The organism is Bacillus sp. AP50, assembly GCF_040492675.1.
Lineage (GTDB): Bacteria > Bacillota > Bacilli > Bacillales > Bacillaceae_G > Bacillus_A > Bacillus_A cereus.
In genome coordinates this window covers 1-46,122 of record NZ_JBEUTW010000094.1, presented here as the reverse complement: position 1 = coordinate 46,122, position 46,122 = coordinate 1, and the positions used below count along the sequence as shown (strand labels likewise).

The following is a 46,122-nucleotide window of genomic DNA, read 5'->3' as shown; positions in this document are numbered from 1 at the left end:
CTATATATTATATGAAAAATCTATGGGAAGTGAGTAGTAAAAGGGTTGAAAGTTATTGTTAAAGTACAGCTGAAATGAGCGTAATCATGTTACATAGCAGTGAAATACACGGGAGAGTTTTCTCAACTAGCAGGAAATTTACTGTATATTTCTTGCAAAATCTATTGTATAATGATTATAGAAGTTACTTATTAAAAGTAATTGTTGTTTATTATAAGTTGTTGCTTACATGAAATGTGATTTTTGTACTTTTCAATAAGACAAGTTATCACGAAAAATTGCTGAAGTTAGAAATTAAAACTGTATTTAGTACAGAATTTGTACTCTTTAAGGAGAGTGAGCTTTGTATGGTAACATTATATAGTTCTCCAAGCTGTACGTCTTGTAGAAAGGCGAAATTATGGCTAGAGGAAAATCATATTCCCTATACAGAACGTAATATTTTCTCAGATCCATTAACGATTGAGGAAATTAAAGAGATTTTACGTATGACAGAAAGCGGAACGGATGAGATTATTTCTACTCGTTCGAAAGTTTTCCAAGAATTGAATGTAAACTTAGAGTCTTTACCACTTCAAGATTTATATAAGATGATTCGTGACTATCCAGGGATTTTACGTCGTCCAATTATGATTGACGAGAAACGCCTTCAAGTTGGTTACAACGAAGACGAAATTCGTCGTTTCTTACCACGTACAGTAAGAACGTTCCAATTACGTGAAGCACAACGTCTTGTAAATTAATTATAATAATATGAAAACCTTCTACCTATTATATAGTAGAAGGTTTTTTTTAATGTTTCACATTGCGTAATCGAACTTGTTGTACAATAAAGCCGATGCATAAAATAGTGAAAATGAACAAATAAGGAATGCTTGCAGTGAAACTTGGATTGTTATGAAAAAAGGTTGCAAGTCTGTCTTCATGTGTAACCATTTTTCCTGCAGTATAGGCAAGAATCGCTGCACCGCAATAAATGAGGAATGGAAATCGTTCCATAAGTATTAAAATAAGTTTGCTGCCCCAAATAATAATCGGGATAGAAATGAGTAAGCCGATTATGACGAGTAAAAATCTCCCGTGAGCTGCACCTGCAATGGCAATAACATTATCAAACCCCATAACGAGATCCGCGAAAACAATTGTCCGCACAGCTTGAAATAAAGTTGTTTTTCCTTGAATAGAAGAAAGATCGTTGCTATTATCGGTTAATAAATTGACTGCAATTAATGTAAGTAAAACCCCGCCAATCAATTGTAGAAATGGAATGTCGAGTAAATAGACAGCTAGTATAGTAAGGACAATTCTTAGTACAATCGCTAAAAGAGTACCGATCAAAATAGCCTTATTTCGTTTCGATTCAGGTAAATTTCGGCTAGCTAGTGCGATGACGATTGCATTGTCACCACCTAATACAACATCGATACCGACAATCATTAGTACGGATGTTAAAAACTCTAAGTCCATTCGTCTGCCTCCATTTATGATGTTTTAATAAGCGAACTATATGTATGTGATGAAGAAAGTTGTTGTTAAATAATCTCTTCTAATAGAAGTTTCACTTTATTACAGTGTACGGGGGAATGTGGAAATGTATGTCCAAATTTTTTGTAAGTAAGAAATCGCTATAATAATATATTTATGTAGTTTATCGAGTAAAGATAGGCATATAACTATTTTTGTAAAATAAATCGATTTTATTTCCATTCTGGAGAATCTTATCATAAAATGAGAGTACAAGAATCTATTGATTTGTCATATGAGTGGGGAATCCCTTCATAACAATTCTAAGCAGGAAGGGAGAGTTGTATTTTGGATATTGAAAGAATTAATGATCATACGATGAAATTTTTTATTACGTACATTGATATAGAGGATAGAGGATTTAATCGTGAAGAGATTTGGTATGATCGCGAACGAAGTGAAGAGCTCTTTTGGGAGATGATGGACGAAGCTCGTGATCATGACGATTTCTTTATTGATGGGCCGTTATGGATTCAAGTGCAAGCAGTCGATAAAGGGATTGAAGTACTTGTCACGAAAGCAGAGCTTTCAAAGGACGGGCAAAAGCTGGAACTACCGATAGGGGTAGACAAAATTATAGATATTCCTCTAGATGAAGGCATCGAATCATTATTCCAGCAAGAATTAGTCGAAGAGGTAGAAGAACAAACAGGAACAAACTTTAATGAAGATGGTACGTTTGGCTTTTTAATTAAGTTTAATGATTTTGAAGATGTCATTTCATTAAGTCATCGTCTTATCTTTGAAGATATAAAAGATGAGCTGTATTCATTTGAGAACCGCTATTATGTATATGTGGAATTCGATGAAGTGCTACATGATGAAGAAGAAATCGATCGTATTTTAAGTATTATTTTAGAATATGGAGAAGAATCAACTTTAACAATTCATCGTGTAAGTGAGTATGGAAAACAAATTGTGAAAGAGCATGCGCTTGAAACGATTCGCAATAATTTTCCTGCTAAAACGTAGGCCGATTTCTGTAGTATGAAATCGGCTTTTTATATGAAGAATAGGAAAGCTTTCTTAGTTAGGAGGTAAGAGATGAAAAATACGTTAAAGCTGATTTTCTTTATACTGCTATTGTTCGCATTATTTGTTTCGTTACGTATGTTTATTGATGTAGCATTTTATTCAGATGTGATTGGGATAAAAGATGTTTCGATTTTAGGTATTATTAGTATTTTATTTACAGTATCTGCGTTTTTAATTGGTTGCGTTATTTTCTTAGAGAACCGTCATCCGTCAAAAACACTTACATGGCTCATTGTGTTAGGTATTTTTCCGGTATTTGGATTCTTCGCTTATTTATTATTCGGACAGAACTTTCGGAGGAAGAGAATGTTCCAAAAGAAGGCGTTGCTCGATGAACAAGCGTTTTTACAATATAAGGGGCATGAAGATTACGAAGAACGGATTTTACGCAATCATAAGCATCAAGAGCTGTTATTTCGTTTAGCGGATCGCTTAGGCGCTTTAAATATTTCATTTCAAACTGAAACGAGAACATTAACAAATGGAGATGAAACGTTTCAGGCCATTTTAGATGGATTAAAACGAGCGAAACATCACATTCATATGGAATATTACATTGTGCGTGATGATAAGCTTGGAACGGAAATTAAAGATATTTTAATACAAAAATCAAAAGAGGGCGTAGTCGTTCGTTTTTTGTATGATGCGGTTGGAAGTTTTAAATTATCAAAATCGTATATTGAAGAATTAAACGATGCAGGAGTCGAAATGATTCCGTTCTTCCCTGTACGCTTTCCGATTTTAAACGATAAAATTAATTATCGAAATCATCGAAAAATCGTTATTATTGATGGAAATGAAGGCTTTGTAGGTGGATTAAATATTGGTGATGAATATTTAGGGAAGGATAAGTACTTCGGCTTTTGGCGAGACACACATTTATATTTGCGTGGTGAAGCTGTACAAAGTTTGCAGCTTATTTTCCTTCAAGATTGGTTTTATATGACTGGTGAGGCTGTGCTAGCCCCTGAATATTTACAAGCGAAAGCAGTTGAGGGGGAGCATTGGGGAGGCGTGCAGCTTGTTGCAGGTGGGCCTGATAATAAATGGGAAACGATTAAGCATTTATATTTTGCCATGATTGCTTCTGCTCGGAAATCCATTTGGATTGCAACGCCGTATTTTATTCCGGATGATGATATTTTATCCGCATTAAAGGTTGCTGCACTTGCTGGTATTGATGTTCGTTTATTAATGCCGAGTAAACCGGATAAGCGTACTGTCTTTTACGCATCGAGATCTTACTTCCCAGAGCTTTTAGATGCAGGTGTAAAGATATATGAATATGAAAAAGGTTTTCTTCATAGTAAAGTTGTCATCGTCGATTCTGATTTAGCTTCAATTGGGACAGCTAATATGGATATGAGAAGTTTTCATTTGAATTTTGAAGTAAATGCCTTTTTATATGATACAGATAGCATTCGAAAACTTGTTCAAGACTTTAAAGATGATTTAGAAGAATCAAGTGAAATTCATGTTGATCATTTTCATAAAAGACGTCTTCATAGACGAATTGTTGAATCAACATACCGCTTATTATCACCTTTATTATAAAAAGAGATGTCCGAAATTGGGACATCTCTTTTTTAAAAGGAATTTGTAACAAATTGTAGAATATAAGGAGCTGAAAGGGTGTGATTACGATATTTATCGCTAAAAGAGAAAACGGAGAGAAAATTCATTTACTCTATAATTGTAATGAAAAGCTTTTGCGCCGTATGCGTCAACAAGAACGATTCTTTTGTGTAGCTTGTGGAAAGGAAGTGCAAATGAAATTAGGGAAACAAAAAAGTTGGCATTTTGCTCATAAAAAAGTGGATTCATGTCTTGCCTTTTATGAAGCGGAATCAACGTATCATATGCACGGTAAAGAATTGTTATATAGATGGTTCAAGCGTCAAAACTTTCAGGTGGATATAGAGTACTACCTTCCAGAAATTAAGCAACGACCAGATGTTTTTGTAGAGAGGGCGGGCAGAAAAATTGCAATTGAATACCAATGTGCAAACCTCGCTATAGAGCAGCTGTACAAAAGAACATATTCGTATTGGCAAGCTGGTATACAGGTCATTTGGATCGTTGGTGGAAATCAATTGAAAAAGCAATCTGCATATTGGATGAAATTTTCCTCACTTATGGCTTTCTCCTTACAATCTTATCCTCAGCCACTTCTTATTTTCTTCTGTCCGAAACAAAAATCATTTATGAAATGTGCATTTGTCACTCCCTTTTCTACAAATGTCTTTTTCTCACATACTATATATTTACCAACTGATACGACTACTTTTGAAATGCTTTTTTCTCTCGTTCCTTTCGGGAAAGAAAGATTGGGTGAAGAGTGGAAGAAGAGAAAGAACTACTTCCGCAAAAATGCCCTGCCGATTTGGAATTATAATTATAAGTCATTATTACGCCTCTTATATCAATTTAAATGTACCCCAGCGAGCTTTCCTTCTGAAATTGGTGTTCCACTCCCTTCTGGATTTGCTTTTCAAACAAACCCATTTATATGGCAAGCTTTTCTCTATATGAAGTGTATAGGGGAGCTTGCAGTGGGAGAGTGTATTTCTCTTCAATACGTGTGTAGTTATGTAAAAAGGTATACGAAAAGGCGGATACTTCCGTACTTTTCAAAGCATATATGGAAAGTGGCAGTTACTGAATATATGACATTTTTATGCTATATAGGTGTTTTGCGTAAAGTGGGAACTTATACGTACCGGAAAATAAGGGATGTCATGATGTTAAAAACAGAGGAGGAGATTATGAAACATGATGAGATTTGCTTAATACATGCGCTATCTTTATTTGAGGCAAATTTTAACATGAGAGGAGGAAAAGGGGATATAATAAAGAATGATTGTGAAGGAATTACATAAGAAAAAAACGAATTGTACTTAAGTAGAGATATTTAAAGGAGGGCTTAAAGAATGTCTGAACAAAACAAAGCGAAAGCATTACCAGATCGCAACGAGATTGAAGAAGCAAGTACGTGGCGATTAGAAGATATTTTCCAAACGGATGCAGAATGGGAAAAAGAATTTCAAGCTATTAAAGAGCTATTGCCGAAGTTAACTGAATTTAAAGGGAAACTTGGTGACTCTGCGGACAATTTACTTGAGGCATTGCAATATGAAGATGAAATATCAATGCGATTAGGTAAGTTATATACATATGCTCATATGCGTTACGATCAAGATACAACAAACTCTGTATATCAAGCATTAAATGATCGCGCAACAAATTTATATTCACAAGTATCTAGTAGCACAGCGTATATTGTTCCTGAAATTTTATCGATTTCAGAAGATACACTGCAAACATTCTTGAAGGAAAATAGAGATTTAAGTGTATATGAACATGCATTAGAAGAAATTACACGTCAACGCCCGCACGTATTATCAGAAGCTGAGGAAGCTTTATTAGCGGAAGCGTCTGAAGTAATGAGTTCATCAAGCAATACATTCGGTATGTTGAATAACGCGGATTTAAAATTCCCATCTATTAAAGGGGAAGACGGAGAAGAAATAGAAATTACACATGGCCGTTACATTCAGTTTTTAGAAAGTGATGATCCTCGTGTTCGCAAAGATGCATTTAAAGCTGTATATGAAACGTACGGAAAATTTAAAAACACATTCGCAAGTACGTTAAGTGGAGCAGTAAAACGTAATAATTTCAATGCGCGTGTTCGTAAATATGATTCTGCTCGCCAAGCTGCATTGAGCAATAATAATATTCCGGAAGCAGTATACGATCAACTCGTTGAAACAGTAAATGACAACTTACATTTATTACACCGTTACATCGATATTCGTAAGCGTGCACTAGGACTTGATGAGCTTCATATGTATGATTTATATACACCACTTGTACCAGAAGTGAAAATGAATGTGAAATACGAAGAAGCGCAAGACCTTTTATTAAAATCTTTAAACGTACTTGGTGATGAATATGTTGATATTTTGAAAGAGGCATATGAAAATCGCTGGGTAGATGTGTATGAGAATAAAGGAAAACGAAGCGGGGCATATTCATCTGGTGCATATGGAACAAATCCGTATATTTTAATGAACTGGCATGATAATGTAAATAATTTATTTACACTTGCTCATGAGTTTGGTCATTCGGTGCATAGTTACTATACAAGAAAAACACAACCGCACGTATATGGTGATTATTCCATCTTCGTAGCAGAAGTGGCATCTACTTGTAATGAAGCGCTTCTAAATGATTATTTATTAAAAACGACAGAAGATAAGAAAGAGCGTCTATATTTATTAAATCATTATTTAGAAGGGTTCCGTGGTACTGTATTCCGTCAAACGATGTTTGCAGAGTTTGAACATATTATTCATAAGAAAGTACAAGAAGGACATGCTGTCACGCCAGACATGCTAACGGAAATTTACTACGATTTAAATAAGAAATATTTCGGTGACGCTTTAGTAATCGACGAAGAGATTGGTTTAGAATGGTCTCGTATTCCACACTTCTACTACAACTATTACGTATATCAATACGCAACAGGATTTAGTGCAGCGACAGCTCTGTCTAAACAGATTTTAGAAGAAGGACAACCAGCAGTAGAACGTTATATTAACGAGTTCTTAAAAGCAGGAAGCTCTGATTATCCAATTGAAGTGCTGAAAAAAGCAGGAGTAGATATGGCATCTCCTGAACCAGTAAAAGAGGCGCTACAAGTATTTGAAGAGAAATTAAATGAATTAGAAGCATTATTATTTGAAGAAAAGTAATGAAAAAAGACGAGGGATTGTATCCTCGTCTTTTTTGTTGAATAGATTTAATGTCGATATTTGTTGAAGAGAAAGGTGGATTTTTTTGTTTTTTCTAACTGAAAGGATAGCTTTACGGCTGATTTTTGAAATTAAAACCCTTTGAATCGTTTTTTATAATTGAAATAAGAGAGTGTGATAACGATGATTCCGAATAAAAGAGGTAAGGCAATAATTTTAGGAAAAGCTTGTAGTAGAGAGAGGATGTACAAGAAAAAAGAAACGATGACAGCTAGAAAGAGAAGAGCAATATAAGATTTTTTCATAAATAAACCCCCTAAATGACCTTTTTTATAGCTTATTCAAAAATGAAAACGTTTAGAATGTGACAAAAGTGTGAAATTCGACAAAAGGGGTTGTCATCTGACGTCGAATCTTGTAATATAATAAGCGTGAACGAATTCACATACAAACATATACCCCTTTGTTTGAACGTGAAAATTTCTCCCATCCCCTTTAATATTTTTATAAGCCGTAAAGAAAAAGACCTGGTGTTTACACCAGGTCTTTTTCTTTTGCTATCCATTTCCAATAACGTTCGCATTTTACTTCTATCATTTGTACTTTTCGTTTCAGTTGTAATTTTTTTAGTTCGCGTTCAATTTCTTGTTGCGGACAGTCATAAATAAATGCTACTTCTTTTGAAGATATAAATTGTGTTGCTTCTAGTAGCACTTCTAAAGGTGGTAATGGTTCTGGCTCAATTTCACATTTTACAAGTTCTTTCAATAATTGTACGTATACATCGTAGGAATAATTTCCAGCGATTTTAATACCTTCTTCATCTGAGTTCGCATGAAAAAAGACGAGGGAAGGTATTTCTGTAATATGCATTTCATTCGTGAATTTCAAGTCACATTGGAAAGCTTTTTTTGCACTAGCAGAATGTAAATCTTTTTTAAATTCTTCTACATCAATATTGCTATCTCTCGCACATGCAAGTAATAGTTCGCAATCAGGGTTTGATACATTTTCAAGGAAAATGTATTCTTGGAGTTTTCGCAAAAACTTCGAACCTGCTTTTCGGCCTTGCAACTCCGCTGCCTTAATTGCCATCGAAACTAAATATGGTGTTGACGATGCTTCTTGCATATGTACCTTTCCATCACATGAAAAACCTTGTAAACTGGTTGTCTTTTCCCACACAAATCGAATATTAGCAGGTTTATTCCATTTGTGTGAGGAAGCGTTCGTTCCATCCACTTTCCCTGTTACGATATGACGAATAGAGAAGTATTTCCCGTATTCAAGCCATAGTTTAATAATAAAAGGCTCAATTTCCCAGCAATCTTTACAAAGTGGATCAATAAATAAATATGCTTCTACAGACTTATGCTCGCATGCGGAAGGAGATGGCATATTTATATGCTTTGCTTCCTGCTTATCCATTACACTTCACCTGTTTCGTTTGGAGTATTAACCATATGCTGAGCGGTTAATGCTAAACGTTCAAAAACAAACTCTCTTATATGATCATGCACTCCAGTATCATCCATTGCTTGCTCCATACATGATAGCCAAGCCTCTGCTCGTTTTGGGGTAATCTCAAACGGGAGATGGCGTGCTCTTAACATAGGATGACCATGTTCTTCAGTGTACAAATTAGGACCACCTAAATATTGGGTTAAAAATTGCTTCTGCTTCCTAGCGGTTTCTGTTAAATCTTCCGGGAAGATGGGAGATAAGTCAGGGTGTTTACTGACATAGGAATAAAATGTATCTACTAATATTGCAATGCATTGTTCACCGCCAATTGCTTCAAATGGTGTCATCGGTTGCTTGCTCATCCTTTATAAACTCCTTTTTCCATGAAATGTATATCTATTGTAGCAATGGAATGTTCGAGAGGGCAAATAAACAGCCTTCTCAAAGATTCTTTGCTTATTCTACGGGTGTAACCTTTTTTAGTGAGATGTATCCACTAGTGAAACATATTCACTAGTGGAATTTTCACTTTAGCGTGCTTTGTTTTGTTTGGCAAGGAAAAAGCGTTTTACTTTGTTATTTGTATGGCGAACAGGTATGTTATGTTGCGTTAATAAATCAATAAATGCAGCTTTTCCTGTTTCTTCATCTTGCACTTCAAATTCAATTTCATAATCATCGTGATTGTAATAGAAACTATGATCAAAGACAAGCGTTCCGCCTTTAAATAATGTTTCTGCTCTTTCTGTTGTTAAACTACCCATATATGTTAAAGCAGAAACAGGAATTTGTAATTTGTGTAATTGATCTACTACTGCTCCTTGAATGATTGTGTTTGTTTCCATCATCATTTTTGCTTCGTCTTCTGTTACGACTTGATGCGTTTCTAATAAACCGATTTCTGCAGGTTGTTTCAACGTTAACGTATAAGTTTCTCCTTTATGACGAATACGAAGTGCAGAGCCAGCTTCTTTTAACGAGAAGTCAGGTGTTTCAAAGTAGTGATTCACTTGTTTTGTAAATGCTTCAATAGAAAACGATTTACATAATGTATCGAATTCTTCTTTTGTAACGATATTTTTGAATTCAATTTCAATTTCTTGTGTCATTGTATAATCTCCTTTTGAAAAATAATTCTTTACACATTATCGCTTTTTCATAAATTTGGTTCAATGTTTTATTTGTTTGCGTCCATGTTATGATACAATAATACTGTTAAGTAAGACAGGAAGTTGAGATGGAGGAGTTAGAGCATGCAAAATAAAATCCAAGTTAAGAGCGTAGAAAAGAGAGAGAATGCTCTTATTTTTTGTGCGGAAAATAGTGAAATAGAGGTAAAGGAGTTAAGTGCGCGTAATCACGTACTTGTAGACTCAGACAATTTATCATTTTTATATATCTTAGAAAATGAATCATCTTTCATTTATGTAAGTATTCCGCACACATGCTGGGAAGCAATGCATGAAGCGATGAATAACGATGTGGTTATGTTCGTTCGCGTGAATGACATTGAAATGGAATTAGAAGGATTAAAAGAAGAAGTAGAATATTTAGTTGAAAATATTGAAGGTAATGCAAATTACGGAGAAGAATTAGTAACTGCTGTAGAAAAAGTATTTCTATAAGCAAATGGATTGATTTTGGTGGTGGTTGAAATGAATCGAAATTGGGAAGAATTTTTAGCACCTTACCACCAAGCGGTGGCAGAGCTGAAAGTGAAACTAAAAGGAATGCGTACTCAATTTGCAATGTTAACAGAGCATTCTCCAATTGAGTTTGTAACAGGAAGGGTAAAGTCGGTTGCAAGTATTATTGATAAAGCGGAGAAGAGAAATGTACCGCTAGACCGATTGAGAGAAGATATGCAGGATATTGCTGGGCTTAGAATGATGTGTCAATTTGTTGATGAGATTAAGCCTGTTGTAGAATATCTTCGAAAACGAAATGACTTTGAAATCGTGGAAGAACGTGATTATGTTACGCAAAAGAAAGATAGCGGTTATCGTTCTTATCATGTTGTCATTAGTTATCCTGTTCAAACGATTCAGGGTGAACAAAAAGTATTGGTAGAAATCCAAATACGCACGCTAGCAATGAACTTTTGGGCAACAATTGAGCATTCTTTAAATTATAAATATAGTGGACGTTTTCCTGAAGATATTAAAATAAGGTTGCAACGTGCAGCTGAAGCGGCGTTTTTATTAGATGAAGAAATGTCTTCTATTCGTCTTGAAATTCAAGAAGCGCAAAAGGCTTTTTCAAGAAAGCAAGAAACGAAAGATTCTGAATCATAAACTAAAGGGTGTTGGGCGATGAAATTTACAATTATGTCAAAGGGAGATCAATCATCAGATACACTGGCAAGCACGATGAAAGAGTACTTGCTAGATTTTGGATTTATAATGGATGAAAAGGAACCCGATATTGTAATTTCTGTTGGGGGAGATGGAACGCTTTTATATGCGTTTCATCGTTATTATAATCGATTGGATGAAACAGCATTTGTTGGTGTACATACAGGACATCTAGGTTTCTATGCAGATTGGTTACCGACAGAAGTAGAGAAATTAGTAATTGCAATTGCGAAAACACCATTCCAAGTGGTGGAATATCCGCTTTTAGAAGTTATTATTCGCTATGTGAATGGAAGTAAAGAGTCACAGTATTTAGCGATGAATGAGGCGACTGTAAAACGTGCAGAAGGTACATTAGTAACAGAAGTAGAAATACGCGGAGAATATTTTGAAACATTCCGCGGAGACGGCCTTTGTATCTCTACTCCTTCAGGAAGTACCGCGTATAATAAAGCGCTTGGCGGAGCGATTATTCACCCATCTATTGAAGCGATACAAATTGCAGAAATGGCGTCCATTAACAATCGTGTATTTCGTACTGTAGGATCGCCACTTGTATTGCCGAAGCATCATACATGTGTGTTAAAGCCAGCTGCAGGAATGAACTTACAAATTACAGTGGATCATTTAACGATGGTTCATCAAGATGTGAAATCAATCCAGTATCGCGTCGCAAACGAGAAAGTACGATTTGTTCGTTTCCGTCCATTCCCGTTCTGGAAACGAGTTCGTGACTCGTTTGTTGCAGATAAATAGAAAGGGTTATATATTTGAACAGATTTACATTGAAATGGGATATAGGTCCGGCTGAAGAGGGAACTTTAGTTAGGGAATTTTTGAAAACGAAATGTATTTCTAAAGCCGCTTTAACGGATATAAAGTTTCACGGCGGGGCAATTGAAGTAAATGGTCAACATGCGAGTGTTCGTCATCAGTTGCGTGCTGGTGAAGAATTACGTGTCTTTTTTCCAGTTGAGGAAAGAAGTGAAGGGATGATGGCAGAAGATATCCCTTTAAGCATTGTATATGAAGATGACGCGGTTCTTATCATTAATAAAGAGGCGAACATGTCAACGATTCCGTCTAGAGAACATCCGACAAGGAGTGTTGCCAATGCGCTTTTATCTCATTATGATAAGCAGCACCTTGCAAGTACAGTGCACATCGTAACACGTTTAGATCGTGATACTTCGGGGCTTATGCTTATTGCAAAAAATCGTTTCGTGCATCATCTTTTATCGAAGCAGCATCAACAAAAAGCTGTGAAACGAACGTATGAAGCGATTGTTCACGGAAAGATTGTAGAACGAGAAGGAATGATTGATGCACCAATTGGTCGGAAATCTGATAGCATTATTGAGCGAACGGTTTGTGAGGATGGACAAAGGGCAGTTACTCATTTTAAGGTAATTGATAGTACATATCATAAGACACATGTAGCGCTTGAGCTTGAGACAGGAAGAACGCATCAAATTCGTGTGCATATGGCTCATATAGGACATCCGTTACTTGGTGATAGCTTATATGGAGGGAGAAGGGATGAAATGAAACGGCAAGCACTTCATAGTAAATCTTTGACGTTTTATCATCCTATTTTAGAGAAAGAGATGTCTTTCACTATAAAGCTTCCAAGCGATATGCAAGAAGTGTTGCGGCATACTTAAAAAGGGAACAAAATTCTTATATTATAAAGAATTTTGTTCCCTTTTTTCTTAGCGGAATAATATTAAAATTTGGTTTTCACCCGTACGCTTTATAACGAAAAATCCACTTTCGGCTTTTGTAGCAATGCCATTGTCATTTGGACGACAATATCCATGTGCTTCGCAAGTGCCGTCATCACGTACTAACATTTGTCCAATTAATCCGACAGGAAGCCACTCGGCGCGATCTTTTCTTGCTACATATTTGCGAGTTGGATCCCATTCTGTATTTAAAAGAGGTTGTATTTCTTCGGTTTCCGTCCATACATATTGGCGTTTTCCAAAGTTATCTGTTTTATAACGTTTTTCCCAACTTAAAGCCCCGCTATTTCCTATAAGGGCAGGGGTTGCACTAGATATTCCTAAAATGAACGAATCGCGTGAAGTAGCTATCCGAATTTTTTCTTCGTTACTAAATGTAACGAAATAACCGACATCAATAGGTTTATAACCTTCGGTTTCAAACATTTGTGCAAAATCCGTTCCGCTTGCATTGTAAGACGCGCCCTCAATGTACATTTCTCCATTATGGGCAAGCCATTTAGCCCCGATATTATGGTCGGTGTCGCTTACACCATTTGCAATAAACCAAGAATAAGCTTCTTCTGCAGTGCCGAAGCGCCCCATAATATGGCTACCTGCAAAATGAGCTGTTGATGTATGATGACCTTCCGCATGAGAAGAGGATCCGTTAGCGATAGTTGCGGTTCCTTCTGCGTGTGCTGCTTCGCCTAAAGCAATCGTCTGTTTACCCTCCGCATGAGAATAAGCCCCGCCTGCTGTCGTTTCACTTCCCTCACTATGCGAACTATGTCCAGTTGCTTTTGAGTTTGATCCTTCTGCATGAGAGAAAGAACCTTTTGCGTGTGTTAATAAGCCTTCCGCATGTGCTGCCATGCCCTCCGCATGAGAGTGAAGCCCCTCCGCATATGCATATCGGCCGCCCCTTTTAACTTTTGTATTTTCAGGTGTAGGTGTCTCAATTATGAGTGGTTTTTCAGTTTGTATATCATTCGATGAAGCCAATGCCTCTTTTATTTTTTTTACTTTGTTTATAATAGCAGCTGGAATTTCTGGTTCCACTTTTTTATTTATTGCTACAGAAATATTTTCTGCCGTCTTTTCTTCTGTTTGGTTAGAATGTAGTATCTGTTCATCTTGATTTGAAAGCTGTTTATTTTTTTGTTGCATCTTTATTTTTCTGCGATTGATTATGCGGCTCATCACAGCATTTTCTAAAGAGACATATGTTGGTTTTACTTTGCTTTTTTTTGATGACTCTTGTTCTTCCAGTTCTTCTATCGCTGCAGCCCGAATACTACACCAGTTGTTAATTCCGTACATGGGCAGATATAAAGGGGGAAATTTTCTTTTTTGTTTAGAAGATTTTTTCTTCATTCTGTCACCTCCTGCGACATTATATGTAGTGTAATTAAAAAAAGATGCACTTTATTGCATCTTTTTTTAATTACTTTACCTAGTTTTATATGAGATCTGCCTAAATAATGCTAAGTAAGGTAGTTATGAAATTGGACGGAATTTCTCAGCGACAAAAGGTAAAGAAGAAGGGACAGAGATAGTCTCCATTTCAGGATAACGTAATCCGGTTAATTTGCCACCAAATACAGCACCAGTATCAATATTGACTGTCTGATTGACGAATCGAGGTTCTGCTACTGGTGTATGTCCATATACAATCCAAGCTTGCCCCTTGTATTCTTGCGCCCAATCGCGACGGACCGGTGAGCCATCGGCATGCTTTTCTCCTGTAATATCGCCATATAATACAAAGGTTTGTACTTTTTTATCTCGTCTTCCTATGTAATCTTGCCGAATCCCAGCGTGACATACGATTACTCTTTTTTCATCTAGTATGTGGTAGAGCGGTGATTGTTCATAAAGAGTGATAAACTTTTCTTTTATAATGTTTTGCTTATTAGGAGGAAGTGCCTCATATTCAGCAACAGTTGTTTCAAGTCCGTGAGCGACTGTTACATTACGCCCAAGGAAAAATCGATATAGTTTATTACAGTGATTTCCAGGAGCGTAATAAGCTTCTTTTTTATGTATGACAAGTTCCCATACAATTTCAATCATACGTAATGAATGAGGACCACGGTCTGTAATATCGCCAACGAATGCAAGTTTACGTTGGTCAGGGTGAACCGGTAGACCGCTACTCCAGTTATATCCTAGCTTCTCTGTTAAATTTTGAAACTCTTGGAAGCATCCATGAATATCTCCTATAATGTCATATTTCATATTTAAACCTCCATCGTATTTTTCATTAGTATATCTAAAAAAGGATAGAGATAAAAATATAGCGTTTTTGTGTTGTTCATTTAAACATAAAGATTTTCGTTCTTGAGCGAACATTTAAAATGAATCCAATCGCAATCATGTATGTAAGCAGTGAACTTCCTCCGTAGCTCATAAGAGGTAATGTTATCCCTGTAATGGGAAGTAATCCGATTGTCATCCCGATATTTTGGAATACTTGGAAAGTAAACATTCCGATTGTACCAGCGCAAATGTAACTACCGAAAGGGTCATTACTTTCTAAAGCAATATGAATCATTCGAAAAATGAGTAAGAAAAAAAGAGAAATAATGACACTTGCGCCTAGAAATCCAAATTGTTCAGCGACATTAGTGAAAATAAAATCTGTATGTGGTTCTGGAAAATATACTTGTCCATTTTCCCACCCTTTTCCTTGCATTTCTCCGGATCCAGTCGCTAAGAATGCTTGTCTTAATTGATAGCCTTGTGCATCATATTTGTAAGGTGCTAACCATCCGTAGAAGCGATTTAATTGATATTCTTTTAAAATGTGTGCTTTAAAGAAATCTGTGTGAGTAAAAAAAATATATATTAATGTAGTTCCAGCAACGAAAGTAGCTGAAACTAATCCGAAAATAAAACGCCATCGTATGCCAGAAACTAGTATCATTGCTGCAAGCATCGCTGAAATGACCATTGTATTTCCTAAATCTGGTTCCTTTGCGATGAGTAGTAGTGGTGGCAAACTTGTTGCAAATATTTTTCCAAGTAGTAAAAAATCGTCATGTATCGTTTGGGAAAAATATTTCTCATTATGGTTTGCTATAATTCGTCCAATGACGATAATTAAAAATAATTTCATAATTTCAGAAGGCTGAAAATTTCCGATGCCTGGGAGCCTGTACCAAGCGGTAGCGCCTTTAATTGTAACGGCACCTGGTACTTGAAGTTCTAGTCCAATAAGTAGTACCATTGCAAAGCTGTACAAATACCAAGCAATTTTTTGATAACGATCGAAGTCGATAATCATAATAACACCAATGGCTATAAATCCAATGAAATACCATTGGATTTGCTTTAGTACAAAATTGACGTTTTGTAAAAATGGCGGTAAAGAGGCTTGCGCACTTGCAATAGCACAACAACTAACAATCCCAATGGCAAATAAAATAAATAGTAATACGTAGTCTATTTGATATTGAGAATTTGGATCTTTCAATGTAGGTATTCCTTTCTACTGCTCTTTATAGTAATGGATTTTATCCCGCATTAATGGGCAGTAAGACCCCTACCTCAAAATTCAGCGAAAGCGAAGAAGTTAGGTGGGGGATCAACTGCCCGTAAAAGCCCGATTGGTGAGAGCTGATTAAAGTTTCACTTTATAGTATGAGAAAGAATGTATGAACTATACGAATGATTCACATATAGTCCATACACTTTTAATTTTGCAGAGTAGTTTAATTGTTTAACTCTTTAATAATTATATCCAAACAATGGGAAAGACGTACATGTGCGTCAGGAAAAATATCTAGTTGATGAAGATAGTATTTTAAGGAACTTTTACACCATTGGTAAGCACTAAGTAGAGCTGCTCTATAGTCTGTAGTATTTTGTAAAAAGCCATATTCTTTTGCTGTTATAACGAGGTGTGTGAAATCTTCACAACCTTGAAGGAGCTTATTGTGTATTTGTTGTCCAGCATGGTAGCGAAATTGACTTAAAGGCTCAGAAATGTATATTGCATTTCCTTTAGAAAGTAAAGAAATCCATGAGGCCATATCAACACTACAAGAATATTGTCGCTCTTTAAGGGTGCCAAAAGGTTCAGTGAGCAATTCCTTTCGGAACAAGGTAGTTGTAGGCTCACCGATAATGTTGTGTCCACCCTTTAACATCCAATTACCTAAAAATATCCCGTTTAATGGGGTGTCTTCACTATATAACCTTTGTGTTGGATGGGAATCACCTATTAGATTTCCATGATCATCAATGCGTACTCGATAAGAAGTAACAAGAGCAAGATTTTTATTGGGATCTTGCTCAAAATAGGTCATCATTTTTTGTATTTTATGCTTATAAAACACGTCATCGTCCATTAAAAAATTTATATACTCACCATTTGATTTTTCTATGAGCATAAGGTCATTGTGAAATTGTCCTAGAGTAGGGATATTTCGAATGTATGTTATATTTTTATAATTTGGTAAGTATTGTTCGCGTATTAAAGTTGCTGTTTCATCATTTGTACTATCATCTCCGATGATGATTTCAATATTAGAATAAGTTTGTGCCAATGCACTTTCTAGAGCAATTTTGAAATAATGAGGCCGATTATAAGTGGGAATAAGGATGGAAACGAGAGGTGGATTTTTTTCATTCATCATACATAACTTCCTTTCAGAAGCTTTTTTTTGTAAGAACAATATCTTGGTAACTTGTATATTCATGTCTGCCGCACCATAAACCGTAATGCGGCTTATTGATTATTTCTAGGCCGTACTTATTCAATAGATTGCAAATATCTGTCTCAGGATAAGCAACTGCGAAATTCGGAATATCTTTATTTACAACGTAGCAATTTTCGATTCGATGATAAAAACCTAATGTACTTTGTCCTGCATTTAAATAATAGGACGATTCAGGATTTATAAGAAAGAATGTAATGAAACATCTCCCGTCTTTTTTTAATACACGTACAATTTCAGATACGTAATGTTCTAATTCTTTTGGGAGAAGATGCGTAAATACAGAAGTTAAAAAGATAAAATCGAATGTCCCGTCTTCATAGGGGAAACGATATTGAGAGGCATCTTCTTTTCCTTCTGGATTATAGAATTGATTGTATATGTCAACATGTTCAAAGTGAAAATTATTACGCATAGTTGAAATGTTATTTTGACACCAAGTAATTCCATCTTTAAACAAATCAAATCCATAATACGCTCCATCATCATTTAAGTAATTCAATAATGGTACAGCCATTCGACCGACGCCGCAGCCTACATCTAATACTTTTTCATTTGGTTTTAAAGCGCCAATTTGAATAAAATGCTTTAGGAACTCTTTTCCAACTTTTTTGAAGTCGCCACCTACATATTGGACGAGTTCAGGAGGGGGGAGTAAAGTCATTTCTTTGTTAAGTTCACTCATGAGTATACCCCTTTCTTGTATGAGAAGATGCAGTAAATCTATTAATAAAATTTTCAATTTGTATTGAGAGAACACAGGAAAACAATTGTTATATGTAAGGAGATTCCGAAAAAGAATACTTAATTGGATTAGAAGTGAGAGAAGGATGAGTGAAAATGAAATCTCCTATAGATTAAATCTTTTTTATTCTTTTCTCCAATAAACGCCAAATACATCAATTTTAGTAATAGGGGCTTTTAAATTTCGTTGGTTTCTAAAGTCTGTCACAGCCTCAGCACATGGCGGTAGCCCGTAGTCATCGATAATTATATAGCCACCTTTAGAAACTTTATCATATAAGTTCACGAGACCATCCATTGTAGATTCGTACATATCACCATCAAGCCGTGCAATTGCTATTTTTTCAATTGGTGCTGTTGGTAAAGTATCTTTAAACCAGCCTTTTAAAAATTTCACTTGATCATTTAGTAAATCATATTTTTTGAAATTCTCTTGTACTTGTTCTAAAGAGACGCGTAAGTAATCGAATGTGTGCAAATAATCACCGTAATCTTTTGGATATTGTTCTAGATTCGGTGCTGGCAAACCTTCAAATGAATCAGCGACCCACACATTACGATTCGTAATGTTGTTTGCTTGTAAAAAACCATTCATAAAAATGCACGATCCTCCGCGCCATACACCTGTTTCAATAAAATCTCCCTCTATATTTTCACGAACAACGGTTTCCATTGCCTCTTGTAATTGGTTCATACGTTCTCGACCGATCATGCTATGTGCTGCTCTTGGCCAATCCATTCCATCATGGCGTTCACTTTTTGAAACATTTGGTTTTACAATTTTTAAGTTATGGTTTTCAGCATATTGCTTAATGAATAAAGGGAGGGGGACTGTAACTGGCTCGAATTCTAGTTCTTTTGAAATATGTAGAGATGCGGGTAAGTATGCCTCATATTCTAACCATATTTCAAATAAAATGGTCTTCTTTAGCAATTCGAGATAAAGCTGAACAGCAGATTTACTTTCCATATTTGTGCCTCCTGCAAAATGTCATACAACAATATGATTATGTAGATAGCGAATGTTTCATGATTGAATTTGAAATTGAAAAAGCAGTAAAACTGATATCAGTTTTACTGCTAAGTAAAAAATTAAGCGATTTTTTCAATAATAATAGATGCATTTGTACCAACAGCTAATGATAGCCCAAGCCCTGTAACGATTACTTCAATTAATGATGGAGTTGTCGTAATTTGCGTAATTGCTTGAACAACGATAGGTGCTCCAACTGAGATTAAAGTGGCCCCAGTACCTGGAACAGATACCCCATTTACTTGGATTGTAAGTCCTCCTAATAGACTTACTGCTGCAGTGTATACGATAACGGTAATTTTATAGAATCCAGTTTGACTAATTACGAAAGTATCAGGATCTAATTGAGAAATTGCTGTACCAAACTGAGATCCAACAGTATTAAATGGTACTGGAGCATTAAGTCCAATATCCAAAGAAATCCCAGCGGAGTTAAATGCATACAATCCTGCTGGAAGCCCTAGTCCAGATGGTCCCGTAGGTCCAGTCGGTCCAGTAGCCCCAGTCGGCCCCGTAGGTCCAGTAGCCCCAGTGTCACCAGTCGGCCCTGTAGGTCCAGTAGCCCCAGTGTCACCAGTCGGCCCCGTAGGTCCAGTAGTCCCAGTGCCACCAGTCGGTCCTGTAGGTCCCGTAGGTCCAGTTGGCCCGGTAGGTACAGTCGGCCCCGTAGGTCCCGTAGGCCCAGTCGGCCCGGTCGGCCCAGTCGGAAGGGTAAACGGTGGTATCGGTGGTAATGTAGGTCCTACAAGATTAGGGTCAAATGCACTAGCTGATAAAGATTCATCGGGATTTAATCCATTTGAATAATTATTATTTGACATAAATTCACCTCCATAAAGCGTTCATTATATAGTAGATGCAAAACCGAAAGAAAATGACACGGACATTTGAATTATTGAAAAGAAATCTTAAACTACTTGAACAATTTAAAAAAATGGAAAGTTTAGTATATGTATAACATATGATTGATTTGGAAGAGGGTGATTATGTTGAACAAGCAAGGAATTACAATTAGTTTATGTATGATTGTTCGAGATGAGGAGGAGACAATAGCCCGTTGTTTAGAAACAGTTGAAAAAATTGTGGATGAAATTATAGTAGTTGATACAGGTTCCGTCGATCGAACGAAAGAAATCGTAGAGAAATACACTTCTAACATATATGATTTCCAGTGGATTGATGATTTTGCAGCAGCAAGAAATTTTTCTTTTTCAAAAGCGACGCAAGAGTATATATTGTGGCTAGATGCAGATGATGTCTTATTAGAAGATGCTCAAGAAGCATTGAAACTTTTAAAAAGAGAATTAGATCCTAAAATTGATGCTGTTTCGATGCCTTATCATCTTGCAATGGATTCTAACGGGAAACCTTTATATTGTACAAAAAGAAATCGACTTGTAAAGCGTGAAAAACAATTTCAATGGTTTGGAAAGGTTCATGAGTATTTAGCTATTTCTGGTGAGGTTTTTAGTAGTAATGTTGCTATTACACATAAAAAAGAAAAAAAAGTAACAAATCGTAATTTGAAAATTTTTCAAAATACTGTAGCGGCAGGTGAAGAATTAAGTCCGAGAGATTTATTTTATTACGCAAATGAATCTACGGATAACGAAAAATATGATGATGCAGTTCTTCTATATGAAACATTTCTTAATCAAGACGAAGGATGGTATGAAGAGAAAATTTATGCATGTGGTAAGTTAGGAGATTGCTATGCAAAGCTAGGAATGTGGGAGAAGGCAATCGAATCTTGTGTGAAGTCGTTTCGGTATGACGTCCCTAGAGGAGAGAATTGTACAAGAATAGGATATATATATATGGAACAAGAAAAATATAATGAAGCGATATTTTGGTTTAAACTTGCTACGGAAGTACCAATGGCAACGGAAAGTCCTTTCCATAGTCCAGCTAGCTACACATGGCTACCCTATTTACAAATGTGTATTTGTTATAGCAGGTTAGGGGAGCAGGATAAAGCGTATTATTACAATGAATTAGCAGCTTCTTATGTTCCGAATAATGCTGCAATTGAATATAACCGTAAATATTTTCGGGGAGTTTTTGATAAACCATATAAAGTGTAATAGGTTTCGTTTTTTAGAAATGATTTATCGCTATTCTAACTCTAATAGATTGGTTATATATTAGAGTATCAGTAACGTAACCAATATAAATAAAAGATTTTATACTGCTATTTGCGGGCTAATAATCATTGGGGGATGAACAAAATCTGCACTTTATAGAATTCATATGAGATTTATATTTCTAATTCAATTTGCATAAGGAGTGTGTGAAATGAATCGCGAAAAAAGTTCTTTATATGAAGAAAAATCCGAGCATTATTATAATGCAGCGAATCCGAATTTATTAAAGCATATAAAAAAGGAATGGAAAGAAGTTCTTGATATTGGTTGCTCGAGCGGTGCATTGGGAGCAGTTATTAAAGAAAACGGTACACGTGTATCAGGAATAGAGGCATTTCCAGAGGCGGCAGAAAAAGCGAAGGAAAGACTAGATCATGTTATTTTAGGGGATATAGAAAAAATAGATCTTCCTTATGAGGAGGGGCAATTTGATTGCGTCCTATTTGGGGATGTATTAGAGCATTTATTTGATCCGTGGGCTGTGATTGAAAAGGTTAAGCCATATATAAAGCAAAATGGTGTGATTTTAGCAAGTATACCAAACGTTGCTCATATTTCAGTATTAGCTCCCTTACTTGCTGGAAATTGGACGTATACAGAATATGGTTTATTAGATAAAACACATATTCGTTTCTTTACATTCAATGAAATGCTAAGAATGTTTTTAAAAGCAGGATATTCAATTAGTAAAGTAGATCGTGTATATGTTGATCATAAAATGTATGAGCCGCTTATTGAGGAGTTATATGGAATTTGTAAAAAATATCGTCTTGGAAGTGGCTTCATGGCTGAGACAGTTGTATTTCAGTATATTATTGAAGCTGAAAAATCACAATTATGAGTGCTGCAGACAAAACAATATTATTTGTTACATGCATAAATGATCGGAAATTGTATGCAAACTGCGTGCGACATATATTGCAATTGTTAGTACCGCCAGGGTATATTGTCCAATTTATGCCGATTCGAAATGCGAAAAGTATGACGAGTGGATACAATCAAGCCATTTCGCATCCAGCGAAGTATAAAGTGTATTTACATCAAGATGTTTTTATTATAAATAGGGCTTTTTTATACGGATTACTTCAATTATTTGAGGAACATGAAAACCTTGGGATGATTGGGATGGTTGGAGCGCAATATGTTCCTCCGACTGGCGTATGGAACGAAGGGCGTGGAATTGTAGGAAAAGTCATTGGTTATATGAATGATTTGTTTTATATGGCAAGTTTAGAACAACCGTATCATGAATCAAAAACATTTATTCCTGTAGAATGTATTGATGGTTTATTAATGGCGACACAATATGATGTTCCGTGGCGAGAAGACTTATTTGACGGATTTGATTTTTATGATGTATCTCAATCATTTGAATTTAAAAAAGCAGGATATACAGTCGGTGTACCTGTACAGCGCGATGCTTGGTGTATCCATTATCATTTTGATGTGAATATGACGAACTATGAAAAGTATCGGAAAATATTTGTGGAACACTATATGTCAGATGTAAATAAGGAAGAATAAAAGGGGGGACAAAAATGAAAGATCATACAATATTAGTCGTTGTTTGTGTAAATAATGAGGAGCTTTTCAAACAATGTGAGAGCCAAATAAGAAACATTTTTGTTCCCTCTGGTTACGTCGTGCAAATTTTTCCGATACGAGATGCGCAAAGTATGGCAAGTGCATACAACCGAGCCCTTTCATATCCAGCGAAATACAAAGTGTATATACATCAAGATACATATCTTATTAATCGAGACATGTTTTCTACACTTATATCTCTTTTTAAAGAAAATGAAAAGCTTGGTTTAATAGGAGTCGCTGGGGCTCAGTTTTTACCGAATAACGGGATATGGTGGGAAGGAAAAAATTTAGTAGGGAAAGTGATTGAGTATAGAAGACGGAATTATCAATTATTAAATTTAGATCAGGTTTTTTATGGTAATCAACCATTTTTGTCAGTTCAGGCAATTGATGGTTTATTCATGGCAACGCAGTATGATATTCCGTGGCGAGAAGATTTGTTTCAAGGGTTTCACTTTTATGATGTGTCACAGTCTTTAGAGTTTCAAAGGGCTGGTTATTTAATTGGTATCCCAAATCAAGCAAATTTATGGTGTATTCATTACAACGGGGATGAGTTTGATGCGGATACATATGAGAAGTACCGGAAAGTGTTTGTAGAACATTACAAAGATATATTATCTCCATCATAAAGGAGAGATGAAAAGTGAAAGGAATTATTTTAGCAGGTGGTACTGGATCGAGATTATATCCAATAACGAAAGTAACGAATAAACATTTACTTCCTGTTGGTCGGTATCCGATGATTTATCATGCGGTATATAAGCTAAAACAATGCGATATTACAGATATTATGATTATTACGGGTAAAGAGCATATGGGGGATGTTGTTAGCTTTTTAGGGAGTGGTCATGAATTTGGAGTGTCCTTTACGTATCGTGTGCAAGATAAAGCGGGCGGGATCGCACAGGCGTTAGGGCTTTGTGAAGATTTCGTCGGGAATGATCGTATGGTAGTTATATTAGGGGATAATATTTTTTCAGATGATATTCTTCCGTATGTTGAAGAGTTTGCAAATCAAAAAGAAGGTGCGAAAGTGCTATTGCAATCTGTAGAAGATCCCGAAAGATTTGGCGTAGCACATATTCAAAACCGAAAAATAGTTGAAATTGAAGAAAAGCCGAAAGAGCCGAAAAGTTCTTATGCGGTTACGGGAATTTATTTGTATGATTCGAAAGTCTTTTCTTATATTAAAGAATTAAAACCTTCTGCACGGGGAGAACTTGAAATTACAGATATAAATAATTGGTATTTAAAACGAGGGGTACTTACTTATAATGAAATGAGCGGCTGGTGGACTGATGCGGGAACTCATGCTTCGCTTCAAAAGGCGAATACGTTAGCGCGTGATATTAATTTTGGGAAACAGTTTAACGGAGAATAGGTGAGAATATGAAAGTTGTAGAAACAAATTTTACCGATGTAAAATTGTTAGAACCGAGGTTGTTTGGAGACGAGCGTGGCTTTTTTTCAGAGAGTTATAATAAGCAGGTGCTAGAAACATTAGGGATAACGTATTCATTTGTACAGGATAACGTATCTTATTCGGCTAAGGCAGGAACGATTCGGGGACTACACTTTCAAAAAAAACCGAAAGCACAAACGAAACTCATTCAAGTTATGCAAGGGGCAATTTATGATGTTATCGTTGATTTACGAAAAAAATCACCAACATTTAAACAATGGAAAGGATATATTTTAAGTGCAGATAACCATCGGCAATTACTAGTGCCAAAAGGGTTTGCGCATGGATTTTGCACGCTTGTTCCGCATACTATCGTTATGTATAAAGTAGATGAATATTATAGCGCAGAGCATGACTCAGGATTACTTTGGGAAGATAAAGATTTAGCAATTCCTTGGCCAGTAACCGATCCTATATTGTCCGATAAGGATCAGATATTACCATTATTAGAGGAATATGAAGATAGTTTTTAAGTAGGAGAGTTGTTTATGAATATATTAGTGACAGGTGGGGCTGGATTTATTGGAAGTAATTTCGTTCATTACATGCTACAAAGTTATGAAACATATAAAATTATTAATTACGATGCCTTAACATATAGCGGGAATTTAAATAACGTAAAATCTCTTCTGGATCACCCGAATTACTCTTTTGTAAAGGGAGAAATTCAAAATGGAGAGCTATTAGAACACGTTATAAAAGAGCGAAACGTACAAGTGATTGTAAATTTTGCAGCCGAATCACATGTGGACCGTAGTATTGAAAATCCGATTCCTTTTTATGATACAAATGTAATTGGGACGGTCACTTTATTAGAACTAGTTAAAAAATATTCGCATATAAAACTTGTGCAAGTATCAACGGATGAAGTGTATGGCTCTTTAGGAAAAACAGGGAAGTTCACAGAGAAAACGCCGTTAGCTCCAAATAGTCCATATTCTTCAAGTAAGGCGAGCGCGGACATGATAGCTCTATCTTACTATAAAACATATCAATTACCGGTTATAGTAACGCGTTGTTCTAACAATTATGGACCGTACCAGTATCCTGAAAAATTAATTCCATTAATGGTTACGAATGCACTAGAAGGAAAAAAACTACCGTTATATGGTGATGGTTTAAATGTAAGAGATTGGTTACATGTAACGGATCATTGCAGTGCGATTGACGTTGTTTTGCATAAGGGACGTGTCGGAGAAGTATATAATATAGGTGGAAATAATGAAAAAACAAATGTAGAAGTTGTGGAACAAATTATTACTCTTTTAGGAAAAACAAAAAAAGACATTGAATATGTTACAGATCGTTTAGGGCACGATCGTCGTTATGCGATTGATGCAGAGAAAATGAAGAATGAATTTGATTGGGAACCGAAATATACGTTTGAACAAGGATTACAAGAGACGGTGAAATGGTATGAAAAGAATAAGGAATGGTGGAAACCACTAAAAGATTAGTAAGGGGCATGTTAAATGAAAGAGAGGGTTATCATAACAGGAGCAAACGGTCAATTAGGAAAGCAACTATTTGAAGAGTTAGACTCTGAAGAATATGATATATATCCATTTGATAAAAAATTATTAGATGTGACAAATATATCCCGAATACAACAAGTGGTACAAGAAATAAAACCACATATAATTATTCATTGTGCTGCCTATACGAAAGTAGATCATGCGGAGAAAGAACAGGATCTTGCATATAGAATAAATGCAATCGGAGCTCGAAATGTAGCGGTTGCTTCACAATTAGTAGGGGCGAAGCTAGTTTATATTAGTACTGATTATGTATTTCAAGGCGCCAGACCAGATGGATACGACGAATTTCATAGTCCAGCGCCGATAAATATATATGGGGCCTCTAAGTATGCGGGGGAGCAGTTCGTCAAAGAGTTACATAATAAATATTTTATCGTTCGCACATCGTGGCTATATGGTAAATATGGGAATAATTTTGTGAAAACGATGATGCGATTAGGAAAAGAAAGAGATGAAATATCTGTTGTAGCGGATCAAGTTGGCTCTCCTACGTATGTGGCGGATTTGAATATGGTTATTAATAAGCTCATTCATACTTCTTTATACGGTACATACCACGTATCAAACAGAGGTTCATGCTCTTGGTTTGAATTTGCACAAAAGATATTTTCGTACGCCAATATGAAAGTGAATGTATTACCTGTTTCAACGGAAGAATTCGGGGCTGCGGCTGCGAGACCCAAATATTCTATCTTTCAACATAACATGCTACGATTAAATGGTTTTTCACAAATGCCGTCTTGGGAAGAAGGATTAGAGCGGTTTTTTATAGAAACCAAAAGTCATTAACAAATTTCTGTTAATGACTTTTTTGTTTGCCTTTAAGCGGTTTTATGGTACTATAATTATAGTATCAGGTACTAATAACAAGTATAAGTATTTCTGGGAGGATATATCATGGAACTATTACAAGGGAAAACATTTGTTGTTATGGGCGTTGCGAACCAAAGAAGTATTGCATGGGGAATAGCTCGCTCTTTGCATAATGCAGGTGCAAAATTAATATTCACATATGCAGGAGAACGTTTAGAAAGAAACGTTCGTGAATTAGCGGACACATTAGAAGGACAAGAATCACTTGTATTACCTTGTGATGTAACGAATGATGAGGAACTTACAGCTTGCTTTGAAACAATTAAACAAGAAGTAGGTACTATTCACGGTGTAGCACATTGTATTGCTTTTGCAAATCGCGATGACTTAAAAGGTGAATTTGTAGATACTTCTCGCGATGGATTTTTACTTGCACAAAATATTAGCGCATTCTCTTTAACAGCTGTAGCAAGAGAAGCGAAGAAAGTAATGACAGAAGGCGGAAATATTTTAACATTAACATACCTTGGCGGCGAGCGCGTTGTGAAAAATTATAACGTTATGGGTGTTGCGAAAGCTTCATTAGAAGCGAGCGTGAAATATTTAGCGAACGATTTAGGTCAACACGGTATTCGTGTTAACGCTATTTCTGCAGGACCAATTCGTACGTTATCTGCAAAAGGTGTAGGCGATTTCAACTCAATCTTAAGAGAAATTGAGGAGCGCGCACCACTTCGTCGTACAACAACGCAAGAAGAAGTTGGCGATACAGCAGTATTCCTATTCAGTGATTTAGCACGCGGTGTAACAGGAGAAAACATTCATGTTGATTCAGGGTATCATATCCTAGGATAAATATAATATTAATTTTTAAAGGACAATCTCTAAATGCTGAGATTGTCCTTTTTATTTGTTCTTAGAAAGAACGATTTTTAACGAAAGTTCTTACCACGTGATGAATATAACTATAATAGTACACGATTTATTTAGCTACGTATGGAAGTGGGAGGGACGAGTGTGAAGAATAAAAATAAAAGTTCAACAGTTGGAAAACCGTTGTTATATATCACGCAAGTAAGTTTAGAACTTGCTGCACCGAAAATCAAAAGGATTATCCTGACAAACTTTGAAAATGAAGATCAAAAAGAGAAAAGTAATAGACAAGAAAATATTGTAAGTAGTGCTGTGGAAGAGGTAATAGAACAAGAACAACAAGAAGAGCAGCAAGTGGAAGAAAAAATAGAAGAAGAAAAAGAAGAACACGCAGAACAAGAAGAGCAAGAACCAGAACCAGTAAGAACTGTCCCGTATAATAAATCATTTAAGGATATGAATAATGATGAAAAAATTCATTTTTTACTAAACCGTCCTCATTACATTCCAAAAGTAAGATGCAGAATAAAAACAGCTACAGTCTCATATGTTGGATCGATCATATCGTATCGTAATGGCATTGTATCTATTATGCCGCAAAATAGTATGAGAGATATTAGGTTGTCTATAGATGATATCCAATCGATTAGTATGGCCGGTTTTTAAATATGTAAAGGTGGTAGAAAGCTTCTACCACCCCAATAGTTTTTTAGTTTACTTTACGATAGAAACGTCGCGTAAGCATTGAATCGCACAGAAACAGCTTAAATCAACAGTAATGCAAGTAGTTGTAGATATTAATCTTGCATTTGGTACAGCTAAAAACGTACAAATTGGATCGTCACCAGGTGGTACCGGAGTACCGTCACCTAATACTACAGTTAATACACGTAGCACAGCACAGCTATCATCATCTACGCTTTCCACACGGAAAATTGGAGATCGGCAGCTAGTAAGGCTTGATGATGGTGCAAATGCTTCAAAAGGTTCTCCAGTTTTTGTGTATAAAATAAAAGGGCGTGTATTTGCTACTGATGCAGTATTGTGTGCACCTAAAAATGGGATTTCACAACCAGATCCACATGTTGTTGTAGAACAATCTTGTAATTCATTGATGAATTTAACAACGTCAACTACACAATGAGAAGAGCCATGGTGTTTATTTTCGTTACAACTCATTAATGTCACTCCTTATCTTCTTGTTTGTATTTACATTAATAAGATATTGGAGTCGAGGAGATTTGGTCACAATCTCAAGACCTTTTTTTTTAAATAGGCGAAAGAGGATAAGGGAAGGTGGAATTATGCTGTTTACAAGCTGGCTTTTATTTTTTATTTTTGCGTTAGCTGCTTTTAGGCTCACTCGTTTAATTGTTTATGATAAAATTACAGCCTTTTTGCGAAGACCATTTATTGATGAATTAGAGATTACGGAGCCGGATGGAAGTGTATCAACGTTTACAAAAGTGAAAGGTAATGGATTAAGAAAGTGGATTGGCGAATTATTAAGCTGTTATTGGTGTACAGGTGTATGGGTTAGTGCTTTTTTATTAGTCTTATATAATTGGATCCCTATCGTTGCAGAACCGTTACTTGCATTATTAGCTATTGCAGGAGCGGCAGCCATCATTGAAACAATTACAGGATATTTTATGGGAGAATAATATATTTTCATAATACGAGAAAAAGCGGAGTTTAAAAGAATGAGGGAACGGAAATAAAGAGTTGTTCATATAGTAAATAGACAGAATTGACAGTAGAGGAGATGTTTGCTGTGAGCAATAATCCAAGGCAGAATTCATATGACCTGCAGCAGTGGTATCATATACAGCAACAACACCAAGCACAACAACAGGCATATCAAGAACAATTACAACAACAAGGATTTGTGAAGAAAAAGGGATGCAATTGTGGGAAAAAGAAGAACACAATAAAACAATATGAAGAATGAAACACTCATGCTACTGTGAGTGTTTTTTATTATATATAAAAAGCGGTATTTCTGTATTAGAAATACCGCTTTTTACTAGCTAATTTGTGCAACTGTTAATGCTGCAGCACGAATGTCTACAGTTCCAATTAACTGAACTGGCACAATTTGAATTAAGTCACCAGGATTTAAGTTAATAAGAATAACACCGCTGGATACGTCTACTTCACCAGTACCAATAACGTTAGAACGAACTGCTGTACCTGATCCAGGAATAATATTAGCTGGTGTATTTAATGATAAGAAGAAACGACCAGCTTCTGGTGCAACAGGTGAGTTATCAAGACTAATTGTTAATGTATAACTGATTTGATAAATACCAGCTCGTAGAATTCGAATGCCATCTCCGACACTTACTGTATCATTTATTACAGGAACAGTAATATTTGGGTTTGGACTTACGCTAGGTAATAATAGTGGTGTAAATAGTGAAGCAAACTGAGGTGCAGACGCGTTGAAAGCAAAACCAAAGGCAGGTAGTGTACTAGCTGGCTTCGCCTCACAATCGATTTTAGTAAATTCGCAATCAGAAGAGAACATGTTTTTCACTCCTTTATCTGTTTCTACTTTCAGTTAATGAAAAGGACAGGTTCTATGTTCTAGACAAGTTCCCAATTTTAAGAAATTTACATAAGAATACTCTTTAAGCATGGATTGGGTGGCATGCCACCCAATCCATGCTTAACTCATTATTTAGTTTTAAATAGAAACATCACGTAAGCATTGAATAGCGCAGAAGCAACTTAAATCAACAGTAATGCAAGTGGAGGTTGATATTAGTCTTGCATTTGGTACAGCTAAAAACGTACAGATTGGGTCGTCACCAGGTGGTACAGCGGTACCATCACCTAAAACTACAGTTAATACACGCAATACAGCACAGTCATCATCATCTATACTTTCTACGCGGAAAATAGGAGATCGGCAGCTAGTAAGGCTTGAAGATGGTGCAAATGCTTCAAAAGGTTCTCCAGTTTTTGTGTATAAAATAAAAGGACGTGTATTCGCTACTGATGCATTGTTATGTGCACCTAAAAATGGAACTTCGCAACCAGATCCACATGTTGTCGTTGCACATTCTTGTAGTTCATGTATAAAACGAACAACATTCGATACACAGTTGAAATCACACTCATGTTGATGATCTTCATTACAATTGCAGCTCATTATGTTCACTCCTTCTCGTGAGTTCTGACATACACTATTACAATATGAGTGGGATATGGCTGATATTACGTTAATTCTCACGATAAAAACAAGGAATTTATATAGGAGGGATGTACATAACGTGATATAAAAAAAGACATCCTTATTTAGTGGATGTCTTTTCAGGTAAATCTTTTCGCACAGTATATAAAAAACGAGATATATCTAATTTCTTTCCTCTGAAAAATTGCGGAGAAGAAATGTAAAGTTCTTCTTTCGCACGTGTAATGGCAACATAAAGTAATCGGCGTTCTTCTTCTAACGCTTCAGAAGTTTCCGTAACACGATCATTTGCATCTTTTAAAGAAGAAGTATGAGGCAGGATTCCATCACTCGCTCCAAGTAAAAAGACACATGGAAATTCAAGGCCTTTTGCGTTATGAATTGACATAAGTGAAACGGCATCTTTTTGCGGCATTGTTTTTAATGCTTCCATTTCTTTTTGACCTTGAATCGCCTCGTCGATAAATTGTAAATAAGCTGGAATATCGGTGAAACGAGTTGCAGACTCCATTAATTCTTCCAACATTTCTTCTTGTATGTCTTTATGCATTGTAAAGGAAGAACGATCGTTACTTTGTAAGTACTCTAAATATTTTCCTTTACCATGAATGATTTCTTTTAATGCTTTTTTCGGTTCTAATTCTTTAATAAACTTAATAAAATCGATGCGCTCATTTACCTTTTTCACTTGAAAAGGTTTTAAGCTTGGATTTAATAGTAAGAAATGAAGAAGAGAAGGGAAGCGCCCCTCACCATATTTCCATTGTTCACGTTCAATAAATGAAATACAATCATCACGTCCGATATACATCGTCGGCAATATGTTTGAAAGTGATTCTAGTCGAAACGGCTCAATCACGAGTCTTAAATGATCTAATACAGGCTTAATTAAAGAATGTTCATAAAATGATTGGCTCGCTCCGTGTTTAATAAACGGGATTTTATGAATGGTAAGCTGATCAAGTAACGAACGACTTACAGAATGTGTGCGATACAGTAAACAAAAATCTTTAAAGTTACGTTCACCACTCTCTACTTTTTCTTGAATAAGCTGCAAAATTTGATTTGCTTCATCAAGAGTCGTAGCAGGTCTTGCATAAAAAGGTTGTACACCTTCCTCACGAACAGAGTATAGCTCTTTATCAAAACGTTCTTGATTTAATTTTATAACTTCATTTCCAAGCCCGACGATAAAGGGATTGGATCGATAATTCGTATTTAGTGCAATGATTGTTGTGTTATCAAATTCTTTTGGAAAAGATAAAATAATTTGGTGACTTGCTCCTCGCCAGCCGTATATCGCCTGGTCGTCATCACCTGCGATAAATAAATTATTTCTTGGCGTGGCTAACAATTTTACGATTTCATATTGTGCATACGATGTATCTTGAAACTCATCTACTTCAATGTAGTGAAAACGTTGTTGTAATTGAGTTAGTAAAGGAGCATTATTTTCTAACATATAATATGTTTCCAATAAGATGTCATCGAAATCAATATAATTGTATCTTTGTTTTACCTCTTCAAAACGTTCGTATACTTCTTTAAATTCTTGTTCGACTGGTGTTTTCGCTTTTACATCTTTCGGACGATTTAATTTGTTTTTCTCAAGTGAAATCATCGCGAGCATCGTTTCAGCATCATAATCGTCTTTTAAACGCAATTCTTTTAAGATTTTCTTTATCATAATTTGTTTATGTTTTTCATTTGCTAAAATTTGCTGATTATAACCTTGACTACGAAGTAATTTTAAGAAAACAGAGTGGAATGTACCAGCAACTACGTAGCTACTTGTTGCATGATTCATACCTGGTAACTTCGCAACACGACTTCGTATTTCTTCAGCTGCTTTTTGTGTAAATGTAAGTAATAAAATATTTCGTGGATGAACTTGTTTTACATTTACTAAATAACCAACGCGAGTTGTTAAAACAGATGTTTTCCCGCTTCCGGCACCAGCTAGTGTAAGAACAGGACCTTCTGTTGTGCGCACGGCTTCTAATTGTTTTTCGTTTAAAAAAACATTTTGTTGTTCAAGAGCGCGGAAATAAGCCGCATCTACATCTTCTTCCATAATTAAATGGGTAGATGTTTTCGGAATATGATATGTCGCACGCGGAATATCAGCGTGTGTTAACGATTTTTGTGAAAATTTTTCTTGTGTCATATGTTCACCTTCAAAACTATAGCATCAACATTTAACTTTAGCGGAAGAAAAAGAAAATAGCAATGTAAAAAAACAGGAGGGGTCACCTCCTGTTTTCAAATTACAATTCTTTTATCATTACAACGTGCGGGATATTTGCTTCCATAAATACATCAGAACTTGTTACATATCCAAGTTTTTTATAGAAATCTTCAGCATGTGTTTGAGCGTGAAGTTTCAATTTTGGTAGCGAATTTTCTTTTGCATACGCTTCAAGAGAATCCATAACAATTTTTCCAATCCCTTTTTTGCGATGGGAATTTAGCACGCAAATGCGTTCCATTTTTCCTATACCATCAAGGATGCGAAAACGTCCAGCACCAACTGGAACATCATTGTCATATATAACAACGTGTGTTGAAGTTTCTTCAAACTCATCGTACTCTTCTTCAGCAGAGACACGTTGTTCATTTACAAACACTTGTTTACGTACAGAGAATGCATCTCTTAGTTGTTCGTCCGTTTGTACAATCTGTGCGTGCAAATTAGTTGTTCCCCTTTCCAAGACGGAATGTTTCGTGTACAGTCCATGTTCCATTTTCTAATTGATATAGAAGATGGAAACGATCAATTGGTTGTTCGTAATAGAAATCTTTCATACGTAATCGGCCCAACACATCAGCATGCTCTGCATCTGATAAGCCTTGTCCGATTGTTAAATGAGGTACGAAAGCATATTCGCGTTCTTGCGTGAATAACCCGCTATGCATTTCTTCATTTAAGAAAGTAAGTTCAGGTGTTTTTTCTACTTTAAAGTAAAGGACGTTATTAACAGGTGCGAATGAACCAACTTTCCCAACATGAAGGGTGAAAGGGTTCGTTTTACTTGCGATTGTATGTAACTCGTTTACAATCGACTCTAATTGTTCATCTTGCGCCTCAAAGGGTGTTTTCAATGTAATATGTGGCGGAACTAATGCGTAGTGCGGGTCATAACGTTTACGCAATCCGTTCGCTTTATCTTGAATCATTTTAGATGGAAAAATTACAATGCCTAATTTCATGTTCCAATTCCTCCCTTTGTAAGTCTAGTTAGATTTTGAGATAAATAAATCTCTTTATCTATTATATCAAATTATTCTGAATACTGCTCTCTATTATTTCATTGATAGAATATGAGAGAAGGCTTTCGGTAAATCAGTCTGCCAATATTTCCAAGTATGATTGCCTTCAAATTCCTCATAATGCGTGATGAAGTTTTTATCTGTAAGAAGCGTATTTAACTCACGGTTCGGCCCTACGAAATCAGATACTTGTCCATCAGTACGCTTTACAGCCGTTTCTTCTGTACCGATGACGTGATACAGTTCTAACGCCTGTGGATCTTTGAATTCTTTTGCTAAGTTCATCACTGTCTCATCCACAAATGGTGATTGCATAACGACTTTACCGAATGTATGCGGATACATAAGTGCAGTCATAAAGGAAACTGTTCCGCCAAGAGAATCACCAATTAAAACACGACCTTTTCCCATTTGGTACGTTGGATAATTTTCATCAATATATGGTGCAAGTTCATGAGCAAGGAAACGAATATATGCAGCATTTTTTACTTCATTTGGGAAATATTTTTCTTTACGATCATGTACATTTTTATATGGAATACCGACAATAATTGTACGGTCAATTTCTTCGGTTTCACGAAGGCGCTCAATTACACGGTGCGCTTTACCGAGCTGAAAATAATCTCTACCATCTTGTGCAATTACAACTGTATGTTTGTGCAGTGGTGTGTAATTTACTGGTAAATAAACGAGAAGTGTAACGTCTTCTTGGAGTGATGCGCTATAAAATGAAATTTCTTCAATTCTCCCTATTGTTTGACTCATGTAGATCCCCCTAAATAAAAATTTACTGTAACGATTGTAAGAGCGACGCTTGTAGTGAAAAGGAAAGAAATATTCACTAATTGGTGCCTTAATTTCTATTTTACCATAATGGTACGAAGAATCTAAAAAATTAGTATTTAAGTTACGAAAGAAAACGGATATAATGAAGTGGGATTTTTGACAGGTGAGAGGGGAGACAGGATTTGAAACAAGAAAAATCAATCGCACTACCATTAGCAATTTCTATAATTGCCATTTCCTTTGCAGCAGTTTTTGTAAAGATGTCCTCAGCACCATCTTCAATATTAAGTATGTACCGCTTATGGATTATCGTACTTATTATGCTGCCTATCGTATGGAAAAAAAGAGAGGAATTTAATAGGATTCAAATGAAAGATTGGGGCTTTTTAATTGGATCTGGTTTCTTTTTAGCACTTCATTTTCTTTTATGGTTTGAATCTTTAAAGCATACAACAGTTGCTAGTTCAACAATTATTTTGGCACTTCAACCAATCGTATCTTTAGTTGGAGGTTTTTTTCTATTTAAAGAAAGAACAACATATTCAGCCATTGCAACGATGGGAATCGCTATTTTAGGAGTAATGTGCATTGGTTGGGGAGATTTAGGTTTAAGTAAGCAAGCAATTTATGGTGACATATTATCCTTTCTAAGTGTAATAGCGGTTGTCGGTTATTTATTTATCGGGCAAACGACAGTGAAGAAAGTATCGCACTGGATTTATAGCTTTACAGTCTTTGCGTTCGCAGGTCTTTTTATGGGGATTTATAATGTTATATTACAAGTACCCTTTACAGGTTATACGAAGTGGGATTGGACTGTTTTTCTTTTACTTGCGGTTGTGCCGACAGTGTCACATGTAATTAATAACTGGCTATTAAATTATGTAAATGCAACGACAATTTCAATGAGTATTTTAGGAGAACCTGTTGGAGCATCTATACTTGCGTTCTTCTTACTTGGAGAAAAATTAAATGCAATGCAAATGATCGGTAGCATGCTCGTATTGTTTGGTGTATCTGTTTTCTTAATGCAGCAACAAAAGCGAACAGCAAAAAATGTCGTAAATGAGCCAGTGTATACACAGGAATTATAATGTTGGAGAAGAAAAGAGAAGTTATGATACTTCTCTTTTTGTTTTATAGAAATGCGGGCGTAGAAGGAGGAGGAAAATGGAAGAGATATTAAAGAAGTATATGAATAGATTTACAACACTAAGTGAAGAAGAGCAGCAAATGATCCTCAGTGAATTACAAATTGAAGAATATAAAAAAGGAACAGTGCTCCTAAGACAAGGAAATGTTCCGTTAAAATGTTATTTTGTATTAAAAGGATGCGTTAGGCAACATAGTATAGATGAAGCAGGGAAAGAAGTTACATCAAATTTTTATACAGAAGAGCAGGCAATTTCGAATTTCAACCATCATAAACAAGATAAATCTTCATCTTTTTTTATTAACCTTGTAAAAAGTAAAAACTAAAATATTGAAATCAAGTAAAAGAGTGGCTACGAAGCCACTCTTTTACTTTGGATTTGTCATATAAGGTTGTACATGAATGACACATAGGTCACGAAATTTGCCTTCAGCAGTTGTGACAATTACGACTGCTTTACCTGCACTTTTTCCAGTAATCGTCACGGTGTCACCTTTTGGATATATGGTGATGATATCAGAATTCATATTTGACCAAATAAGCTCTTTATTCGTTGCTTGTATTGGTAAAATGGAAGCTGATAACACAATGTTTTGTCCCGTTTTTATTTTTAATTTATGTTTTTCCATATGAACACCGATGACTGAAATAACAGAAGGAGCAATTGAAATTTTAGGCGGGTTAGGTTGCATGTTTAAACAAGACGCAGAAGTATTTGTGATAGGTGAAAATTTTCGTGTTTGTTGTTGCTGGAAAGCTGCTAACATGTTGGAGTCCCCTTTCTGTATAAGTGCTGATACTCATACTATAAAGGAGTAGTGTTATGTTAAATTTAACGAAACATAAAGAATTTGTTAAATTTGATAAAAAGATTGTCGAACTGTAAAAAATCTCTGCTGTTATGATAACAGCAGAGATTTTTTTATAAATTATGACGATGTTGTTTTTCGAAATCCTCAAATTGCTCTTTAACTTCTTTTGAAGGTTGTGTTAGTAAACTAACAATTACGATGGCTAGTAAACTAATAGCGAAACCTGGAATCATTTCATATAAGAAATCTTTTAAGAATTTGAATTGAGTCCATATAATAACAGTAGCGGCACCAGAAATCATACCGGCAAGTGCGCCCCACTTCGTCATACGTTTCCAATATAAGCTTAATAAAATAGCAGGTCCGAATGAAGAACCAAATCCAGCCCAAGCGTATCCAACAAGAGCTAAAATCGTATCATTTTGTTTAAACGCTAATGCGCACCCAACTAATGCAATAACAAGTACAGCCATACGACCGACAAATACAAGTTCTTTATCAGATGCAGAACGTTTGAAGAATGTACGATATAAATCTTCAGTTACAGCACTAGAAGTAACGAGTAGCTGTGATGAAATTGTACTCATAATCGCTGCTAGAATGGCTGCTAATAAAAATCCAGTAATAAGTGGATGGAATAAAATTTTCCCAAGTTCAAGGAAAATTGTCTCTGGATTAGATAATGTCAACTCTTGTTGTGAGTAGTAAGCAATACCGATAAGACCAGTAAACATAGCTCCGACAACAGAAAAAATCATCCAGCTCATACCAATTCTTCGTGCGCTTTTCAGTTCTTTTACGGACGAAATCGCCATAAAGCGTACGATAATATGAGGTTGTCCAACATAACCAAGCCCCCATGCGAATAAAGAAATCATTCCTAAAGTAGAGGCACCTTTAAAAATATCTAAACGTGTTGGATCTACAGAGCGGATTGTATCAAATGCAGGTCCAAGTCCATTCGAATTCATAATTGTTACGATAGGAACAAGAATAAGAGCGACTACCATAATGATTCCTTGCACGAAGTCTGTCCAACTTACTGCTAAGAACCCACCAAATAATGTGTAAGCTACAACAACGCCTGCAACAATGAATAATCCAACGTGGTAGTTCATACCAAATGAATTTTCAAATAATACAGCGCCTGAAACTAATCCTGAAGCTACATAGAAAGTAAAGAAAATCATAATAACAAGTCCAGATACTAAACGTAGCATATGAGATTTGTCGTGGAAACGGTGTTCCAAAAATTCTGGAATAGTAATAGAGTTATTTGCAATTTCTGAGTAGGTACGTAAGCGAGGAGCAACATAAAGCCAGTTTGCGTATGCGCCTAGTGTTAGGCCGATCGCAATCCAACTACTACTTAATCCAACGCTAAACATTGCACCTGGTAATCCCATTAAAAGCCAACCACTCATATCGGATGCTCCAGCACTTAATGCCGTTACTGCGGGGCCTAGTGTACGCCCGCCAAGCATATAATCTGTTAAGTTGGACGTTCGTTTATAGGCGAAATAGCCGATTACTAACATCCCGAGCATGTAAATAGAGATTGAAGTTAAAGTTAACATCTGCGTACTCATGAAGTTCCCCTTCCTTTTGTCATGTCTTTTGATGCGTTATGCATATTTATCCCGCATAAACGGGCAGTAAAACTCCCACCTTAAAATTGGCTGGGCAAGGAAGTTAGGTGGGAGAGCAACTGCCCGTAAATGCCCGATTGATTTAACTAATAATCAGTGGGATGAACAAACCCCTACTGATTAAAGTTTCACTTTATAATCTATCATGATTATTCTGAAAAATCCATATAGAAATACGAATTTTCAGAAATGTAAGCGTTTTTTGATGTCATTTTACTTTTTTAATATATAATATTCATACAAAAAACCTTATTTTTAATAGAGTATTTATTATATTTACATAAAAAGAGGTTGTTTTGTCAATATAATATTGAAAGGAAAGAAAAATAAAATTTTTGAAAAAGTATTGACTTGTGAAAAAAGTCAGGTCTATAATGAGTGCAACTTAAAAAAATGCAAGCGTTGATGAAGAAGAGTACACATGATGAACATGTCAGAGAGCTGATGGTTGGTGCGAATCAGTATGGAATTGATGTGGAATGGGCTTCGGAGCTTCCAAACCGAAACGAAAGAAGTAGGCTTTGGCGACATGATCTCATCGATACAAGAGACACGTATTGTTTTTGATACGGTAAAGTGCGTTACATTTGTAACGAATTAAGGTGGCACCACGGGAGTACCCGTCCTTTCTATAGGATGAGTACTCCCTTTTTGTGTATAAAAAATTAAATAAATGAAATCGTTTAAGTAAGAAGAGTACGTATATTGGAGACGTTACAGAGAGCCGGGAATAGGTGGGAGCCCGGTACGGTGCCGTATACGGAATGGGCTTACGAGAGGTATGCTGAACAATTATTTTCAGTAGGCAACCCGGGTTCCGCCGTTACAAGGATAAGGTATAAATTTTGTACCTGAACAAAGCGGGATGCTTTTGCATCCAACACGAGGTGGTACCGCGGTATATTTATCGTCCTCTACATATTTTCGATATGTAGAGGACTTTTTTATTTTTCAGAGCGAGGTGAAGGACATGATGACGAAAGAAGAATTTATAAAACAAAAAAGAGAGAGAAAGACATTTTTAGTAATCACTGAAGAAGAAGGAGATAGCATTACGCCAATTTCTTTATATAGACGTATGAAAGGGAAGAAGAAATTCTTATTAGAAAGTTCACAGCTTCATCAAGATAAAGGGCGTTATTCTTACTTGGGATGTAATCCTTATGGAGAAGTGAAAAGCGTTGGTACGGGAGTGGAACGAACGATTTACGGCCGCGCAGAAAAGTTACAAGGTAACGTACTACAAGTGTTAGAAGAAGTAATTGCACCATCACAAGTAGACAGTCCATTTCCATTTTGCGGAGGAGCAGTTGGTTATATTGGGTATGATGTCATTCGGCAGTATGAAAACATTGGAGCGGATTTACACGACCCATTAAATATTCCAGAAGTACACCTTTTACTATATCGTGAGTTTATCGTTTACGATCATTTACGCCAAAAGTTGTCGTTTGTATATGTATGCAAGCAAGATGATTCAGCAGATTATGAAGAAGTATACGAAAGGCTGCGAGTATACAAAGAGGAAGTGCTACAAGGAGAAGAAGCTGAAGTAAATGCAATACAATCCACATTATCATTTACTTCTTCTATAACGGAAAAAGAGTTTTGTGAGATGGTAGAAATTGCGAAAGAATATATAAGAGCAGGAGACATATTCCAAGTCGTATTATCACAGCGTTTACAAAGTGAATGTATTGGGGATCCATTCGGGTTATACCGAAAACTTCGAATTGCAAATCCATCACCATATATGTTCTATATCGATTTTCAAGATTATGTTGTACTCGGTTCTTCGCCGGAAAGTTTACTATCAGTAAGGGAGGATAAAGTGATGACGAATCCAATTGCTGGTACAAGGCCGAGGGGGAAAACGAAGAGGGAAGATGAGGAAATCGCAAAAGAACTGTTAGGCAATGAGAAAGAGCGAGCAGAGCATATGATGCTTGTAGATCTTGGGCGAAACGATATTGGTAGAGTGAGCGAAATCGGCTCGGTTACGATAGATAAATATATGAAAGTAGAAAAATACTCTCACGTTATGCACATTGTATCTGAAGTTTACGGAACATTGCGAAAACAAATGGGCGGATTTGATGCGTTAGCGTATTGCTTACCAGCAGGGACGGTTTCTGGAGCTCCGAAAATTAGAGCGATGGAAATTATAAATGAACTAGAGAATGAAAAAAGAAATGTATACGCTGGTGCAGTTGGATACGTTAGTTTTTCAGGAAATCTTGATATGGCGCTCGCCATTCGAACGATGGTCGTAAAGGATGAAAAAGCATACGTTCAGGCAGGAGCAGGAGTCGTTTACGATTCAGATCCAGTAGCTGAATATGAAGAAACATTAAATAAAGTGAGAGCGCTTTTGGAGGTAATGAAATGATTGTACTTATTGATAATTACGATTCGTTCACATATAACTTGTATCAACTGTTAGGCGAACATGAAGAAGAAATTGTAGTTGTAAGAAATGATGAAATAACGATAGAACAGTTAGAAGAGATGAATCCAAGAGGAATTGTACTTTCACCAGGACCAGGAAAACCAGAGGATGCTGGCATTTGTATCGACGTCATCCGTCATTTTTATAAGAACGTTCCCATATTAGGGATTTGTCTTGGCCACCAAGCGATCATATCTGCATTTGGAGGAGACATTGTTAGAGCAGAGCGTATTAAACACGGAAAAACATCGCGTGTGAAACATAACGGAACGTCAATCTTTTCATATGTTACACAGCCCCTAACGGCGATGCGCTATCATTCCCTTGTTGCAGAGCAAACGAGCTTGCCAAAGTGCTTTGACATATTAGCGACAGCGATGGACGACGGAGAAATAATGGCAGTCCGTCACAATTATTATCCGCTCTTCGGATTACAGTTTCATCCGGAATCAATCGCAACAGAAGAAGGCGGAAAGTTAATCCGTGCCTTTTTAACAGAAGTAAAAGAGGAGGAAAGAGTATGAACAACTATCTTCGTAAATTAGTGGAGGGTCAACATTTAACAGAAGAGGAAATGTATAAAGCAGGACTACTTTTATTAAGTGAAAACATATTAGAAAGTGAAATTGCAGCTTTCTTAGTCTTACTGAAAGCGAAAGGTGAAACTGCAGAAGAAATATACGGTCTCGTTCGAGCTCTTCGCGAAAAGGCATTGCCGTTTTCGAACCATATACAAGGAGCAATGGACAATTGCGGGACGGGTGGTGATGGTGCTCAAACGTTTAATATTAGCACAACATCAGCATTCGTACTGGCAGGAGCAGGTGTAAAGGTTGCAAAACATGGTAATCGTGCTGTTTCTAGTAAAACAGGAAGTGCAGACTTATTAGAAGAACTAGGTGTAAATATTAGTAGTACGCCAAACGAAATTGATTATTTACTAGAGCATGTAGGTATTGCATTTTTATTTGCACCAGCGATGCATCCAGCACTAAGGCGCATTATGAAAATAAGAAAAGAGTTAAACGTGCCGACGATCTTTAACTTAATTGGCCCTTTAACAAATCCAGTGAATTTAGAAACACAATTTGTCGGTATTTATAAACGAGATATGTTATTACCAGTTGCACAAGTATTACAAAAGTTAGGCCGGAAACAAGCGCTTGTCGTAAATGGAAGTGGTTTTTTAGATGAAGCGTCATTACAAGGGGAAAATCACGTAGTCCTTTTAAAAGATAATGAAATAGTAGAAAAGAGTATTAATCCAGAAAAGTATGGTTTTTCAAGAGTGAAAAATGAAGAAATTAGAGGGGGGAATTCAAAAGAAAATGCAAAGATTACGCTTGAAGTATTGAGCGGAGAAAAGAGTGTTTATCGTGATACAGTTTTATTAAATGCAGGTCTAGCTCTTTTCGCAAATGGAAAAACGGAAACGATTGAAGAAGGAATTAAACTCGCGGCACATAGCATTGACTCTGGAAAAGCATTAGCCAAATTAAACTTATTAATTGTAGCAAGCAACGAAAAATTAGAAAGGGTGAACTAAAGTGGGGACGATTTTAGATAAAATTGTAGAACAGAAGAAAAAGGAAGTTGCGGAGTTATATGAAATATATACACCAGTAAAAACAAAAAGAAAGACACATTCACTTGTAGAAGCGTTACAGCAGTTTACTGTCATTGCAGAAGTAAAGCGAGCATCACCATCAAAAGGAGATATCAATTTACACGTTGACGTACGAAAACAAGTGGGAACATATGAGAAATGTGGTGCAGGAGCAGTATCTGTTTTAACAGATGGTCAATTTTTTAAAGGATCGTTTCACGATTTACAAACAGCAAGAGAAGAAAGTAACATTCCGCTTTTATGTAAAGATTTCATAATCGATAAGATTCAAATCGATAGAGCGTATGAAGCGGGAGCAGATATTATTTTACTAATCGTAGCAGCGTTAACGAAAGAGAAGTTAAAAGAGTTGTATAGCTACGTGTTAGAAAAAGGATTGGAAGCGATTGTTGAAGTTCATGATGAACAGGAATTAGAAACTGCGATTGTATTAAATCCGCACGTTATTGGCATTAATAATCGTAATTTAAAAACGTTCGAAGTAGATTTAAGCCAAACTGAAAAGCTTGGAAAAAGATTGAATGAGGAGAAATTACTTTGGATTAGTGAAAGTGGCATTCATTCAAAAGAAGATATTATTCGTGTTAAAAGAGCTGGAGCCAAAGGTGTATTAGTTGGAGAGGCGCTTATGACATCATCTTCTATTAGTAGTTTTTTTGAAGATTGTAAGGTGAATATATGAAAGTAAAAATTTGCGGCATCACTGATGTGGAAACAGCGAAAAGTGCGTGTGAATATGGCGCAGATGCACTCGGATTTGTTTTTGCGGAAAGTAAACGGAAAATCACTCCAAAGAGAGCGAAAGAAATCATTCAGGAGCTTCCAGCCAACGTGTTAAAAATCGGTGTTTTCGTAAATGAATCAGTAGAAGTGATCCAGAAAATTGCAGATGAGTGTGGGTTAACACATGTACAACTACATGGAGATGAAGATAATTATCAAATTAGAAGATTGAATATTCCGTCTATAAAATCACTAGGAGTAACTTCAAAAAGTGATATGAAAAATGCTCAAACATATGAAACGGATTATATATTGTTTGATAGCCCGAAAGAAAAGTTTCACGGAGGAAATGGGAAGAAATTTTCATGGGAACTACTTGTGCATATGCCAGAAGAGTTGCGAGAGAAAACGATATTAGCTGGTGGATTAAACGCTCTTAATATAGAAGAAGCGATTCGAACTGTTCGGCCTTATATGGTCGATGTGAGCAGCGGAGTAGAGACAGAAGGAAAGAAAGATGTAGAGAAAATAAAACAATTTATTATAAAAGCGAAGGAGTGTTCCAAATGAACTACGCATATCCAGATGAAAAAGGACATTACGGTATATACGGAGGACGATACGTTCCAGAAACGTTAATGCAATCTGTACTAGAACTAGAAGAAGCATATAAAGAAGCGATGCAAGATGAGGCATTTCAAAAGGAATTAAATCATTATTTAAAAACGTACGTCGGAAGAGAAACACCGCTTTATTTCGCTGAAAATCTGACGAAGTATTGCGGAGGTGCAAAGATTTATTTAAAACGTGAAGATTTGAATCATACAGGAGCTCATAAAATTAACAATACAATCGGTCAGGCACTACTTGCAGTGCGAATGGGCAAGAAAAAAGTTGTCGCTGAAACAGGAGCTGGACAACACGGAGTTGCAACAGCTACTGTATGTGCTCTTCTCGGATTAGAATGCGTCATTTTTATGGGAGAAGAAGATGTAAGACGTCAAAAATTAAATGTGTTCCGAATGGAATTACTCGGAGCGAAAGTAGAAAGTGTAGCGGCAGGTAGTGGTACATTAAAAGATGCGGTAAACGAGGCGCTTCGTTACTGGGTTTCACATGTGCATGATACGCACTACATTATGGGATCTGTTCTCGGACCACATCCATTCCCGCAAATTGTACGTGATTTCCAAAGTGTAATTGGAAATGAAACGAAAAAACAATATGAGGCGTTAGAAGGAAAGTTACCAGAAGCAGTCGTTGCTTGTATTGGAGGTGGTAGTAATGCAATGGGGATGTTTTATCCGTTCGTACACGATGAAGAAGTTGCTCTTTACGGCGTAGAAGCAGCTGGAAAAGGCGTTCATACAGAAAAGCATGCAGCAACTTTAACGAAAGGAAGCGTCGGTGTTTTACATGGATCAATGATGTATCTTCTGCAAAACGAAGAAGGACAAATTCAAGAAGCACACTCTATTTCAGCAGGACTTGATTATCCAGGTGTTGGTCCAGAACATAGCTTGCTAAAAGATATTGGCCGCGTTTCTTATCATTCGATAACAGACGAAGAAGCATTAGAAGCATTTCAATTATTAACGAAAAAAGAAGGCATTATCCCGGCGCTAGAAAGTTCACATGCTGTCGCATATGCATTAAAATTAGCTCCGAAAATGAAGGAAGATGAAGGACTTGTTATTTGTTTATCTGGCCGTGGTGATAAAGATGTAGAGAGTATAAAACGTTATATGGAAGAGGTGTAAAAAATGGGAGTAGAAAAAATTAAAGCAGCGTTTGAAAATGGCAAGAAAGCATTTATTCCGTACGTAATGGGCGGAGATGGCGGCTTTGAAAAATTAAAAGAAAGAATTCGTTTTTTAGATGAAGCAGGAGCGAGCATCGTTGAAATCGGCATTCCGTTTTCAGATCCAGTTGCAGACGGTCCAACGATTCAAAGAGCAGGGAAACGAGCGCTAGATAGCGGTGTAACAGTAAAAGGTATTTTTCAAGCATTAATAGAGGTAAGGAAAGAAGTGCAAATTCCGTTTGTACTCATGACATATTTAAATCCAGTACTTGCATTCGGAAAAGAACGATTCATCGAAAACTGTATAGAAGCAGGGGTAGACGGCATCATCGTTCCAGACCTACCATATGAAGAACAAGACATTATTGCACCGCTCCTTCGAGAGGCAAACGTTGCGCTAATTCCACTCGTTACCATCACGAGCCCAATTGAGCGAATCGAAAAAATTACGAGTGAATCAAAAGGATTTGTTTACGCAGTTACAGTAGCGGGCGTAACAGGAGTACGTCAAAACTTTAAAGGTGAGATTCATAGTTACTTAGAAAAAGTAAAATCACATACGCATTTACCGGTAGTGGCAGGGTTCGGTATTTCAACAAAAGAACATGTAGAAGAAATGGTTACAATATGCGACGGAGTTGTCGTTGGAAGTAAGATCATTGAGCTTTTAGAAAATGAAAAGCAAGAAGAAATATGTGAATTAATATATGCAACAAAACAAAAAGAAGAGGCGTAGTCTCTTCTTTTTGTTTTGCGTAATAAATGTTAAAATATACAGAAAATACATATAATTTAGAGGGTGAGAAGGCATGCTAAGACGTAAACTACTATATCTATTCTTAACTGTACCGCTATACGCTTGGCTCATTAG

Annotated in this window: 50 protein-coding genes, 2 pseudogenes and 2 other annotated features; of the genes and pseudogenes, 31 read left to right on the top strand and 21 right to left on the bottom strand. The window is 36.2% G+C overall.

Going from position 1 to position 46,122, the window contains the following annotated elements:
- The first annotated feature begins 347 nt into the window (after window positions 1–347).
- The gene (gene spx, locus ABWK52_RS08785; RefSeq protein ID WP_000258267.1) at window positions 348–743 is read left to right on the top strand and encodes a transcriptional regulator Spx; all 396 of its coding nucleotides are present in this window, start codon (window positions 348–350) and stop codon (window positions 741–743) included.
- Between the two features lie 49 nt (window positions 744–792).
- On the opposite strand, the gene ABWK52_RS08780 is transcribed toward spx, so the two are convergent.
- The gene (locus tag ABWK52_RS08780) at window positions 793–1,467 is read right to left on the bottom strand and encodes a TerC family protein (RefSeq protein ID WP_000362615.1); all 675 of its coding nucleotides are present in this window, start codon (window positions 1,465–1,467) and stop codon (window positions 793–795) included.
- Window positions 1,468–1,812: 345 nt separating this feature from the next.
- Between ABWK52_RS08780 and mecA the strand changes: the two genes are divergently transcribed.
- From mecA to pepF, 4 genes are all read left to right on the top strand, one after another.
- Window positions 1,813–2,496 (top strand): adaptor protein MecA, encoded by a 684-nt coding sequence (gene mecA, locus ABWK52_RS08775; RefSeq protein WP_000350716.1) that lies wholly within the window; start codon window positions 1,813–1,815, stop codon window positions 2,494–2,496.
- A gap of 72 nt (window positions 2,497–2,568) precedes the next feature.
- Entirely contained in the window at window positions 2,569–4,113 is a 1,545-nt protein-coding gene (locus ABWK52_RS08770; protein ID WP_000799188.1) for a cardiolipin synthase, read from the top strand.
- 80 nt (window positions 4,114–4,193) lie between these two features.
- Window positions 4,194–5,438: a competence protein CoiA gene (locus tag ABWK52_RS08765; protein WP_000628327.1), complete on the top strand. Its 1,245-nt coding sequence runs from the start codon at window positions 4,194–4,196 to the stop codon at window positions 5,436–5,438.
- A gap of 51 nt (window positions 5,439–5,489) precedes the next feature.
- Complete coding sequence (gene pepF, locus ABWK52_RS08760; RefSeq protein WP_000003348.1) at window positions 5,490–7,316, top strand: oligoendopeptidase F; 1,827 nt, start codon at window positions 5,490–5,492, stop codon at window positions 7,314–7,316.
- Window positions 7,317–7,447: 131 nt separating this feature from the next.
- On the opposite strand, the gene ABWK52_RS08755 is transcribed toward pepF, so the two are convergent.
- The 4 genes from ABWK52_RS08755 to ABWK52_RS08740 form a co-directional block, all read right to left on the bottom strand.
- On the bottom strand, window positions 7,448–7,621 hold the full coding sequence (locus ABWK52_RS08755) for a hypothetical protein (RefSeq protein WP_000750355.1): 174 nt from the start codon (window positions 7,619–7,621) through the stop codon (window positions 7,448–7,450).
- A gap of 229 nt (window positions 7,622–7,850) precedes the next feature.
- Window positions 7,851–8,744: a ClpXP adapter SpxH family protein gene (locus ABWK52_RS08750; RefSeq protein WP_000360656.1), complete on the bottom strand. Its 894-nt coding sequence runs from the start codon at window positions 8,742–8,744 to the stop codon at window positions 7,851–7,853.
- Window positions 8,744–9,142 (bottom strand): globin, encoded by a 399-nt coding sequence (locus ABWK52_RS08745; RefSeq protein ID WP_098541350.1) that lies wholly within the window; start codon window positions 9,140–9,142, stop codon window positions 8,744–8,746. The genes ABWK52_RS08750 and ABWK52_RS08745 overlap by 1 nt, the downstream gene beginning before the upstream one ends.
- A gap of 168 nt (window positions 9,143–9,310) precedes the next feature.
- Window positions 9,311–9,889, bottom strand: coding sequence for a CYTH domain-containing protein (locus ABWK52_RS08740; protein WP_000191120.1), 579 nt, complete (start codon window positions 9,887–9,889; stop codon window positions 9,311–9,313).
- 144 nt (window positions 9,890–10,033) lie between these two features.
- Between ABWK52_RS08740 and ABWK52_RS08735 the strand changes: the two genes are divergently transcribed.
- Genes ABWK52_RS08735 through ABWK52_RS08720 form a run of 4 tightly spaced genes read left to right on the top strand, consistent with a single transcriptional unit; the run spans window position 10,034 to window position 12,798 of the window.
- Entirely contained in the window at window positions 10,034–10,405 is a 372-nt protein-coding gene (locus tag ABWK52_RS08735) for a hypothetical protein (protein ID WP_001180003.1), read from the top strand.
- 30 nt (window positions 10,406–10,435) lie between these two features.
- Window positions 10,436–11,074 carry a GTP pyrophosphokinase gene (locus tag ABWK52_RS08730; RefSeq protein ID WP_001081482.1) on the top strand — a complete coding sequence of 213 codons (639 nt, stop codon included), beginning with the start codon at window positions 10,436–10,438 and terminating at the stop codon, window positions 11,072–11,074.
- Window positions 11,075–11,092: 18 nt separating this feature from the next.
- Window positions 11,093–11,890, top strand: a complete 798-nt coding sequence (locus ABWK52_RS08725; protein WP_098541352.1) for an NAD kinase — start codon at window positions 11,093–11,095, stop codon at window positions 11,888–11,890.
- Between the two features lie 14 nt (window positions 11,891–11,904).
- On the top strand, window positions 11,905–12,798 hold the full coding sequence (locus ABWK52_RS08720) for an RluA family pseudouridine synthase (protein ID WP_001079131.1): 894 nt from the start codon (window positions 11,905–11,907) through the stop codon (window positions 12,796–12,798).
- A gap of 48 nt (window positions 12,799–12,846) precedes the next feature.
- Here the strand turns inward: ABWK52_RS08720 and ABWK52_RS08715 are convergent, their stop codons facing one another.
- The 7 genes from ABWK52_RS08715 to ABWK52_RS08685 all read right to left on the bottom strand — a co-directional run bounded on the left by ABWK52_RS08715 (window position 12,847) and on the right by ABWK52_RS08685 (window position 20,180).
- Window positions 12,847–14,235 carry a peptidase G2 autoproteolytic cleavage domain-containing protein gene (locus ABWK52_RS08715; protein ID WP_098541354.1) on the bottom strand — a complete coding sequence of 463 codons (1,389 nt, stop codon included), beginning with the start codon at window positions 14,233–14,235 and terminating at the stop codon, window positions 12,847–12,849.
- 123 nt (window positions 14,236–14,358) lie between these two features.
- A complete protein-coding gene (prpE, locus tag ABWK52_RS08710; protein ID WP_000872694.1) occupies window positions 14,359–15,099 on the bottom strand; it encodes a bis(5'-nucleosyl)-tetraphosphatase PrpE in 741 nt (246 codons plus the stop codon).
- A gap of 76 nt (window positions 15,100–15,175) precedes the next feature.
- Window positions 15,176–16,336, bottom strand: coding sequence for an FtsW/RodA/SpoVE family cell cycle protein (locus ABWK52_RS08705; protein ID WP_000654700.1), 1,161 nt, complete (start codon window positions 16,334–16,336; stop codon window positions 15,176–15,178).
- 238 nt (window positions 16,337–16,574) lie between these two features.
- The gene (locus tag ABWK52_RS08700) at window positions 16,575–17,501 is read right to left on the bottom strand and encodes a glycosyltransferase family 2 protein (protein WP_002004643.1); all 927 of its coding nucleotides are present in this window, start codon (window positions 17,499–17,501) and stop codon (window positions 16,575–16,577) included.
- Window positions 17,502–17,514: 13 nt separating this feature from the next.
- Entirely contained in the window at window positions 17,515–18,267 is a 753-nt protein-coding gene (locus ABWK52_RS08695; protein WP_001292838.1) for a class I SAM-dependent methyltransferase, read from the bottom strand.
- Window positions 18,268–18,450: 183 nt separating this feature from the next.
- Window positions 18,451–19,296, bottom strand: a complete 846-nt coding sequence (locus ABWK52_RS08690; protein ID WP_000444386.1) for a TylF/MycF family methyltransferase — start codon at window positions 19,294–19,296, stop codon at window positions 18,451–18,453.
- Window positions 19,297–19,418: 122 nt separating this feature from the next.
- Complete coding sequence (locus ABWK52_RS08685; RefSeq protein WP_353771918.1) at window positions 19,419–20,180, bottom strand: BclA C-terminal domain-containing protein; 762 nt, start codon at window positions 20,178–20,180, stop codon at window positions 19,419–19,421.
- Between the two features lie 165 nt (window positions 20,181–20,345).
- Here ABWK52_RS08685 and ABWK52_RS08680 point away from each other — a divergent pair, with 165 nt between their 5' ends.
- The 10 genes from ABWK52_RS08680 to ABWK52_RS08635 all read left to right on the top strand — a co-directional run bounded on the left by ABWK52_RS08680 (window position 20,346) and on the right by ABWK52_RS08635 (window position 28,445).
- Window positions 20,346–21,443 (top strand): glycosyltransferase, encoded by a 1,098-nt coding sequence (locus ABWK52_RS08680; protein ID WP_098541358.1) that lies wholly within the window; start codon window positions 20,346–20,348, stop codon window positions 21,441–21,443.
- Between the two features lie 211 nt (window positions 21,444–21,654).
- Window positions 21,655–22,344, top strand: a complete 690-nt coding sequence (locus ABWK52_RS08675; protein ID WP_098541360.1) for a class I SAM-dependent methyltransferase — start codon at window positions 21,655–21,657, stop codon at window positions 22,342–22,344.
- Window positions 22,341–23,027: a glycosyltransferase family protein gene (locus tag ABWK52_RS08670; protein ID WP_001271187.1), complete on the top strand. Its 687-nt coding sequence runs from the start codon at window positions 22,341–22,343 to the stop codon at window positions 23,025–23,027. Before ABWK52_RS08675 ends, ABWK52_RS08670 begins: the two co-directional genes overlap by 4 nt.
- Before the next feature lie 14 nt (window positions 23,028–23,041).
- Window positions 23,042–23,722, top strand: a complete 681-nt coding sequence (locus tag ABWK52_RS08665) for a glycosyltransferase family protein (RefSeq protein WP_000651529.1) — start codon at window positions 23,042–23,044, stop codon at window positions 23,720–23,722.
- Between the two features lie 14 nt (window positions 23,723–23,736).
- On the top strand, window positions 23,737–24,474 hold the full coding sequence (locus tag ABWK52_RS08660) for a sugar phosphate nucleotidyltransferase (RefSeq protein WP_000676160.1): 738 nt from the start codon (window positions 23,737–23,739) through the stop codon (window positions 24,472–24,474).
- An 8-nt stretch (window positions 24,475–24,482) separates the two neighbouring features.
- Window positions 24,483–25,028, top strand: a complete 546-nt coding sequence (gene rfbC, locus ABWK52_RS08655; RefSeq protein WP_000869431.1) for a dTDP-4-dehydrorhamnose 3,5-epimerase — start codon at window positions 24,483–24,485, stop codon at window positions 25,026–25,028.
- A gap of 15 nt (window positions 25,029–25,043) precedes the next feature.
- Entirely contained in the window at window positions 25,044–26,012 is a 969-nt protein-coding gene (gene rfbB / locus ABWK52_RS08650) for a dTDP-glucose 4,6-dehydratase (RefSeq protein WP_001024163.1), read from the top strand.
- A gap of 15 nt (window positions 26,013–26,027) precedes the next feature.
- Window positions 26,028–26,882: a dTDP-4-dehydrorhamnose reductase gene (rfbD, locus tag ABWK52_RS08645; RefSeq protein ID WP_000664653.1), complete on the top strand. Its 855-nt coding sequence runs from the start codon at window positions 26,028–26,030 to the stop codon at window positions 26,880–26,882.
- Between the two features lie 108 nt (window positions 26,883–26,990).
- Window positions 26,991–27,761 carry an enoyl-ACP reductase FabI gene (gene fabI / locus ABWK52_RS08640; RefSeq protein WP_000421886.1) on the top strand — a complete coding sequence of 257 codons (771 nt, stop codon included), beginning with the start codon at window positions 26,991–26,993 and terminating at the stop codon, window positions 27,759–27,761.
- Window positions 27,762–27,902: 141 nt separating this feature from the next.
- The gene (locus ABWK52_RS08635) at window positions 27,903–28,445 is read left to right on the top strand and encodes a spore coat CotO family protein (protein WP_080451010.1); all 543 of its coding nucleotides are present in this window, start codon (window positions 27,903–27,905) and stop codon (window positions 28,443–28,445) included.
- Window positions 28,446–28,493: 48 nt separating this feature from the next.
- Here the strand turns inward: ABWK52_RS08635 and exsY are convergent, their stop codons facing one another.
- The gene (gene exsY / locus ABWK52_RS08630; protein ID WP_001277743.1) at window positions 28,494–28,958 is read right to left on the bottom strand and encodes an exosporium assembly protein ExsY; all 465 of its coding nucleotides are present in this window, start codon (window positions 28,956–28,958) and stop codon (window positions 28,494–28,496) included.
- A gap of 125 nt (window positions 28,959–29,083) precedes the next feature.
- Between exsY and ABWK52_RS08625 the strand changes: the two genes are divergently transcribed.
- Together ABWK52_RS08625 and ABWK52_RS08620 are read left to right on the top strand one after the other, a co-directional pair.
- Complete coding sequence (locus tag ABWK52_RS08625; protein WP_000899664.1) at window positions 29,084–29,443, top strand: DUF1360 domain-containing protein; 360 nt, start codon at window positions 29,084–29,086, stop codon at window positions 29,441–29,443.
- Window positions 29,444–29,544: 101 nt separating this feature from the next.
- Window positions 29,545–29,730, top strand: coding sequence for a hypothetical protein (locus tag ABWK52_RS08620; RefSeq protein WP_029948404.1), 186 nt, complete (start codon window positions 29,545–29,547; stop codon window positions 29,728–29,730).
- Window positions 29,731–29,805: 75 nt separating this feature from the next.
- Here ABWK52_RS08620 and exsF read toward each other — a convergent pair whose 3' ends face one another.
- From exsF to ABWK52_RS08590, 6 genes are all read right to left on the bottom strand, one after another.
- On the bottom strand, window positions 29,806–30,309 hold the full coding sequence (gene exsF / locus ABWK52_RS08615; protein WP_000492939.1) for an exosporium protein ExsF: 504 nt from the start codon (window positions 30,307–30,309) through the stop codon (window positions 29,806–29,808).
- Window positions 30,310–30,468: 159 nt separating this feature from the next.
- Complete coding sequence (gene cotY / locus ABWK52_RS08610; protein WP_001277719.1) at window positions 30,469–30,936, bottom strand: spore coat protein CotY; 468 nt, start codon at window positions 30,934–30,936, stop codon at window positions 30,469–30,471.
- Window positions 30,937–31,078: 142 nt separating this feature from the next.
- Window positions 31,079–33,145: an ATP-dependent helicase gene (locus ABWK52_RS08605; RefSeq protein WP_098280535.1), complete on the bottom strand. Its 2,067-nt coding sequence runs from the start codon at window positions 33,143–33,145 to the stop codon at window positions 31,079–31,081.
- A gap of 100 nt (window positions 33,146–33,245) precedes the next feature.
- Window positions 33,246–33,668: a GNAT family N-acetyltransferase gene (locus tag ABWK52_RS08600; RefSeq protein ID WP_000543295.1), complete on the bottom strand. Its 423-nt coding sequence runs from the start codon at window positions 33,666–33,668 to the stop codon at window positions 33,246–33,248.
- A gap of 1 nt (window position 33,669) precedes the next feature.
- Window positions 33,670–34,188, bottom strand: coding sequence for a YjcG family protein (locus ABWK52_RS08595; protein WP_000765863.1), 519 nt, complete (start codon window positions 34,186–34,188; stop codon window positions 33,670–33,672).
- Window positions 34,189–34,281: 93 nt separating this feature from the next.
- On the bottom strand, window positions 34,282–35,013 hold the full coding sequence (locus ABWK52_RS08590; RefSeq protein WP_000084012.1) for an alpha/beta hydrolase: 732 nt from the start codon (window positions 35,011–35,013) through the stop codon (window positions 34,282–34,284).
- Between the two features lie 203 nt (window positions 35,014–35,216).
- On the opposite strand from ABWK52_RS08590, the gene ABWK52_RS08585 reads away from it, so the two are divergent.
- Together ABWK52_RS08585 and ABWK52_RS08580 are read left to right on the top strand one after the other, a co-directional pair.
- Entirely contained in the window at window positions 35,217–36,128 is a 912-nt protein-coding gene (locus ABWK52_RS08585; protein ID WP_000806941.1) for a DMT family transporter, read from the top strand.
- Between the two features lie 76 nt (window positions 36,129–36,204).
- Window positions 36,205–36,477: pseudogene (locus tag ABWK52_RS08580) on the top strand (Crp/Fnr family transcriptional regulator); the annotation flags it as partial.
- Window positions 36,478–36,555: 78 nt separating this feature from the next.
- On the opposite strand, the gene ABWK52_RS08575 reads toward ABWK52_RS08580, so the two are convergent.
- Together ABWK52_RS08575 and putP are read right to left on the bottom strand one after the other, a co-directional pair.
- The gene (locus ABWK52_RS08575) at window positions 36,556–36,954 is read right to left on the bottom strand and encodes an Ig-like domain-containing protein (protein ID WP_000878734.1); all 399 of its coding nucleotides are present in this window, start codon (window positions 36,952–36,954) and stop codon (window positions 36,556–36,558) included.
- 155 nt (window positions 36,955–37,109) lie between these two features.
- Window positions 37,110–38,588, bottom strand: coding sequence for a sodium/proline symporter PutP (gene putP / locus ABWK52_RS08570; protein ID WP_000107211.1), 1,479 nt, complete (start codon window positions 38,586–38,588; stop codon window positions 37,110–37,112).
- 453 nt (window positions 38,589–39,041) lie between these two features.
- Window positions 39,042–39,279: a binding site (T-box leader), on the top strand.
- A gap of 42 nt (window positions 39,280–39,321) precedes the next feature.
- Window positions 39,322–39,566: a binding site (T-box leader), on the top strand.
- 52 nt (window positions 39,567–39,618) lie between these two features.
- Here putP and trpE point away from each other — a divergent pair.
- From trpE to ABWK52_RS29725, 8 genes and pseudogenes are all read left to right on the top strand, one after another.
- A complete protein-coding gene (gene trpE, locus ABWK52_RS08565) occupies window positions 39,619–41,037 on the top strand; it encodes an anthranilate synthase component I (protein ID WP_141537351.1) in 1,419 nt (472 codons plus the stop codon).
- The gene (locus tag ABWK52_RS08560; RefSeq protein ID WP_000636321.1) at window positions 41,034–41,621 is read left to right on the top strand and encodes an aminodeoxychorismate/anthranilate synthase component II; all 588 of its coding nucleotides are present in this window, start codon (window positions 41,034–41,036) and stop codon (window positions 41,619–41,621) included. The genes trpE and ABWK52_RS08560 overlap by 4 nt, the downstream gene beginning before the upstream one ends.
- Window positions 41,618–42,643, top strand: a complete 1,026-nt coding sequence (trpD, locus tag ABWK52_RS08555) for an anthranilate phosphoribosyltransferase (protein WP_001067361.1) — start codon at window positions 41,618–41,620, stop codon at window positions 42,641–42,643. The genes ABWK52_RS08560 and trpD overlap by 4 nt, the downstream gene beginning before the upstream one ends.
- Before the next feature lies 1 nt (window position 42,644).
- Window positions 42,645–43,406, top strand: coding sequence for an indole-3-glycerol phosphate synthase TrpC (gene trpC, locus ABWK52_RS08550; RefSeq protein ID WP_000536699.1), 762 nt, complete (start codon window positions 42,645–42,647; stop codon window positions 43,404–43,406).
- Window positions 43,403–44,017, top strand: a complete 615-nt coding sequence (locus ABWK52_RS08545; protein ID WP_098280536.1) for a phosphoribosylanthranilate isomerase — start codon at window positions 43,403–43,405, stop codon at window positions 44,015–44,017. Before trpC ends, ABWK52_RS08545 begins: the two co-directional genes overlap by 4 nt.
- Window positions 44,014–45,207, top strand: a complete 1,194-nt coding sequence (gene trpB / locus ABWK52_RS08540; RefSeq protein ID WP_001105015.1) for a tryptophan synthase subunit beta — start codon at window positions 44,014–44,016, stop codon at window positions 45,205–45,207. The genes ABWK52_RS08545 and trpB overlap by 4 nt, the downstream gene beginning before the upstream one ends.
- 3 nt (window positions 45,208–45,210) lie before the next feature.
- Window positions 45,211–45,987, top strand: a complete 777-nt coding sequence (gene trpA, locus ABWK52_RS08535; protein WP_098280537.1) for a tryptophan synthase subunit alpha — start codon at window positions 45,211–45,213, stop codon at window positions 45,985–45,987.
- 73 nt (window positions 45,988–46,060) lie between these two features.
- A pseudogene (locus tag ABWK52_RS29725) lies at window positions 46,061–46,122 on the top strand (DUF4029 domain-containing protein); the annotation flags it as partial.

Coding starts and splice junctions, on each gene's coding strand:
- cotY (WP_001277719.1), bottom strand. CDS start 30,936: ATGAGCTGCAATTGTAATGAAGATCATCAACATGAGTGTGATTTCAAC.
- pepF (WP_000003348.1), top strand. CDS start 5,490: ATGTCTGAACAAAACAAAGCGAAAGCATTACCAGATCGCAACGAGATT.
- putP (WP_000107211.1), bottom strand. CDS start 38,588: ATGAGTACGCAGATGTTAACTTTAACTTCAATCTCTATTTACATGCTC.
- ABWK52_RS08730 (WP_001081482.1), top strand. CDS start 10,436: ATGAATCGAAATTGGGAAGAATTTTTAGCACCTTACCACCAAGCGGTG.
- ABWK52_RS08685 (WP_353771918.1), bottom strand. CDS start 20,180: ATGTCAAATAATAATTATTCAAATGGATTAAATCCCGATGAATCTTTA.
- ABWK52_RS08715 (WP_098541354.1), bottom strand. CDS start 14,235: ATGAAGAAAAAATCTTCTAAACAAAAAAGAAAATTTCCCCCTTTATAT.
- prpE (WP_000872694.1), bottom strand. CDS start 15,099: ATGAAATATGACATTATAGGAGATATTCATGGATGCTTCCAAGAGTTT.
- ABWK52_RS08725 (WP_098541352.1), top strand. CDS start 11,093: ATGAAATTTACAATTATGTCAAAGGGAGATCAATCATCAGATACACTG.
- rfbB (WP_001024163.1), top strand. CDS start 25,044: ATGAATATATTAGTGACAGGTGGGGCTGGATTTATTGGAAGTAATTTC.
- ABWK52_RS08695 (WP_001292838.1), bottom strand. CDS start 18,267: ATGAGTGAACTTAACAAAGAAATGACTTTACTCCCCCCTCCTGAACTC.
- ABWK52_RS08670 (WP_001271187.1), top strand. CDS start 22,341: ATGAGTGCTGCAGACAAAACAATATTATTTGTTACATGCATAAATGAT.
- trpA (WP_098280537.1), top strand. CDS start 45,211: ATGGGAGTAGAAAAAATTAAAGCAGCGTTTGAAAATGGCAAGAAAGCA.
- ABWK52_RS08770 (WP_000799188.1), top strand. CDS start 2,569: ATGAAAAATACGTTAAAGCTGATTTTCTTTATACTGCTATTGTTCGCA.
- ABWK52_RS08740 (WP_000191120.1), bottom strand. CDS start 9,889: ATGACACAAGAAATTGAAATTGAATTCAAAAATATCGTTACAAAAGAA.
- trpE (WP_141537351.1), top strand. CDS start 39,619: ATGATGACGAAAGAAGAATTTATAAAACAAAAAAGAGAGAGAAAGACA.
- rfbC (WP_000869431.1), top strand. CDS start 24,483: ATGAAAGTTGTAGAAACAAATTTTACCGATGTAAAATTGTTAGAACCG.
- exsY (WP_001277743.1), bottom strand. CDS start 28,958: ATGAGTTGTAACGAAAATAAACACCATGGCTCTTCTCATTGTGTAGTT.
- ABWK52_RS08755 (WP_000750355.1), bottom strand. CDS start 7,621: ATGAAAAAATCTTATATTGCTCTTCTCTTTCTAGCTGTCATCGTTTCT.
- ABWK52_RS08635 (WP_080451010.1), top strand. CDS start 27,903: ATGGAAGTGGGAGGGACGAGTGTGAAGAATAAAAATAAAAGTTCAACA.
- ABWK52_RS08545 (WP_098280536.1), top strand. CDS start 43,403: ATGAAAGTAAAAATTTGCGGCATCACTGATGTGGAAACAGCGAAAAGT.
- spx (WP_000258267.1), top strand. CDS start 348: ATGGTAACATTATATAGTTCTCCAAGCTGTACGTCTTGTAGAAAGGCG.
- ABWK52_RS08735 (WP_001180003.1), top strand. CDS start 10,034: ATGCAAAATAAAATCCAAGTTAAGAGCGTAGAAAAGAGAGAGAATGCT.
- rfbD (WP_000664653.1), top strand. CDS start 26,028: ATGAAAGAGAGGGTTATCATAACAGGAGCAAACGGTCAATTAGGAAAG.
- ABWK52_RS08680 (WP_098541358.1), top strand. CDS start 20,346: ATGTTGAACAAGCAAGGAATTACAATTAGTTTATGTATGATTGTTCGA.
- ABWK52_RS08780 (WP_000362615.1), bottom strand. CDS start 1,467: ATGGACTTAGAGTTTTTAACATCCGTACTAATGATTGTCGGTATCGAT.
- ABWK52_RS08620 (WP_029948404.1), top strand. CDS start 29,545: ATGTTTGCTGTGAGCAATAATCCAAGGCAGAATTCATATGACCTGCAG.
- ABWK52_RS08590 (WP_000084012.1), bottom strand. CDS start 35,013: ATGAGTCAAACAATAGGGAGAATTGAAGAAATTTCATTTTATAGCGCA.
- ABWK52_RS08595 (WP_000765863.1), bottom strand. CDS start 34,188: ATGAAATTAGGCATTGTAATTTTTCCATCTAAAATGATTCAAGATAAA.
- exsF (WP_000492939.1), bottom strand. CDS start 30,309: ATGTTCTCTTCTGATTGCGAATTTACTAAAATCGATTGTGAGGCGAAG.
- trpD (WP_001067361.1), top strand. CDS start 41,618: ATGAACAACTATCTTCGTAAATTAGTGGAGGGTCAACATTTAACAGAA.
- ABWK52_RS08625 (WP_000899664.1), top strand. CDS start 29,084: ATGCTGTTTACAAGCTGGCTTTTATTTTTTATTTTTGCGTTAGCTGCT.
- ABWK52_RS08665 (WP_000651529.1), top strand. CDS start 23,042: ATGAAAGATCATACAATATTAGTCGTTGTTTGTGTAAATAATGAGGAG.
- ABWK52_RS08700 (WP_002004643.1), bottom strand. CDS start 17,501: ATGATGAATGAAAAAAATCCACCTCTCGTTTCCATCCTTATTCCCACT.
- ABWK52_RS08560 (WP_000636321.1), top strand. CDS start 41,034: ATGATTGTACTTATTGATAATTACGATTCGTTCACATATAACTTGTAT.
- ABWK52_RS08675 (WP_098541360.1), top strand. CDS start 21,655: ATGAATCGCGAAAAAAGTTCTTTATATGAAGAAAAATCCGAGCATTAT.
- fabI (WP_000421886.1), top strand. CDS start 26,991: ATGGAACTATTACAAGGGAAAACATTTGTTGTTATGGGCGTTGCGAAC.
- ABWK52_RS08575 (WP_000878734.1), bottom strand. CDS start 36,954: ATGTTAGCAGCTTTCCAGCAACAACAAACACGAAAATTTTCACCTATC.
- ABWK52_RS08690 (WP_000444386.1), bottom strand. CDS start 19,296: ATGGAAAGTAAATCTGCTGTTCAGCTTTATCTCGAATTGCTAAAGAAG.
- trpB (WP_001105015.1), top strand. CDS start 44,014: ATGAACTACGCATATCCAGATGAAAAAGGACATTACGGTATATACGGA.
- ABWK52_RS08750 (WP_000360656.1), bottom strand. CDS start 8,744: ATGGATAAGCAGGAAGCAAAGCATATAAATATGCCATCTCCTTCCGCA.
- ABWK52_RS08745 (WP_098541350.1), bottom strand. CDS start 9,142: ATGAGCAAGCAACCGATGACACCATTTGAAGCAATTGGCGGTGAACAA.
- ABWK52_RS08605 (WP_098280535.1), bottom strand. CDS start 33,145: ATGACACAAGAAAAATTTTCACAAAAATCGTTAACACACGCTGATATT.